This window comes from Aeromonas sp. 603757 (assembly GCF_049171255.1).
Lineage (GTDB): Bacteria > Pseudomonadota > Gammaproteobacteria > Enterobacterales > Aeromonadaceae > Aeromonas > Aeromonas veronii_A.
The window spans coordinates 1-57671 of sequence record NZ_JAAKOE010000018.1 but is presented as its reverse complement, the minus strand read 5'-3'; the positions used below and the strand labels follow the sequence as shown (position 1 = coordinate 57671).

Genomic DNA, 57671 nt, shown 5'->3' with positions numbered 1-57671 from the left:
CACTATCTATCCGGTAAACTGGCACAAAGGTAGTGGGAATTTCTGTATTTTTGGTTATTTGCAAAATTTCTCACAGTTTAAGCCGTGATCTGCACCTTGTTTTTAACATCTCGTTAGCACCTTTCCTCGCCTTCCCTTAGCCAAGCCATTACACTTCGCAACAACTCTGCACCAGCGGGTAACCAGGGTGGTTGCCTCTGCGTCGGTGGTTAATGTCGTCCGATAAGGAATATAAAAATGGCATTGAAAGACGCCCCTACCTCAGTTCTGCTCGAAAACGTTCTCAGTCTGATCCATCAGAAGTTGCCCAAAAACAGTGCCTCTCTGGTCGAGCGCTTCGTTGCCAAGTTCTACGGCAACATGGCGAGCTCCGACCTGCACGATCGCAATGACAGCGATCTCTATGGCGCGGCCCTGAGCCTGTGGAATGCCCTCAATCAGCGCAGCGGTACCGATCCCTACATCCGGGTCTACAATCCCGAACTGACCCGTCACGGCTGGCAATCGCCCCATACCATCGTCGAGGTGATCCTGCAGGACTCCCCCTTCCTGGTGGACTCCATCCGGATGGCGCTCAAGCGACTCAATATCACCGCCCACATGATGCTGCACCAACCGCTGCACCTCATTCGTGGAGCGGATGGCAAGATTGACGCCATTCTGGCGCTCGACAACACCGATGGGCAGACCTCGGTTGAAACGGCCTTCCTTATCGAGATCGATCACCTCACCAGCGAGGAGCAGATGGCCGCGCTGGCTGCCGAGCTCAACTCGGTGGCTGGTGAAGTGGCGCTGGCAGTGGGCGACTGGCAGCCCATGCTGGCCAAGCTCAATGAGATCATTGACGAACTGCCCAAGCGCAAGCACCCGGTCAGCAAGGAGGAGGTGGCCTCCTGCGTTGCCTTCCTCAAATGGGTGGCTGCCCACAACTTCACCCTGATGGGGTATCGCCGTTACGACGTCAAGGCAGTGGAGGGGGATCACGAGATCCTGCCGCAGGCGAGCTCCAGCCTTGGGCTGATGAAAAACTCCATCAAGGAGGTGGGTCAGCGCCTTGGCAATATGCCGGCCAGCGCCCGTCACGCCGCTCTGAGTTCTGACCTGCTGATCCTCACCAAATCCAACAGCAAGTCCCGGGTGCACCGTCCGGCTTATGTGGATTACATCGGCATCAAGCGCTTTGACGAGCATGGCAAGGTGATCGGGGAAGATCGCTTCATCGGCCTCTACGCCTCTTCCATCTACAACACCAGCGCGACCCAGATCCCGCTCATCAGCCATCGTCTCGAACGCATCATGGCCGCCTCCGGTCACGAGAAGGGCTCCCACGCCTACAAGGCGCTGCTGAACGTATTGGAAACCTATCCCCGCGATGAGTTGATCCAGGCTCGTGAAGAGGAGCTGCTGGCCACCGGTCTTGGGGTGCTGGAGATGCAGGAGCGGGACATGCTGCGACTGTTCGTGCGCCGCGATGTCTATGGTCGCTTCTTCTCCTGCATGGTCTATGTCACCAAGGAGCGCTACAACACGGCGCTGCGGATCAAGACCCAGCAAATTTTGCAGAAATATTTTGGCAGCAATGAAGAGGTGGAGTTCAACGTCTACTTCACCGAAGGCGTGCTGGCGCGGACCCACTACATAGTGCGGGTCAACAACAACAACGTGGATGTGGATGTGAACGAAGTACAGAACAACCTGATTGAAGCGGCCCGCAGCTGGGACGACAGACTCGACTCCGTGCTGCTTTCCCACTATGGCGAGGCTCGTGGCAACGAGCTGCGCCGCCGTTTCAGTACTGCATTCCCCCGCGCTTACAAGGAGGATGTGCTGCCTGGCTCTGCCGTGGCCGATATTATGGCGCTCGATAACCTGAGCGAAGCCGAGCCGCTGGGCATGCTGTTCTATCGCGCGCAGGAGGAGGAGAACGACCGTCGGGTACGGCTCAAGCTGTTCCATCGCACCGAGCCCATTCACCTCTCCGATGTGCTGCCGATGCTGGAGAACATGGGGCTGCGGGTGATCGGCGAGACCCCGTATCAGGTACGCACTCCGGCTGGCGATCTGTTCTGGATCCTCGACTTCTCCATGTTGCTGCACGGCGAGCAGCCCTTTGATCTGGCCCAGAGCCAGCAGCGCTTCCAGCAGGCGTTTGCCGCCATCTGGAACAAGCAGCTGGAAGATGACGGCTTCAACCGGCTGGTATTGGGGGCGGGACTTACCGGCCGTCAGGTGTCGGTGCTGCGCGCCTATGCCAAATACATGCGCCAGACCGGCGTCTCCTTCAGCCAGTCCTATATCGAAGAGACCCTGACCCGCTACCCGGATATTGCCCAACTGCTGTTTACCCTGTTCGAACAGCGCCTCGATCCTGCCGGCAAGCAAGATGCCAAGGTGCAGGCCAAGCTGCACGAGGAGCTTGCCGCCAAGCTGGATCAGGTGGCCAACCTGGATGACGATCGGATCATTCGTCGCTATGTGGAGATGATCGACGCTACCCTGCGCACCAACTACTACCAGTTGGACAAGGCGGGCAACATCAAGCCCTACATCTCCTTCAAGCTGGCGCCGTCCAGCATCACCGACATGCCGCTGCCGCTGCCCAAGTTCGAAATCTTTGTCTACTCACCGCGGGTGGAAGGGGTGCATCTGCGTTGGGGCAAGGTGGCCCGTGGTGGCTTGCGCTGGTCCGATCGAAAAGAGGACTTCCGCACCGAGGTATTGGGCTTGGTGAAAGCCCAGCAGGTCAAGAACACCGTCATTGTGCCAGTGGGGGCCAAGGGCGGTTTCTACTGCAAACAGATGCCGGTGGGGGCGCCCCGTGCCGTCATCCAGGAGGAGGGTAAGGCCTGTTATCGCCTGTTTATTCGTGGCCTGCTCGATGTGACCGACAACATCATCGGCGGCGAGGTGATCCCGCCCAAATCCGTGGTGCGTCACGATGAGGATGACTACTACCTGGTGGTCGCAGCCGACAAGGGCACAGCCACCTTCTCCGACATCGCCAACGAGATCAGCCTCGAATACGGTCACTGGCTCGGTGATGCATTCGCCTCCGGCGGCTCGGTCGGTTACGACCACAAGAAGATGGGCATCACCGCCCGCGGCGCCTGGGAGTCGGTCAAACGGCATTTTCGTGAAATTGGCGTCAACTGCCAGACCACCGACTTCACTTGCGTGGGGATTGGGGACATGGCCGGCGACGTGTTCGGCAACGGCATGCTGCTCTCCGAGCACACTCGGCTGGTGGGTGCGTTCAACCACATGCACATCTTCGTTGACCCTACTCCGGATGCGGCCAAGAGCTTTGTCGAGCGCCAGCGTCTGTTCGATTTGCCGGGTTCCAGCTGGGATGACTACAACCGCGAGCTGATATCACAAGGGGGCGGCATCTTCCTGCGCTCGGCCAAGTCCATCAAGTTGAGCCCCGAGATGCAGACCCTGCTTGGCACTGACAAGGCCAGCATGGCGCCGAACGAGCTGATCAAGGCGCTGCTTTGCCTCAATGTTGATCTGCTGTGGAACGGCGGCATCGGCACCTATGTGAAAAGCGCCCGTGAGAGCGATGGGGAAGTTGGGGATCGCAGCAACGACGCATTGCGAGTCAATGGTCGCGATCTGCGGGCCCGTATCGTGGGCGAGGGGGGCAACCTCGGCTTTACCCAGCTCGGTCGGGTGGAGTACGCCAGTCAGGGCGGTCGCATCAACACCGATTTTACCGACAACGTGGGCGGGGTGGATTGCTCTGATAACGAGGTGAACATCAAGATCCTGCTCAACCAATTGGTGGCGGCAGGGGATCTGACACTCAAGCAGCGCAACCAGATGCTTTATGAGATGACCGACGATGTGGCGCAGATCGTGATCACCAACGCCTATCGCCAGTCCCAGTCTATCTCGGTCACCAGCTTCCGCGGCTCTGAACAACTCAAAGAGCAGCAGCGCTTTATTCAGGGACTGGAGCGGGAAGGCAAGCTCGACCGTGCGTTGGAGTTCCTGCCATCCGATGAGGAGCTTTCCGAGCGGATGGCGGCAGGGCAGGGACTGACCCGCCCCGAACTGGCAGTGCTGGTGGCTTACGGCAAGATGGTGCTGAAAGAGCAGCTCAACTGCCCGGAAGTGACCGACGAGCCCTTCCTCGCTAACATGCTGGTCACCAGCTTCCCGGCCAAGGTGCAGCAGCAGTTTGGTGCACAGCTGGCCGATCACCCGCTACGCGGCGAGATCATCGCTACCCGGGTGGCCAACATGTTGGTCAATGACATGGGGCTCAACTTCGCCAGCCGGATGAAGGACGAGACCGGAGCCTCGGTGGCGGAAGTGGCCTGCTGCTTTGCCATGGCCCGCGAAGTGTTTGGCATGAACCAGCTGTGGCGCGATATCGAAGGGTGCGACAACCTGGTGGATGCCCAGACTCAGCTCGAGCTGATGTTCTACAGCCGCCGCATCGTGCGCCGTGCCACCCGCTGGTTCCTGCGCGCCCGCAATCGCAGCTGGAGCATCAGCGAGAACATCGCCTTCTTCCGTCCGGCGTTCGAGACCTTAGGGAAGCACCTTTACGAGGTGATGGATGAGAGCGAAGTGGCCGAGCATCGTCAGGCTGTTGCCAAGTGGATGGAGAAACAGGTGCCTGAAGCCATTGCCCGTCAGGTCGCCCATATGAGCAGCCTCTTCTCCAGTCTGGATCTGGCGCAGATTGCCGCCGAGCACAAGACCGATATCCTGCGTGCCGCCAATGTTTACTATCGCCTCGGTGCCAAACTGGATCTGCACTGGTTCCTCGACCAGATCAACCATCAGCCGGTCGGCAACCACTGGCAGGCGATGGCGCGAGCCTCCTTCCGCGAAGATCTGGACTGGCAGCAGCGCAGTCTCACTTCTGTGGTACTGGAAGGGTGCAAAGATCAGGGAGAATGCGCTACCATACTGGCCGACTGGATTTCGGAGCATGAGCAACTCTTGTCCCGTTGGACCCACATGTTGGCCGACTTCAAGACCACCAGTACCCACGAGTTCGCCAAGTTCTCGGTGGCCTTGCGAGAGTTGAACCTGCTCCAGTTGAATTGTCGGGCACTTTAATTGCCAGATTAAGGCATGACACCGACATTACACCCAAAGCCCCGGCCAGTTGCCGGGGCTTTCTTTAAGGAGCAAAGATGTTGTACCCCATCGCCAGGCATTTCCTGTTCAAACTCAATCCGGAACAGGCTCACGATCTCTCCATGAAATATTTGCCCCGCCTTCTCGGTACGCCACTCGATTGTTTCTTCCGCCAGAATTTGCCGAAACGCCCCGTCACTGTCATGGGGCTTTCTTTTGCCAATCCGGTGGGATTGGCGGCCGGTCTGGATAAAGATGGTGAGTGCATTGACGCGCTGGGCGCCATGGGATTTGGCTTTATCGAAGTCGGTACCGTCACCCCCAGACCCCAAAGCGGCAATGACAAGCCCCGCCTGTTCCGGGTTATTCCGGCAGAGGGGATCATCAACCGGATGGGATTCAACAACAAGGGGGTTGATCATCTGGTGGCCAAGGTAAAAGAGGCCAAATATCAGGGGGTCATCGGCATTAATATCGGCAAGAACAAAGATACTCCCATCGAACAGGGTAAGGATGATTACCTGATCTGCATGGACAAGGTTTATGATCATGCCGGTTATATTGCCGTCAATATCTCTTCCCCCAACACCCCGGGTTTGCGTTCACTGCAATATGGCGAGGCGCTGGATGAATTGCTGGCCGCCCTCAAGGTGCGTCAGCAAGAGCTGGCCGCTCAATATAAAAAGTATGTGCCGCTGGCGGTTAAAATTGCCCCGGATTTAAGCCTTGAAGAAATAGATCAGGTGGCCGCTTCGCTGGTACGAAATGGTATTGATGGGGTTATCGCCACCAATACCACTCTCGAGCGCGAGATGATTTATGACATGCCCCACGCCGGTGAAGCGGGTGGCCTGAGTGGTCGTCCGCTGCAGCACAAGAGTACCAAGGTGATCCGTCATCTGGCCAAGGCGCTCAATGGTGCTCTGCCAATTATCGGGGTGGGTGGTATTGATAGTGCCATGGCCGCCCGTGAAAAATTGGCCGCCGGTGCCAGTCTGGTACAAATTTATAGCGGCTTTATTTATAAAGGGCCGGGGCTGGTCAAAGAGATTGTGACCAATATTTAAGAAATAGATGGCGGAGCCCTTTATTTGACGTTGCTGATTTCCTGCATATGGAATAAAGTCAACTGGTAATTATCAAGTAAGGGCTCCAACATGTTTATCCAACCGACCGATAGCTGGCAATGGCACTACGATGCCCAGAGTGACCGTCTGATGTTGGACCTGTCTGATAAAATGTTATTTGCGACCGAGTATAAAGGGCGACAATTGGTGCCCAGCTCGTTTGCGACCCAGCCTTTTTGTGTCGATGATGCCGCCCTCTATTATCAGTTGATGGATAAAGCAGCCGAACTTGAGTGGAGTATTCCGCATCAGGTTCAGTTGGTGCTTAATGCCATCGCGGTCAGTCGTTTTTATAAACCCCTGATGCCGCAAAGCTGGTTTTTTAGTGAACAACATCCGCAAGTGAGCCCGCAAAACGGTGATCTGGTCCTGATGAATACACCCCATGGTAACGGCGAATTTATGGTCATTGAGGCAGGGGAGCAGGCCAGCGTCTGTTTGAACCTCACTGCCGATCTGGTATTGACCACCAGTAAAGCTTTGCCGCGTTTCGGGGTGATCAAGGTGATGAATAACCGGATGAAACCGCGTATTACCGTGACCGAGCAATATCGTCAGGTTAGTTGATATATTTTCATCAATCGTTTTATCTCTGTGATTACACCGCTGCCTGTTTTTACTGTTGTCACCTCAATCGTGCCTCGTTTCTGATACTTCATTGATCCGCGAACATCTTGCCCATTCTGATTGATCTTCATAGTTGTGATCCAGCCTCTCTTGAGGCTTGTTACATCCACTTGCACCACGCAGTATCTTGGTATTCCGTGCTGTAAGCATGGTGCCTCCCTCTAGTTTCGTTCTGCTTGCGTAGTGCCTTCACCTCGCTATCAACACATCACTCACTGCTGCGATTTTCTACATACGACATTTTATGCTTGAAACGAGAGCTATTCTCACTTACATTTTGTTATAACATAACAAAATGGAGTTGCTATGAAGCCTCATATTCATCCTGATTATCGTTTGGTGCTGTTCCATGACACGGCGGCAGATGCCTTTTTCCTGGTAGGTTCAACCATCAAGAGCGATCGCCGCTATACGTGGCAAGATGGGAAGGAGTATCCCTACGTATCGCTCGATGTTTCCAGCCAGTCGCACTCGTTCTATACCGGCAAGCAGAAGCAGGTATCGAGCGAGGGGAGTGTGGCCCGTTTCAACAAGCGCTTTGGCGCATTTTCAAGCAAGAAGGAGTCCTGAATGCAGGTCGTCTGTTCACTCAAATCCGCACGGGCGCGTCATCCCGATTGTCAGTTGGTGCGCCGTCGGGGCAAATTGTTCGTGATTTGCAAAAGCAATCCCCGTTTCAAGGCTCGTATGAAGTGATCCGCTAAATGATGTCTGGCCCCATGATCTCGCCATCGGGTAGTCATGGGGCCTTTTACCTTTTCGCCACCTATCAATCTGTTTCCATCCTGCTGTTTGCGCCGACTTTTGCATGCTCCAGCCCGCCTGATGAGGTATAATGCGGCACTATTTTTATGGGTTCCCCGTGAGCGTGATGAAAGAATTTTTTGCAACCTGCCCCAAGGGGCTGGAAAACCTGTTGGCCGACGAGCTGACCAATCTTGGCGCAGAGCAGGTCCGTGAGACCGTGGCTGGCGTCCATTTCAAAGGCGAACTGGCGATTGGCTACAAGGCCTGCCTGTGGAGCCGTTTTGCCTCCCGTATCGTGCTGGTGCTCTCCGAATTCCAGATGAACGACGATCTGGATCTCTATCTGGGCGCCCACACCATCCCCTGGGAAGAGCACTTCTCCGGTACCTCTACCATCGCGGTGGACTTTACCGGTACCAACCCTGCCATTCGCAATACCCAATATGGCGCGCTGAAAATCAAGGATGCCATCGTCGACCGCTTCACCAAGCGCGGTCACGTGCGTCCGGACGTGGACAAAAAGTCGCCGGATATTCGCATCATGGCGCACCTGGGCAAAGGCAAGGCCAATATCACGCTGGACTTGTCAGGCCCGGCGCTGCACCAGCGTTTCTATCGTCAGGGCACCGGTGAGGCGCCCCTCAAAGAGAACCTGGCCTGCGCCATGATTGCCCGTAGCGGCTGGGCCGGTGAGCCCATGATGGACCCGATGTGCGGTTCCGGTACCTTGCTGATTGAAGCGGCCTTTATCGCCGCCGACATGGCGCCGGCGCTGCGCCGCGAGCGCTTCGGTTTCGATCGCTGGCTGCAGCACGATAGTGAGCTGTGGCAGAGCCTGATGATGGAAGCGCAAGTGCGCGCCAAACGCGGTATGCAGCGTTGTGAAGTGAAGCTGTTTGGCTGTGATGCCGACCAGCGCGTGCTGCTCAAAGCTCGCGACAACGCCAAAGCGGCCGGTGTGGCCCACCTCATCACCTTCAAGCAGGCCGATGTCACCAAGCTGGAAAACCCACTGCCGATGCCGACTGTGGAAGGGGAGGCTCGCCAAGTCGGTATGCTGATCTCCAACCCGCCTTACGGCGAGCGTCTTGGCGAGTTCCCGGCGCTGCTGGAAGTGCATCAGGCCCTTGGCGATGCTCTGCGTCGCAGCTTCCAGGGTTGGAAAGTCTCCATTCTTTCCGCATCCCCCGAGCTGCTCAGCTGTCTGCGCCTGCGCGCCGACAAGCAATATCGCCTGTTCAACGGCGCCCTCGAGTGTCAGCTGCGTAACTACCAGATCGCACTGGACTCCGTGGCTTCCCAAAAAGAGGTGGCGCAGGACTTTGCCAACCGTCTGCGCAAGAATCTGAAAACCCTCGAGAAGTGGGCCAACAAAGAGGGCATCGATTGCTATCGCCTCTACGATGCCGACTTGCCGGAATACAACGCTGCCATCGACCGCTATCAGGACTATCTGGTGGTGCAGGAGTATGCCGCGCCCAAAGACATCCCCGCTCAGAAGACCCGTCAGCGTCTGCTCGACATGGTTCAGGCCGCCATCAAGGTGACCGGCATGGACGGCGAGAAGGTGATCCTGAAGGTGCGTGAGCGTCAGGAGGGCAAGCAGCAGTACCAGAAGCTATCCGAAGAGCAGCACCGGATGGAAGTGCAGGAGTACGGTGCCCGTCTGTGGGTCAACCTCTATGACTATCTGGATACCGGCCTGTTCCTTGACCATCGTCAGACTCGCCGCATGCTGGGTCAGATGGCCAAGGGAAAGCGCTTCCTGAACCTGTTTGCCTATACCGGCAGTGCCACCGTGCACGCAGGTCTTGGCGGTGCCAGCGAGACCACCACGGTGGACATGTCCCACACCTATCTGAACTGGGCGCAGGACAACATGCGTCTCAACTCGCTGGTGGGCCGTCAGCACAAGTTTGTCCAGGCAGATTGCCTGAAGTGGTTGTCTGAAGCCGATGAGCAGTACGACCTCATCTTCATCGATCCGCCCACCTTCTCCAACTCCAAGCGGATGGACGAGAGCTTCGACGTACAGCGCGATCACCTGTTGCTGATGCAGCACCTGAAGCGCCTGCTGGCGGCGGACGGCACTCTGGTCTTCTCCAACAACAAGCGTCACTTCAAGATGGATCTGGCCGGTCTCGAGGCCACTGGTCTCAAGGCCCAGAACATCACCCAGAAGACGCGACCTAAGGATTTCGAGCGCAACCAGCACATCCACAACTGCTGGATCATCACCCATGCACCGGAGCAAGGCGAGGCGTGATGCTGACCCTGTTTCATACCGACGGTTGCCACCTGTGCGAGCAGGCGTGGGTGCTGGTGGAGGAGGCAGGCCTTGCCGCTACCACCCGCCAGTGCGACATCATGGATGATGAGCAGTGGCTTGCCGCCTATCGGGTGCGCATTCCGGTGCTGCGTGACGAAGCAGGCCGCGAGCTCGGTTGGCCCTTCACACTGGTCGAGCTCAAAAGCTGGGCCGCCCGTCAGGGGTGAGAGTGATTTGACGATAAAACGGGGGCAGACCCAGTCTGCTGCCCGTTTTTTTCATATGAAATAAGGAACACACATGGCTCTTTTAACATTGCACGGCGCATGTCTGTCGTTCAGTGATTTCCCGCTGCTAGACAATGCCGAACTGACCATCGAGCGGGGCGAGCGCCTCTGTCTGGTTGGCCGCAACGGGGCGGGCAAGTCCACCCTGATGAAGGTCATTGCCAGTGAATTGCCGCTGGACGACGGCCGCCTGGTGCTGCAACAAGATTTGAAAGTAACCCGCCTTGAGCAGGATCCACCGGCCTCCAGCGAGCTGACGGTGTTTGACTATGCCGCCGAAGGACTGGCCGGGGTAGGGGAGCTGCTCAAGCAGTACCACCACATCTCCATGGAGCTGGCGAGCGATCCGTCAGACGCCAACATTCGCAAGATGAGCGAGTTGCAAGAGCAGCTCGACTATCAGAACGGCTGGCAGTTCGAGACCCGTATCAGTCAGGTGTTGACCCTGCTGGGGCTGGATCCTGACGTGACCCTCGATAGCCTCTCCGGTGGCTGGCTGCGCAAAGTGGCGCTGGCCCGTGCGCTGGCTTGCGATCCCGACTTGTTGCTGCTCGATGAGCCGACCAACCACCTGGATATCGAAGCCATCAACTGGCTGGAAGATTTCCTCAAGGATTTTCGCGGCGCCATCGTCTTTATCTCTCACGATCGGGAGTTCATCCACAAGCTGGCCACCCGGATCATCGATCTGGATCGCGGCGCCATCACCTCCTGGCCGGGCAACTACGACGAGTATCTGCAGGGGAAAGAGGAGTGGCTGAGGGTCGAAGAGCTGAAAAATGCCGAGTTCGACCGCAAACTGGCCCAGGAAGAGGTGTGGGTGCGTCAGGGTATCAAGGCTCGCCGTACCCGTAACGAAGGTCGGGTGCGCGCCCTTGAGGCGATGCGGATGGAGCGTTCCCAGCGCCGCGAGCTGCAGGGCAAGGCCAAGCTGCAACTGGACGAGGTCAATCGCTCCGGCAAGCTGGTGTTCGAGACCGAAGGGCTGGGGCTGGATTTTGGCGATCGCACCTTGTTCAAGGGGCTCGATCTGCAAGTGCTGCGTGGCGACAAGATTGCGCTGGTCGGCCCCAATGGCTGCGGCAAATCGACCCTGATCAAGCTGTTGCTGGGGCAGCTTGAGCCGACCCGTGGCACCGTCAAGGGGGGCACCAATCTGGAGGTGGCCTACTTCGATCAGTACCGCGAGCAGCTCGATCCCGAGCAGACCGTGGTGGACAACGTGGGGGAGGGTAAGCAGGAGGTGATGGTGCGTGGTCGCTCCCGTCATATCCTCGGTTACCTGCAGGACTTCCTGTTCGAGCCCAAGCGGGCCCGTACGCCGGTCAAGGCGCTCTCTGGTGGCGAGAAGAACCGGCTGCTGCTGGCCAAGCTGTTCCTCAAGCCGAGCAACCTGCTGATCCTCGATGAACCGACCAACGACCTCGACGTCGAGACTCTGGAGCTGCTGGAAGAGCTGCTTTCCGACTACCCCGGCACCCTGCTGCTGGTCAGTCACGATCGTCGCTTCATCGACAACACAGTGACCGGCTGCTGGCTGTTTGAAGGGGATGGCCGCATCAGCGATTACGTGGGCGGTTACGCCGACATGATGGCGACCCGCGAACAGCAGAATGCCCAGCAACAGGCCAGGAGTGCACCGGTCAAGGCGCCCGAGCCGGTCGTTGCCGCCGCGCCAGAAGCGCCGAAGAAAAGCAAGAAGCTCTCCTACAAGCTGCAGCTTGAACTGGAAGGGTTGCCTGCTCGTCTTGAGCACCTGGAAGCCGAGCTGGATGCGCTGCAAAGCGAGATCAACCAGCCAGGGTTCTTCTCGCTGCCGGCAGATAAAACCCAGCCGAAACTGGATGCGCTCAATGCCGCTGAAGCCGCGCTGGAGCAGGCATTTGCTCGCTGGGAAGAGCTGGAAGGACTCAAAAATCAGGAGTAAGTTCCCTGTAATTAAAACTTAATCCAGTTCAGTGCCTTGTGTCACATAGCCCGGTTAGGGTGGAAGTTTTTGTTTGACCGAGTGCGCTCGCAGGAGTAAAGATGAAAGCGACCGATGCAGAATTGGTCGCTTTTTTTGTTCCACGAAGAGGGTCGTAGATGATGAAGAGACAGAAGCGGGACCGTCTGGAAAGAGCTCGTGCTCGTGGTTATCAGGCTGGCGTGGTCGGCAAACAGAAAGAAGCGTGTCCGTATCAATGCCTGGATGCCCGAGGGCATTGGCTTGGTGGTTGGCGTGACGCCATGGAAGGGCGGGGCTCAGGCCTCTTCATGAAGTAGCAGCTACTTCATCACTCATTACAAAAGGAAAGGGGCCGTTGTGGCCCCTTTGCGTTAATGCTGTTTTACCACCAATCAGAGAGATCAGAATGCGGTGGTATCTTTGAACAGGCCCACTTTCAGGTCGGTGGCGCTGTAGATCGGACGACCGTCGACTTCGACCACACCATCAGCAATCCCCATCACCAGCTTGCGGTTGATGACGCGCTTGAATGTGATCTTGTAGGTCACTTTCTTGGCAGTCGGCAGGATCTGGCCGGTGAATTTCACTTCACCCACGCCCAGAGCACGACCCTTGCCGGGGCCACCTTTCCAGCCAAGGAAGAAGCCAACCAGCTGCCACATGGCGTCCAGACCGAGACAGCCAGGCATCACAGGATCACCCGGGAAGTGGCAATCGAAGAACCAGAGATCCGGAGTAATGTCGAGCTCAGCCAGGATCTCGCCCTTGCCGTGTTCGCCGCCGTTGTCATTGATCTTGACGATGCGGTCCATCATCAACATGTTGGGGGCAGGCAGCTGACTGTTACCCTCACCAAACAGTTCGCCACGGCTGCAAGCCAGCAGCTCTTCACGGGTAAAAGAGTTCTTGCCCTGTTCGCACAGGGAAAGGCGGGCTTCCATGGTGGTATTGTCTACGGTCACGCGGTATTTCCTTCAAATGGGTCAAATCCGGGCCAATTTAGCTTACAGTTGTTCGCTAAACAACTCCGATCACTTCATCAGCGGCCAAACAGGCGCCCCAGCAGGGATTGCAGCAGTCCGACTTTGGCAGTGGAGCCGTTCAACTCGTCCAACCGCTCCTGAATACGGCCAAACAGGGTATCGGGTATATCAGGCTCACCGGCGACACAGCCAGTCAGCAACTCGATGGCCTCTTCCACATGATCCACCGGGTGGATGTGGAACTGGCCCGCTTCAACCGCTGCAATCACCTCGTCAGAGAGGTTCAGCTGCTGGATGTTGGTGCCCGGCAAAATGATCCCTTGCTTGCCAGTGATGCCGTGGATTTTGCACACCCGGAAGAAGCCTTCAATCTTCTCGTTGACGCCACCAACGGCCTGCACATTGCCAAACTGATCGACCGCACCGGTCACGGCGAAGTGCTGATAGATAGGCTGGCGGGCGAGGGCAGAGAGTAGGGCACACAAGCCGGTCAGGGAGGCACTGTCGCCATCAATTTCGTGGTAAGACTGCTCGAACACCAGATTGGCCGACAGGGGGGAGGGGTTCTCTGCACCAAATTTGTTGGAGAGATAGCCGTGGATAATCATCATCGCCTTGGCGTGGATATGACCGGCCAGCTCCGCTTTGCGCTCGATATCCGCCACATCGCCATCACCAAGGTGTACGGTAGCAGTGAGGCGCACCGGTTCACCGAAGTCATAGGGGTGACCGGAGACCTGAATGACAGACAGGCCGTTGATCTGGCCAATCTCTTCGCCATCGGTTTGCAGCAGGATCTGGCCGTCGATAACCCCCTGATCGGACTGCTCAACCAGATAGTTGAGGCGGTAATCCTGCTCTTCCAGTGCGCCGCGAATATGCTCGTCGGTGACCACATCAGATTCCAGCTCCCGGGCCAGACTGTCAGCCATCCGCATGATGGCGGAGAGTTGCACTTCGGAGAGCGACAGCCACTCCTGATGGTCACAGAGGCGGCTGGCATGACGACAAATGGCGGCGAGGGCGGCTGGCGTGAAGTCCAGCAGGCTCCAGCGCTGGCGCAGCCAGGCCAGGTACTGCAGAAATTCCTGCAGATCCTCTTCAATATTCACCTCTGACACCAGATCCGCGCGCAGGAAGATGCGCTCGGACATATCCCGATCCAGCATCTGGAACTCGGCCACGTCGAGTCGGTCACCCACCAGGATCAGCTTGAGCTTGATGGGGGTCGCTTCAGGCGCGAAGAAGGGGGTCAGGGTTTTCCCTTCCTGATAGGCGTTCCAGTCCAGCTCGCCTTTTTGCATGGCATTTTTCAGTTTGAACCAGAGGTGCGGCTGATCCAGCAGCTCGTCCAGTTGCAAAATGAGGTAGCCGCCGTTGGCTTCGCGCAGCAAGCCAGGCTCCAGCAGGTGCTGGTTAGCATACACAGAGCCTTGCTCGGTCTGGTAGTTGATGGAGCCAAACAGGGTATCCCAGTTGAGATCACGGCCATAAATTACCGGCGCTTCCTGCGCTTCGTGGTGGATCAGCAAGTTGATCAGAATGGGGTGCTGGAATTCCAGACCCAATGCCACGTGAGCCGCCAGATCGGAGAGGAAATCATCGATTTTCGGATCATTGTTCTGCTTGCGCATGATGCGGGTCACGATGCGTTCGGCATCGAGATGGTGGCTCAACAGCTTGAGCAGCTCGCCAACCATTTCGCAAAACTCAACGCCGGTGCCTGGTTGCAGGCGCAGCCAGATAGGCTTGTAGGGGTTGTTCAGATTCTCGGTGTAGCAGAGATCAAACAGGTCACCATCCTTGCCATTGGAGTCGGCAATCAACGTTTGGCAAACGCCTTCGTAATCTGCGCCGGGGAACCCGTTGAGCAGCATGACCGGACAGTCACCATCAAAGCTGGCAAGACGTTTGATGCCGGAAATGGCTCTGGGTTGCAGCGCAGCAAAGGGGATAGGTTCAAGCTCGCTAAGCTTGGGGAACTGTTCAATCGCAAAAGCGGGTTTTAATTGTTCTGATGTTAATTCAGCCACTTAAGACATCCGGTCGAAGATAGGATCAATTGTTGCCATTATACACAGTTCAATAAGTGGTGACAGGAAACAAGATAATTGATTTAACATAATATGCATTATGCGCAATGACGGATGCAGGAGGACTGAATGAAGAGAACTGAGCAATGGAGCCGCTTTGATGTGGCTGACGGCTTGGCCACTGAGGCCGATATGGTTGCCTATCTGCAGGCAGCCCTTGAAGATGGTGATCCGGCGCTGCTGACTGCGGCGTTTGATGATGTGGAGCGTGCTCGTGCCAAACTGCGTGGCCAGCCGAGCTACACACTGAAAGAACTGTTGGCACACTGTGACCCCAATGCCGCGTCACCAGGTGAAATGGATTGGGGCCCAGATATGGGTTCAGAGAAATTGGAGTCGGATTAGTTGATAGCCGGTGAATTGAGTTTCTTCAGAAAGTCTTCAGAAACTTCACCCTGTTCGTTAGCGTTCTCGAAGACTTGGCTCATCACACTGAGGTCTTCAAGGAAGATTGGCGGCAAAGAACCCATCAATGCGTGCATGAACTGAGGATTATCAGCAAGCTCATCGGATATTGTGGCAATGAGACTTTGCTGGAATGACCTCAGGTTGTTCTCTGACCAGATGATATAAGAAGCAGCGGCGAGAGTTACGATCTCAATGAACTCAAAGGCCAACACATCATCTTCTTGGCCCTCAGCACAGAGCCCTGCGTACATTTCATCTATCAATGGTTTTACATAGGAAAATGAAGGGTCTGGTTGCGGCAATGACTGAAACACACGAATCTGGTCATCGTTTAATGTGTAATGAGTTGATTGTCGAGCTATGGACGCCTGCTTCGCTTTTCTAGCCTGCTTGGCTTTGAGTTTCGAGCGCTGAGCCCGTTTGTCCCTGCTTGCCATATAGTCCTTCATTAAGTAGAAAATGAGATTCGTATGATGCAACAAGCCAAGATAGCAGACAAGGTTAAGGCTAATGCCGATAACCCCATTTATCGGCATCATTGTGAGAGATAACAAGGCTTTATTCAGCCGGTTCTGCGGCACAATTCCTTCACCAATCCAGCACATGACGATGAACCGTCACGAATGCCGCTCTCGGCCAGCTTAAGAAGATCCTCACCCAAGTCAGCAAGACCTGCCATCCGGTTCCCCTGCTGTTTGGCAATGTAGAGGTCGGCCAACTTGGCCAACTGATCCGCCAAAGCCCCCTCGCCCACAACATCTACTCGCTCAACCAGGAAGTCGGGCGGTGCCTTTTCCTGGTTGAAGTAGTCATCCCAATGATCAGACATACCCCCTCCCCTTAGTCGATATTCTGAAACCACAAATGTCCCATTTTGAGACAAGAGTCCACTATTAGAGGCTGCCTTGACCTGGTTAAAGTAGTCGCCTTAATGGATGGACAGATCCCCTGCCCTTACTCAATATGCTAAAGATGCAAATTTCCCGTGTTGAATAGTTAACACTTACAAAAGTGCTGGATCACCAATGCCCTTGATGCAATAAGCGCTCCCTCCCCTCTTGGCTTTCGTGACTTTTATAATGGTGCATTTAACGTAACCATTTATATATTTTCGTTATGTTGTGTTTGGCTCCTGAGTGTTTTCGGTAGCCCACGATGATGACCATTCTTATAAGTCATCAAATCACCTTTTTAGACCTCGATGCACTCCACAGAGAGAATGAAAAAGACCCGCCTTTTGCGAGACGGGTCTTGTTCTTTCATTCCGGCTGATCAGGCTATTAGCCAATGTTTGCGTTTGGGTATGGGCGTTCGCGGATGGGATATGTGGACATTGCTGCACATATCCATGATTAACCTCTTCAGTTCATTCATATCGACAGAGTGAAGTGTTAACGACCAGAATGCTCTCGCCTGGCTGTAGTGCATGCCGTTGGTATAGAGCAGGGTGTCATTTTCAAAACGAAGTTGGCTACAGGGTGCCTCCATCTGCAATCCTGTTTCGGGAAACCAGATATTCAACGTGCCTGAGGGGATAAGGGTAAATTGCGCCATCAGATCGCCTTGTCCGACAATCTTGTAGGTCTTCTTGATGATGTCTATCGGCATAGGGGGTTGTCTCGATGTTTGAGCAAGCGATTTGGTTATTTTTCTCTCTGATACGGAATAAATATTGATCCCGCGGATGGCTACCTGCTCGTTCTTAACAGCCCTGCTGTTCCCTGAACCGGTTGCCATCCAGAGAAGTACAAAATAACGGCACCAGCTTGAATTAGACCTTAATGAATCACTTTTTTAGGTCACGATGCTCACCCGCCCTTTGAACGATTATCTCTCGTTTGTTGGCTCAATCTGTCTAGCGGTTTTTGTTGCGCGCTCTCATGTCGTTCGCTGTTGCTGGTGTGCAGGTATTTCGAAGTGGTGTCGATGCTGTCATGTCCTGCATCGGCTTGTACGTGGGAAAGCGGTCGACCATGCAGGTTGATGTCATGGGTGATCCCGGTGTGGCGGATCGCATGGGGAGAGAGTTGCCGCATCTCGGCCGCATCCTGGACAAATCCATCCTGCTCTGCCAATTCTGCGCCTTTACCGATGATCACCATGATCAAATCCCGTAGCTGGCGAATTCCAAGGTTGGCGTTGAGTTCCCCCTGATCGCGACCATGTGCTGCCGCTTTATGGCGAACGAACAGTGGTGTCTGTTCATCCGGTCTCGGCAAGGGAGAGAGACCGAGGAAACGGCGGTAGCGTTCGAGTGCCGCCAACAGCGCTTGGGATACCGCTACGGTACGCCGTTTGCCCCCCTTGCTTTGCGGAATAAAGTAGCCCCAGACGCCGGTTTTGCGATCCCGCCTGAACTGCCCCATCACAGGGGTAAAGCCCGGCCGGGCTGCAACCTCAGAGATCCGCAGATAGCAGGCGTACATCAGAATGGTGAGAAAACGGCTGCGCTCGTGTTGCTCCGGATGGTCGTTGGCAAGGGTATCGGCGGCCTGCATCACGTATGACCACTGCAATTCGCTGAAGGCCTGAACCTGATCATCGGCCTCCTGCTGTTGCGGCCGTTTGACCCGCAGCAGCAGAGCGGGATTCCTGTCCATGTACTCCTCCTGGATCAGGAACTGGAAGAAGGCCGACAGGATGGCGAGCTTGGTCTTCATCGCCTGCTCGCTAAGACGATAGGGCAAGGTGCGGCCCAGCTCCCGCTTGCCGAGAAACGGTCGCCATTGCGGATTGGGCAACCGCTCTCCCCACTCCTTGTCGAGGATGAACTGCGCTACGTTGCGATAGGCGATCAACTCGTCAGGGGGCGACTGACAGTAGTCGAGATAGCGGATCATGATGCGGCGAGTGAGATCTTTCGGGCTGATGGCCGCCTCGCGAAAGCACCAGTGTAAAAAAGTGGTCAGTTCGCTGCGATAGGTTTTGTAGTTGTTTTCGCTGTTGCGCTGCTCTAGCAGCCAATCGACCGCCAGTTCGTAAACCAGCCCGGCATCGGGCACATCATTGAGGCTGAGGTTGGCAAGGTACTGATTGACCTGCGGATTGCCAGCTTCCAGATAGATAAGGCTGTCAAACAGCGGCATGGCCGGCGGCAAGGATAATGGTTGTTGAGTCATGGTGATACTTATTGATGCTGAGATGAGTCGATATGAGCCTGTGAGCCGAGACGATAGAAAAGGGCTCGTGATAGATGAATGCGGCTTCTATTGGGATTGGTACTGCCTCTTGTTGTTGCTGATTAAAGTAACCGGGAGCGATCTGGATAACGTTCTCTCCACTGTTTGCTCATTATTTCCTCATAGATCTGGCTGATGTCGCTCAGTGGTGCACGCTATTCAGTTATGCATAGGATATGCAGCATGGTTAAAAAATTCTCGGGGTAAATAGCCGTAAAAATGGTTTTAAATGCAAATAAAGTGAATACTGCGAGCTGTTTATCCCGAGAAATAAGGTCTGTGCAATCAGGCCACCTGCTTTAGTGGCTTCTCCTTGCGCTTGGCTGCTGGGGCCTCTTCCTCTTTCGTGCCTGCCTGAACCTTGCCGCCGCGCAGCAGGGTTTGCAGCACATCACGCTGCTCTGCCAGGTAGAATGCCAGACTCTCTTGCTGCTCTGGGGCCAGCTCGATCGGGGCGCCAGCCAACAGGGTCATCAACTCATCGGCCGTATCCAGCAGCTTGTCATAGGCATCGGCCTCTTTTTTGCTGGCAAAGGTCATTTTTTCAACTCCCCCACGAACAACCACATATTTGATCTCGACAGCCATGATGGCCTCCTCTTGGTGATGATGGATAGAGTATATGTATGGATATACAGTATTGCAAATAACCTCACCGGAAAAGAGTTCGCCGGGGGTTAGCGACAAAAGCCGCGCTGGATCAAGCTGTCTCAAAGTGCCATTTGACTTCCACGCCTGACTGGTCGGATCATGGCCTTATGACGATCGTACGACACCTGTTTATCCTGCTGATGGTAGAGGTGCTGCTCCTCGGGAGTATCGCCCACTTGGTCGTGGGACTCCCCTGGTTGCTGACCCTGCTGTTTGTAGTGTTTGCCCTGCTTGGGTTGCGCTGTCTGGTGGTGCTCGGCAGCTGGCTGTTTACCCGCTTCTACCCCTCCCCGGCTATCGGCCCCTGGCGCAGGGTGAAGATGATGACGCAGGAGATGCTGGCCTACCTCTACACCTTCACCTTGTTGCTACCGTTCGAGCCTTTGCTGATGGCACCCGATCGGCTGCGTCCGTGCCAGCGTCCCGTATTGTTGGTACATGGTTACGGTTGTAGTCGCGGGATCTGGCGCACCCAGCGCGCCCGACTGGAGGCCGCAGGCCATGTGGTTGCCACCATTACCCTGATGCCTCCATTTGGTCATATCGATGAGATGGTGCCGCTGTTGGCCACCCGGATTGACGATGTGCTGGCGCAGACCCGGGCTGACAAGCTGGTGCTGGTCGGTCACAGCATGGGGGGGCTGGTCTGCCGCGACTATCTGGCTATCCATGGTGGTGACAAGGTCGTGCGCCTGATCACTCTGGCTACGCCTCATCAGGGGAGTCAGCTTGCCGCCCTAGGGCTTGGGGCCAATGCCCGCGAGATGGAGCCCGGTTCCGGCTGGTTGCAGCGTTTTGCCTCTGTGCCGCTTTGCGTGCCCGGCATCTCGGTGCGCACCAGTCACGACAATGTGGTGATGCCGCAGGAGCGGCAACGATTGGCGGGAATGGAAGATATCGAGTTGCCTGCCATTGGCCATCTCTCTCTGCTCTACTCCCGTCGCACGACTGATCTGCTGCTTGATCTGCTGTCCCGAGTCTGACCCGCCTTATTCGTTCTTCAACTGTTATTCCAAATAAAACAGGGGCCTGATTGCTCAGGCCCCTGTTGATCTCTTTATCCCATCACCCGGTTAGAAGTGTATCCCCTTGATCAGGGTCGAGACGGCAACCTGATCGGCTGTGGCCTTGGACTTGTCGCCATCCTTGGGATCGGCAAAGGTGCGGAAGCTGGTGTTCATGATGACCTGGGCGACGCGCGGAGCCAGAGCGTGAACCACCTGGCCAAATACCCCGAGGCGAGTGGCCAGACGAACGTGCTTGTTGATGATGGTATCGCATACCAGATCGGCCGCTTCTTCCGGCGTCATCATCGGTACCTGCTCATAGACCTTGGTCGGTGCGACCATCGGCGTTTTCACCAGCGGCATATTGATGATGGAGAAGCTCACCCCTTTGTCGGCAAACTCGGAGGCGGCGGTACGCACCCAGGCATCGAGGGCAGATTTGGAGGCAACATAGGCGGAGAAGCGCGGTGCATTGGTCAACACCCCGATGGAGGAGATGTTGATGATGTGGCCTTTCTTCTTCTCGATCATGGTGGGCAGCACCCCCATGATCACCTTGAGCGCGCCGAAGTAGTTGAGCTGCATGGTACGTTCAAGATCGTGGAAGCGATCGAAGGAGTCCTCAATGGAGCGGCGGATGGAGCGGCCGGCATTGTTGACCAGAATATCGACGCCGCCGTGATCGGCCACGATGCGAGCGGTGATCTCCTCGGCCTGCGCCAGATTGGAGAGATCCCCCTGATAGATCTCGATGGTCAGCCCCAGCTCGGCAAACTCGGCTTTAGTCTCGGCAATCTTCTGCTCGTCGCGGGCGATGGTAACGACATTGGCCCCCGCCCCCGCCAGCTTGCGTGCGGTTGCACGGCCAATGCCGGAGGTGGCCCCGGTCACCAGCACCACCTTGCCCTCTACCCGACCACGCAGAGAGCGATCGATGAAGAGCTCCGGGTCAAGGTGGCGCTCCCAGTAATCCCACAGCCGCCAGGCGTAGCTGTGCAGCGGCGGCACTTCGATACCGGTCCCTTTCAGTACCCGTTGGGTTTCGCGACTGTCGAAACGGGTGGGATAGCTGATAAGACGGAACACATCCTTGGGCAGACCCAGATCGGCGATGGCGGCATCGCGAATGCGGCGCACCGGCGCCATGGTCATCAGCATGGCGGTCAGGTGGCGGGGAATGAAGTTAAAGAGAGAGGCGTTGATGCGGATCGCGGGCTCCGGCGCATGGGCGGCTCGGGAGAAGGTGCTCAGCATATCGCCAACCCGCATCGGGTTGGGGTCGGTCAGATGGAAGGTTTTGTTCTCCTCTCCCTCCTGATGGGCGATATGCACCATGGCATCGACCACAAAGTTGACCGGCACTATGTTGATGCGCCCGCCCTCAACCCCGATGGCCGGCATCCAGGGCGGCAGCAGACGGCGCAGCTTCTGGATGGTCTTGAAGAAGTAGTAAGGGCCGTCGATCTTGTCCATCTCGCCGGTATTGGAGTCACCGACAACGATGCCCGGGCGGTAGACCCGCCACGCAATGGTGCACTCGTTGCGCACAATCCCTTCCGCTTCGTGCTTGGTCTGGAAATAAGGCATGTCGAGGTGTTCGGCTTCATCGAACATATCCTCGCGAAACAGACCATCAAAGAGACCGGCAGCAGCAATAGAGCTGCAGTGGTGGAACTGGCGGGCCGCGAGCCGTTCGGCCAGCTGCACGGACTGGCGGGTTCCTTCGGTGTTGACCTGTTGCTGGATCCCCGCCTTGGCGTTGAGATCATAGATGGCAGCCAGATGGAAGAAGTGGTCGATCTTGCCGATCAACTGCTCCTGTATCTCGACCGATACCCCCAGCAGCGGTTGCGTCATGTCGCCAAAAACCGGGACCGCGCGCGATTCATCCACATTCCAGAATGAGAACAGCTCTGGCAATTTTTCCTGATGAGAAGAGCGCATCAGAAAATAGACGGTACAGTCGGGATGTTGTTGGAATAGCTTTTTGATCAATCGACGCCCGATAAAACCACTACCGCCGGTAATGAAATAGTTCATAAAGATAATCCTGCTACTGATTAGGGTGTTACTAGGTTGTTAGATATATCACGATTCATATGGAAATCCGCAATTTGATTGTCGGTTCGTGAGCAAACCCTAATTTCGGTGGTGTGCCTGTTCCGTTATTAGGTAGAACCCTCTATTTTTTGTCCCTAGACTGAAGTTGAAAAATCAGTAATGCCACAACCCGATTGCAGTTTCGTTGTCGCCATTACATTTATCTGTCGTTATTCAAGGAGAAGATCATGGCTAAAAAACTTAAAGCGCTGGCAGGTTCAGTGACCGACAACCAACTCACCTCCACCATCAAAGAGTCCACCCAGCAGATCTGGTTGGCCGGCTTGGGCGCCTATGCCAAGGCGCAGGAAGAGGGCGGCAAGATTTTTGAAGCGCTGGTGCAGGAAGGTGAAGCGCTGCAAGCCAAAACCCGTCAAAGCGCTGACGAGAAGATTGCTGCGGTAGCTGACAAGACTGCCGGTACCTGGGGCCGTCTGGAGCAGGTGTTCGAGGATCGCGTTGCCCGCGCTGTAGCCAGTCTCGGTATCCCGACTCGCAAGGACATCGACAAGCTCTCCAAGCGTATGGCCGAGCTGACCGAAGTGGTGCAGCAGTTGCTGGATGCCCAGGACGAAGAGGCTCCGGCCGCTGAAGCCAAACCGGCAGCCCCGAAGAAAGCGCCGGTCAAGAAAGCTCCGGTAAAGAAGGCGCCGGTCGCTAAGGCTAAAGAGGCTGTGGTTGAGCAGGCTGCTGACCTCCTCTCCGCTGCAGAAGATGCAGTCAAAGAGGTGAAGGCCAAGGCCGAGAGCGTTCTGCCGTAATCCGTCTCGATGGCAAAGAGTGAGCATCACCGGCCCATGCCCAGCGCTGGGCCGGTTTTCTATGGATAGGGAGGAGGCTCTATGAGTACGGTAGCAATCGCCCTTGCCGGTGGCGGGCCGCTCGGTGGCATCTACGAGATCGGTGCCTGCGCCGCCCTCTCCGACAGCATCAGCGGCCTGCGCCTTGAACATGCCGATATTTATGTCGGCGTCAGCTCGGGTGCCGTGGTGGCATCGGCGCTGGCCAACGGCATCTCGGCAGAAAAGCTGGTGCGCATACTGCTCAGCGACGACTCCGGCGAGATGTTTGATCCCGCCACATTGCTGCGTCCCGCCTTTCGTGAATACGCTTTGCGACTCGGCTCCATCCCGCCTCTGGCGCTGGAGTGCCTGATGCGCTATCTGGCTGCCCCCTGGAAACGCAGCCTGTTTGAATCGCTGCAAGGTCTCTCCAGGGCGATCCCGACCGGGCTGTTCGACAATCGCGGGGTGGATCGCATCTTGACCCAGTTCTTCTCCCGTCCCGGTCGCAGCAACGATTTTCGCCAGCTAAACCGCCGTCTGTTCGTGGTGGCGACCGAGCTGGATACCGGCCATCCGGTCGCCTTTGGCGGGCCGGGGCTCGACGATGTGCCCATTTCGGCGGCCGTGCAGGCCTCTGCGGCCCTGCCCGGCCTCTTTCCTCCCTCCTTGATCAATGGCCGTTACTATGTCGATGGCGCCCTGATCAAGACCCTGCACGCCTCGGTGGCGCTGCAGGAGGGGGCAGATCTGGTCTTCTGCATCAATCCGCTGGTGCCCTTCGATGCAGGTATGGCGCCCGGAGAGCCCACCAATCTGGTGGATAGCGGTTTGCCTGTGGTGCTGGCCCAGACCTTCCGCGCCATCATCCACTCGCGGATGCATGTGGGGATGGATCGCTATCGCCATCAATACCCCAATGCCGATGCACTGCTGTTTGAACCATCCCCCGCCGATGGCGAGATGTTTTTTACCAATGTGTTCAGCTATCGGGATCGTCGTCGCCTGTGCGAACACGCCTTCCAGCACACCCGTCGCGATCTCTGGCAGCGTCGCCACGAGCTTGCCCCCATCCTGGCCAAGCATGGCTTCGAGCTCAATCTGAAGGCGCTCGCCGACCCCGACCGCACCCTGCTGGCCCCCAGTAGCGGCTCGGTCGCGGCCCTCGACAAGTCGCTGGAACAGCTGCAACACTGGCTCGCCAGGCGTTATTGCCGTGGCGTACGTCGTCCACACGTGAAGGAGTAGCATGGATCGCAAGCCCAAACGCCGTACCCGGGAACGGATCCTGACCACTGCCCTCGCCCGCTTCAATCTGCTGGGCGAACCCAGCGTTACCACCTCGGCCATTGCGGCCGAGATGGAGATAAGCCAGGGAAATCTCTACTACCACTTCCACAACAAGGAGGAGATCGTCAATGCCCTGTTCGACGAGTTCGAGCAGGAGATGGAGCGCTTGCTGGATGCAGTCAGCGCCCCATCCGATGAGCCCGAGGATATCTGGCTCTTCCTCCACCTGATGTTTGAAGCCATCTGGAAATACCGTTTCTTCTACTACGATATCTCCACCCTGATGAATGGCTACCATCGGGTCGAGCAGCGCTTCTCCGCCCTGCTGCGCCGCAAGGAGCAGACAGCCATCACCATCTGCACTCACCTGCAGACGGTCGGCCTGATGGAGGGAAGCCCCCAACAGCTGCGTTCACTGGCTGCCAACGTGGCGCTGGTGGGCACATTCTGGATCTCGTACCAGCGGGCACTGCACCCCCGGAGCGACGCCGATATTGCACTGGGCGTCTTTCAGGTGATGCAGCTGGTCGCCCCCTATCTGCGGGACGATGCCCGTGTTCATCTGGGCGCTCTCGCCCACCACTACACCGAAAAGGTTTGACTCAAATGCTACAGGGAGAACAAGCATGACCACCTCACAACTCGAATTTGTCCCCTTCCCCTACGCGGATGCGGCCTATGACTATGCTGGCCAGAAGCTGGCCGATAACTGGGAACGTCTCCATCAGGGGGATGCCGAGCCATGGCCGGAAGATGAGCAGGTACAGGATGCCTGGCGGGCCTATCACGCCGGGGAGTTTGCCCAGGCCGTCGCCCTTGGCGAAGCGGCCGGTGAGGCGGGTCTCAATGTGGCGAACAAGGCGCTGGTGATTCACGCCAGCTACCTGCTGGAGGACAAGTATGCCAAGCGTGCCGCCTTCGAGCGGGCGGCCAGCCATGCCGAGAAGCTGCAAAAACGCCAGCCTGACAATGCCAACGCCTGGTACTTCCATGCTCTGGCCCTTGGCCGTTACAGCCAGGTGATCTCCATCTCCAAAGCCCTCTCTCAGGGCATTGGCGACAAGATCAAGGCAAGCCTGGAAAAGGCGCTGGAGATCGAACCCGACCACGCCGAAGCCCATATCGCCTTTGGCGCATGGCACGCCGAGATCGTCGACAAGTTGGGGGCCATGATCGGCGGCCTCACCTATGGCGCCAAGAAGGAGGAGTCCGAGCGTCACTTCAAGGAGGCGCTGGCGCTGATCCCCGACTCGGCTATCGCCCGCATGGAGTACGCCAACGCTCAGGTGATGCTGCACGGCAAGAGCCGCCTGAAAGCCGCCGAAGCCCTCTATGCCGAAGCGGCCGAGTGCGAACCCATGGATGCCATGGAGCGCCTCGATGTGGAGGCGGCGCGCGAAGAGCTGGAGGATTAACCGTCACTCCTGCCACTAAGAGGTAGCAAAACAAGAGGCCAACCCACGGGTTGGCCTCTTTTATGATGGGAGCTGACCGGTTGGCTACGCCGCCACCGGTCTATCAAATGCACGATCAACCGAGCAGCGCATCCAGTCCGTTGGGGTCAAACAACAGCTCCGGCTCCATCAGCACCAGCAACAGCAGTTGCTCGAACTCCACGGCGAAGCGGTCGACAACCTGATCAGGGTCCGGCACCAGCTTCTTGTCTGTGATAAGGCCCAGTTGCACCTTGTGATCGTAAGAGAGGATGGAGACGCCGACGCCGATATCCCCCGATTGCGGCACCCAGAACAGCGGCTGACGCAGTCTTGCGCCGGCCAGATAGAGGGTCTGCTGCGGGCCGGGCACGTTGGTGATCACCGCGCTGGCCTTGGCCGTGAGCAGCTCGACGGCCTGCTGCTGCACCGCATTGGGGGCCATGCCAAGGGCATGTAACAGGTTGAGCACCACCACGGGTTGTAGAGATGTGCGCAGCGCCTGCATCCGGTCACGTACGGTATAGAGCCGCTGCAACGGGTGTTCAACATCCAGTGGCAAGTCCAGGGCCACCAGCCCGAAGCGGTTGCCAAGTGCCCCCTCATCGTCCGGTGCACGCATATTGACTGGCACCAGGGCGCGGATCTTGACCTTGTTGGCATCATCCCCCTTCTCCTGCAGGTAGTGGCGAAACGCCCCTGCGGTGGCGGCGATCAGCAGATCGTTGACCGAGCAGCCCAGTACCTTGCCCACCGCCTTGATATCCGGCAGATCAATTTGCTCCGACCAGGCCACCCGCTTGGTGCTGGTAGTCTTGCCACGCAGGCGGCAGGGTGAATCATCACCGAGGGTGGCGATATTGCACAGCTCGCTCGCCACATCCCGCCCGGTCTTGAGGTAATCCACCGCCTTGGTGGGATGGGTGACCACTTCGACATATTTGGACCAGAGGCTACCGGTCAGCTTGAGGCCGGCCCGCACCAGACGGCTGCCCTGGTGGCAATCCTCATCATCCTCGTCATCGCTGTCATCCAGTGGCTCCGATGACGGTGGTCGCGGCGCCCCTTCCGGTGTGTTATCCATCATGGTCAGCATGGCCCGCACCAGCGAGAAACCATCGCCCATGGCGTGGTGAATGCGCACCACCAGCGCTTGCCCACCCAGCGACGTGTCGGTCAGGTGCATATCCCACAGGGGGCGCTGGTGGTTGAGCGGCGTCGAGGCGAGATCGGCCACCAGCTTCTCCAGCTCCAGCTTGCCCGCTTCACCCGGCAGGATCACTCGCTTGAGGTGCTGATCGAGATCGAAATCGGGATCATGACGCCAGTAGTAGGAGCCCCCCTCCAGCACGGCCCGCTGGTGGAAGCGGGGTTGCACCGAAATGGTATGGCGCAATCCGGCCCGCAGACGCGCTTCATCAAGCTCCCCTTCAAACATCAGGACACCGATGATCTGCATCAGGTTGTTGGGTCTGTCCATGCGTAACCAGGCGGTATCGACGCAGGAGATAAATTCACTCAGTGGCATGGTTGTTTCCCTACAAAATGAATTTACCGAGGCGGCAAATTGCTCCTGTCTTCATATCCGGATGAAGACTTGATGCAATCAGAATGACATTAATGAGTGCCGACTCGAAATATGAAATAAAGATGAAAGATTACTTGCAAAATAGAATCGAGACCTCGCTGGAGAATAAATCTGACAAACCATATGGCTTACCAACTTATTTCAAACAGCCATCGTTTACAGCTGATTTATTTAAAACCAGTGCAACGAAGAGTTTCAAACACGTTTGGGGCAAGGTAAGCGATTGTCGACATAATCGAGGATCTCTTGCTCCAGTACACTGCGTACTGGCAACAGCATCAAACCAAGATGCACTTCCAGTTCCAAGGTATCTTCGTCCAGGGTGAGAGTGCCATGTACCCCTGAGCCGCGAAAACGAAGCTCGGTCTCCTCTTCATCCGCCCATTCGCAATCGAGTTGATAGCTCTCGCTCATGTCCGCAGCGATGGCTTCGGCCGCGATCCGAGCGGCGGCCAATCCCAGCGGATGCTGACGGCTGATCTGGATGGTAGAGAGTGCGCTGCTGCCAGCGAGCGAGTTGAAGAACATGGTCGTTACTCTGGGTCATAAGTTAGTTATTGATATTAAACACATGTTCACAACAAATGAAAGGATGGTTCACATAAATGGGACTCACTTAACAGAGTCGAGAGGGATGCAGGCCATCAGCGGGGCATGGCATTTATTCCCTCCCCCGTGCGCGCTACACTTGTCACGGAACGGTCAGCAAAAGCTGCTTATTTTTCATTCATTTGTATCTTCGTATCACCGAATCCCCATCAATGGGCCCAAGGCCAGAGAGCTGTAGATGACGCATCAAGAACATGCCCACGACGACGATAGCACCCTGGGTCGGCTCTACCGCCAGCTCAAGCGGGTTGCAGCCTTGCGCGAGCAGATGCGTGCCCACCCGGAAGATCAGCAGGATCGGGATCGGCTACGCCAGTGGCAGGCCGACCGGTTGGGGCGAACCCATCGTGATCTGCTGGAGAGTGACCGCTACGGCCCCGCCGCCGAGTTTTTCCTGACCGACCTCTATGGCCCGGGGGATTGCGCCCGCCGCGATGCGGACGTGATGCGGGTGATGCCGACCGCCGAACGGCTGTTGCCGGAGTCCGGCCTCAAGGTGCTGGCGCAGGCGATCGAGCTCGACGCTCTCTCCGAAGAGCTGGATTACCTGATGGTGGTGGCGCTGCGGCGCATTGATGGCATAGCTCCCATCACGCCGGACCACTACACCATCGCCTATCGTGCCGTAGGCGAGCAGGCGCGCCGGGAGCATCAGATTGCGTTGGTGAGCGAGCTTGGCATGACGCTGGACAGACTGGCGAGAAAGCCGCTGCTGGGGGCGACCCTCAAGCTGGTGTCAGGGCCCGCCCATCTGGCGGGGCTTGGCGAGCTCTTCTCTTTTGTCGAGCGTGGTTATCAGGTGTGTCATCAGATGGGACGTGCCAACGAATTTCTCGAGACCATCGCCAGTCGCGAGACGGCCATCATGACGGCGCTCTTTAACGGCGACAGCAGTGCGCTGGGGTAAGGCTTATCTAGGGATCAGCCGCCGGAATAACAAAGCGGGCCGATGGGCCCGCTTTTCGTTTATCGCTGTTTGCCTGTAGATATCGGTCAGATCACCAACAGATCCATAAAGGCATGTACCGGGGTGGCGGCAAGGCGCGGCCCATCCTGACAGAGGGCCAGAATGTCGTTGACCCGTTTGGCCGGGAAGCGTGTGGCCAGATTGTGCTGGAATTTCTCCACCAGCAGCGGGATCCCCTCCTCCCGACGGCGACGATGGCCGACCGGGTACTCCACCTCCACCTTGGCGGTGTGAGTGCCGTCCTTGAAGAAGATCTGGATGGCGTTGGCAATGGAGCGCTTGTCCGCCTCCAAATATTCGCGGCTGTAGCGTTTGTCCTCCTGCACCACCATCTTGCTACGCAGCGCGTCGATGCGGGGATCGGCGGCAACATCGTCCTCGTAATCCTCGGCGATCAGGCGACCGAAGATGAGTGGCACCGCCACCATGTACTGCAGGCAGTGATCCCGATCGGCCGGGTTGTTGAGGGCACCCACCTTGCTGATGATACGAATGGCCGACTCATGGGTGGTGAGCTCGATACGGTCGATCTCCTCCAGCCGTCCCTTCACCTGCCCATGCAGCTTCATGGCGCACTCCACTGCAGTCTGGGCATGGAACTCGGCGGGATAGGAGATCTTGAACAGCACGTTCTCCATCACATAGCTGCCGTACCCCTGATGCAGGGCGAACTGGTTGCCCTTGAACAGCACGTCGTAGAAACCCCACTTGGGGGCGCTCAGCACGCCGGGATAGCCCATCTCGCCGCTCATGGTGATAAGGGCGAGGCGCACTGCGCGAGAGGTGGCATCCCCCGCTGCCCAGCTCTTGCGCGACCCCGCATTGGGGGCATGGCGGTAGGTACGCAGGCTCTGGCCATCGACCCAGGCCTGGGAGACCGCATCGATCACTTGATCGCGGGTGCCCCCCAGCATATGAGTCACCACGGCGGTACTGGCGACCTTGACCAGCACCACGTGATCGAGACCGACCCGATTGAAGGAGTTCTCCAGCGCCAGCACCCCCTGAATTTCGTGGGCTTTGACCATGGCCACCAGCACATCAGCCATGGTGAGCGGTGCCTTGCCCTCTGCCACGCGAGTACGGGAGAGCCAATCGGCAGTGGCGAGAATGCCGCCCAGATTATCGGAGGGGTGACCCCACTCGGCGGCCAGCCAGGTGTCGTTGTAATCGAGCCAGCGGATGATGGCACCGATGTCCCAAGCTGCCTTGACCGGATCGAGGCAGAGCTGGGTACCGGGCACCCGGGCACCATGGGGGACTAGGGTGCCGGCTACGATGGGGCCAAGGTGTTTGGTGCACTCGGGGAAGCGCAGGGCCAGCAAGCCACAGCCAAGGGTGTCCATCAGGCAGTAGCGGGCGGTGTCGAGAGCCGCCTCGCAGGTTACGGGGTGGTTGCAGACATAATCGGCAATATCGACCAGCACCTGATCAGGGTCTGGTCTGTGGTTGACGTCGACGTTGGCGGACATCGTGACTTCCTTATCGTTGTTGTAGAGAGACAAAGTGACGGGGGGCCGGGCCGACATAATCGGCGCTCGGGCGGATGATCCGGTTGTGCTCGCGCTGCTCCATCACGTGGGCGCACCAGCCGCTGACCCGCGAGCAGACGAAGATGGGGGTGAACAGCTTGGTCGGGATCCCCATGTAGTGATAGGCGCTGGCATGGAAGAAGTCGGCGTTGGGAAAGAGCTCTTTCTCCTCCCACATTACCTTCTCCGCCTCGCAGGAAACGCGATAGAGGCGATCATCCCCCACTGCTTCGGCCAGCTTGGCCGACCACTCCTTGATGATGACGTTGCGCGGATCCGAGGTGCGGTAGATGGCGTGGCCAAAGCCCATGATCTTCTCCTTGGCCGCCAGCTTGGCCAGCAGTTCGCGCCTTGCCTGCGTCTCGTCTTGCCAATGTTCGATCATCGCCATGGCCGCCTCGTTGGCACCGCCGTGGAGCGGGCCGCGCAAGGTGCCGATGGCGGCGGTGATGCAGGAGAACATGTCAGAGAGCGTAGAGGCGCAAACCCGCGCCGCAAAGGTGGATGCGTTGAACTCATGCTCGGCGTAGAGGATAAGGGAGACATGCATCACCCGCCGCTCCAGCTCGCTCGGCGCCTTCTGGTGCAGCAGCGCGAGGAAATGGCCACCGATACACTCCTCGTCGGTATCGAGGGCGATGCGAATACCTTCATGGCTGAACTTATACCAGTAGATCAGAATGCCCGGAAAGGCGGCCAGCAGCCGATCCGCCACTTCATGCTCATGCTCGAAACCATCTTCCGGCTCCAGATCGCCGAGCATGGAGCAGCCAGTGCGCAGCACATCCATGGGATGGGCATCGGCGGGAATGCGCTCCAGTACCTCCAACAGCGGCTGGGGCAAGGTGCGCAGGCGACGCAGCTCGCGCTTGTAGGCGTCAAGCTGCTGCTCACCGGGCAACTCCCCCTTGAGCAGCAGATAGGCGACCTCCTCGAACTGGGCGCTGTCGGCCAGCTCCTTGATGTCGTAACCGCGATAGGTAAGACCGGTGCCGCTCTTGCCCACGGTGCAGATGCTGGTCTCCCCTGCGCTTTGGCCGCGCAGACCGGCCCCGCCCAACGGTTTTTGCTGTCCCATAAGCTGCCTCCTATTCCTTGGCTGAAAACAGACGATCCAGTGTCTGCTCGTAGTGGTGATATCCGAGGAAGTCGTAGAGCGACTCCCGGGTCTGCATGGTCTCCACGACAGCTCGTTGATGGCCATCCTGGCGAATATGGTGATAGACGTTGAGGGCGGCCTGATTGGCGGCCCGGTTGGCACTCAAGGGGTAGAGCACCATGTCGACCCCGTGGGCGGCGAGCTGCTCCTTGTCAAACAATTCGGTTTTGCCGAACTCGGTCATGTTGGCAAGGATCGGCACGTTGGCCACCTGCTTGAACTGGTCGTACTGGGCCAGCTCGGTCACCGCCTCGGCGAAGATCATGTCGGCCCCAGCGGCCACATAGGCGGCAGTGCGTTCAAGAGCCGACTCCATCCCCTCCACCGCCAACGCATCGGTGCGGGCCATGATGACGAACTCGCTATTCTCGCGAGCATCTACTGCCGCCTTGATGCGATCGCACATCTCCTCCAGCGACACCACCGCCTTGTTTGGGCGATGACCACAACGCTTCTGAGCCACCTGATCTTCCATATGGACGGCGGCAACCCCGGCCCACTCGAACGCGCGAATGGTGCGGGCGATATTGAATGCCCCGCCCCAGCCGGTGTCGATATCAACCAGAAGCGGCACACGGGTCGCCGCTGTGATCCGCTCGGCATCGATCAGCACATCGTTGAGGGAGGTCATACCGAGATCCGGCAGGCCGTAGGAGGCGTTGGCGACACCGGCCCCCGAGAGGTAGATCGCCTGAAAGCCGCTGCGCTCGGCCATCAGCGCCATATAGGCGTTGATGGTGCCGACGATCTGTAGTGGCTTTTCGTTGGCAAGAGCGGTGCGAAAACGCAGCCCTGCCGAGGGGGGCAAACTGGACATCATGACTCCTTTCATCTGTCTGGTTTGACCATCTAATATCACGTTTACGTTAACGTCAATTATACTTTCGTAACATTCTGGCTGCAGGCAAGACAGGAAACCGGTTTTAGGGTAAATTTCACCAATTCCTTCAACAGGTTGAATTGTATGATGGAGCCCGGTTCCGTAATTGTCTGTCCGGCGTGCGACTTGCTGATCCAGCGCAAAGCACTGCCGCTGCGTCGTCATGCCCACTGCCCGCGTTGTCATCAGCATCTCTATGGCCGTTATGCCTTTCGTCCCTCCCAGTTGATGGCCCTGACCATCACCGGTTTTTTGTTGCTGCCCTCCGCATTTTTTGAGCCGCTGATTTATCTGCGGCTGGCGGGGGTCAACACTGATGCCGACCTCCTGCGCGGGATCCTGGTGCTGTTTGGCGAAGGTGAATGGTGGGTAGCCAGCCTGGTGCTCTGGTGCGCTGTGTTGGCGCCGGTGGGATTATTGGCGGGGATCTTTGTGCTGGCTTCGGGTCTGGCCAAACGTTGGCACATTCTTCCCGTCACTTTGAAGCTGGTCGAGGTGTTTCGCCACTGGGCCATGCTGGAGGTCTATATCGTCAGCCTGCTGGTTGCCCTGTTCAAACTGATCGACATCGCCGATGTGCGCCTCGGTGGCGGCTTGCTCAGCCTCGGTATTTTGATGCTGCTCAACATGACCCTGCTGATCCTGTTTGACCCCGCCCCCTACTGGGCGCGGATCCCGTTAAAGGAGCCGGAACATGACCAGCGCCCGTGAGATGGGGCTCTGCCGCTGCCATACCTGCGGTCTGCTGGTGCGTTATCAAGCCGGGGCAGTCTGCCCCCGTTGCAGCAGCAAATTACAGGTGCGCATTCCCCGCTCTCTCGCCTGGTCGTGGGGCTTGCTGGCGCTCGCCACCTTCATGTTGTTGCCTGCCAATCTGTTGCCCATAACCCATTTCTACAACAAGGGGTTACTGCAGTCAGATACCATCTTCAGCGGTATCATGATGCTCTATCGCAGCAAAATGAGCGGGATTGCCACCATAGTCCTCACCGCCAGCATACTGGTGCCAGTGGGCAAAATATTGGGGCTGGGCTGGATCTGCTGGCAGTTGCAGCGGGCCAAGCCGGTGCGGCGCAAGCGCCAGCTGGTGATGTACCGGGTGATCGATTTTATCGGTCGCTGGTCAATGCTGGACTTGTTCGTGATTTCGCTGATGGTGGCACTGGTCGATCGGGGTGTGCTGCTGAGTGTCCGCGCAGGCCCGGGGGCCACCGCCTTTGCCGGTGTGGTGGTGCTGACCATGATGTCGGCCCGCATGCTCGATACCCGTTTACTGTGGGACAAGGCGGCCCGTTGATGATTTCTCTGTTTTTGTCTGATGTGCTGTTTAATCCAGCCAATAAGGAGTCACTATGATCGGGGCTGAACCCGTCATCGAAAAGCGTCGCTGGTTATCACCGGTCTGGCTGTTACCCCTGATAGCCCTGCTGCTGGCGGGTGGCTTTCTCTATCAGCAGGTATTGAGCCGTGGCCAGCTTATCCAGATCAACTTCGCCCAGGGCAACGGCATCTTGCCGGGTAAAACCCAGGTGCGTTATCAGGGGGTGGCTATCGGCGTGGTGCAAGAGCTGGAGCTGGCTGAAGATGGCCGCAAGATTGCGGTGATGGCCAAGATTGACAGCCGTGCCAGACCGCTGATCCGCAAGGGATCCGACTTCTGGCTGGTGAGCCCCAAGGCGTCGCTGACCGAGATCTCCGGTCTCGATACCCTGGTCTCCGGTAACTACATCAACCTGCAACCGGGGCGTGAAAGCAATCCGCTGGAGGAGACCTTCGATGCACTGGAGGGCCCTCCTCCCGGCTATCAGGCTCAGGGTCGCATGCTGCACCTGACCGCCGATTCGCTGGGTTCGGTTGGGATTGGCGCCAAGCTCTATTTCCGCGGTATCGAGGTGGGCAGCGTCATCAATACCCGCCTGGGTCAGGACAACCAGAACGTCATTCTGGATCTGGTGATCGAGCCGCGTTTCGAACATCTGGTCAAAGCCGATACCCGCTTCTGGAATATCAGCGGTATCAAGGGCTCCTTCAGTCTGGCTGGCGTCAACGTGGAGGCCGGCAGCCTCACCTCCATTCTGAGCGGCGGCATTGCCTTTGACTCGCCCAAAGATTCACCGGAGCCTGAGAAGGGACAGACCTTCGTCCTCTATAAAGGGCTGGCGGAAGCGGCGCGCGGTGCGCGTATCGACATTGCGGCTGGCGATCTTCCGGTCAAGGAGGGGATGCCCATCCTCTATGAGGGGATCGAGATTGGTCGTGTCGACCCCATTCGCCTCACCGACAAAGGCCGGGTGGTAACGGCGCTGATCAACCCGGAGCAGGCCTATCGCATTACCGACAAGAGCCAACTGGTGTGGGAGAGCGTCTCCCTCTCCGCGACCGGCGTGCAGCATGCAGATCGCCTGCTCTCCGGCCCGGCCATTCGCCTCGACTATGTAGCTGGCAAACCGGTACAGAAGATGACCCTGACCGATCGCGCGCCCCAGAGCGGCACCAAGGTGACGCTGCAGGCTGACGATCTGGCGGGGCTCAATCAGGATGCACCTGTCTGGTACAAGGGATTGCAGGTGGGCCGTATCAGCCAGCTCACCCTGGATGCGCGCGGCAATGCCAGCGTCGAGCTGGTGATGGCGCCGAACTATGGTCACCTGCTCAACCGTGCCCGCTTCTATCGCGCCGCCCCGCTGCAGATCGATGCCGATCTGAGCGGTATCAAGGTAGAAACCAGTCCGGCCAGTGCCTGGTTGGGAGGCGGGATCAAGCTGGTACAAGCCAGCAGTGGCGAGCGGATTAACCGTCTCTACCCCAGTCAGGAGCTGGCACTGCTCGGTACCCGTGATGCCAAGCCCCAGCGCTGGTTGCTCAAGGCAGATCAGGCCGATGGCATTGGCATTGGCTCGCCTGTGCTTTATCTGGGGCTGGAAGCGGGCATGGTCAAACAGCTGCGCGCCGCCAAAGAGGGGGTCGAGATCGAACTCGAGATTGATGGAGTCTATGCTCCCCTCCTCGCCCAACAACCCCAATTCTGGAAAAAACCGGCCATCGACACCAAGGTGCGGGTCGATGGGGTGCAAGTCAAGGTGGGTAACCTCGGTACCCTGCTGCGCGGTGCCATCGAGTTCGATCGGTTGGCCAATGGCCGCAGTAGCCATCAACTGTTCGATTCCAGGGAGCAAGCCAAGGCCAAGGTGCGCCAGCTGTCACTGGTGGCAGAGAGCAATCCGGGGCTCGGGATTGGCAGCCCGATCCGCTATCGCGGGGTCGATATCGGCAAAATTGAAGAGATCGAGCTGGAGCCGTCTCTGGGTCAGGTGATCTTCAAGGCCGAACTCGATGGCCACTACGCCGAGCGTTTCCTGCAGTCCGGTGCCCGCTTTACTCTGGTGCAGGCCAAGCTGGGATTAAGCGGGGTTGCGCACCTCGATACCCTGATCAAGGGGGCGTTTGTAGAGGCGCTCCCTGGCAAAGGCGCTGGCAAAGATCGCTTCCCCTTGAGTCAAGTCGGCCCGGTGGGTCTGGCCCTGACCCTCAAGAGCCCCTCCGTCAATGGCCTGAGCGTCGGCAGCCCGCTACTGTTTCGCAAGATGGTGGTGGGCAGTGTCACCAAGGTGGCGCTGGCTCGGGATGGCAGCGAGGTGGTGATCGACGTTAACGTGGATCAGGAGTATGCCCATCTGGTGCGGGCCAACTCCCGTTTCTGGAATGTCTCCGGGGTCAAGGCGGATATCGGGCTGACCGGCGGCACTATCGAAGTGGAGACGGTGCAGAGCCTGCTGGCCGGCGGCATCACCTTCAATACGCCGGAGAAAGAGATGGGTCCAACCGTCAAAGCGGGCCATAGCTATGCGCTCTACGGCAAGGCCGAGAAAGAGTGGCTGGAGTGGAGCCCTCGTATCCAGCCCTGATCCCAACCCTTTTCGTATCTCATCCAAGCCCGACACAGTGCCGGGCTTTTTTATATTCCGGTGCCTGTTGATAGGGTTCAGATTCAGAATATTCTTAGCCTTGTGGTAGGATATCGCCCCTCTTTTTCGGTCAACGAGACGGCACAGTGCACGACAACACCTTCCTTCCCGATTACTTTTTACGCCACATTGCGGCCATCATGCCGGCCCATCTCTCGATGGATGAGTTTGTGGCCAGTTGTCGACGTCCGCTGCGCCGCAGCATTCGGGTCAACACCTTGAAGATCGCCGTCTCGGATTTCGTCGCCCTGATGGAGCCACTGGGTTGGCAGCTCGACCCTGTGCCCTGGTGTGATACCGGCTTCTGGCTGACCCGCAGCGATGAAACTGTCCCACTTGGCAACACCGCCGAGCACTTGAGCGGGCTCTTCTACATTCAGGAAGCGAGCTCCATGCTGCCGGTGACGGCACTCTTTGCCAGCGACAAGATCAAAGCGGATGGCATGTTGCTGGATGCGGCGGCGGCCCCCGGCTCCAAGACCACCCAGATCGCGGCCCTGATGAACAATCAGGGGATGCTGGTTGCCAACGAGTTTTCCAGCAGCCGGTTGAAAGTGCTTAGCGCCAATATCCAGCGCTGCGGCGTGACCAATGTGGGCATGACCCATTTTGATGCCAAGGTATTTGGCCAGTGGTTGCCTGAGACCTTCGATGCCATCCTGCTCGACGCCCCCTGCTCCGGTGAAGGGACGGTGCGCAAGGATGAAGATGCGCTGCGCAACTGGAGTATCGAGAGCATCGACGAGATTGCGGCGGTGCAACAAGGGTTGCTTGAGAGCGCCTTCCATGCCTTGAAACCGGGTGGCGTACTGGTCTACTCCACCTGCACCTTGAGTGAGCAGGAGAACCAGGCGGTTTGCCAATCCTTGCTGGACAAGTTTGGCGATGCCTTGAGTTTTGATTCGTTGGCAGACCTGTTCCCTCATGCAGAGCAGGCCTGCACATCCGAGGGATACCTGCACGTTTGGCCCCAGATCTTCGACAGTGAAGGCTTTTTCGTCGCCAGATTGCGCAAGCATCACTCGGTGCCCAACACCATGTTCAAGCCGGGCAAGCTGGGTAAATTCCCTTTTGCGCCGCTTCCTGCCAAAGAGGCGGAACCCATGTTGTGCGAGATTGAAGCCAACTTTGGGGTGGCACCGCAGGGTCAGCTGTTTGGCCGCAATGACGAGATCTGGCTCTTCCCCCAGCGGTTTGATCAGGTGCAGGGCAAGTTGCGTTTCGATCGCATCGGCATCAAGTTGGCCGAAACCTTCAAGAAAGGTTATCGCCTCACTCATGAGTGGGCACTGGCCTATGGCGATAAAGCGAGCAAGGGCGTGGTCGAGCTTGATAGCGCCAATGCGCGGGAATTCATGATGGGGCGGGATGTCTGGCCAGAACAGGATGCTGGCACTGGCGAGGTTATCGTCCGCTATCAGGGGCATACCCTGGGCATGGGGAAATGGGTGGGTAGTCGGGTCAAGAATGCCCTCCCCCGCGAGCTGGTACGTGACAACAATCTGTTCAATGCGTAGTGGGCCTTTCGGTGCATCAGCACTTGAACGAGTCTGAAATACCCACACTCTGGTTGAACTTTTCTTCGGATCTTGAAAAGCCTTGAGCCTTGTCTAAGCTTAAGGCAATCCGAACACCAGTTAGCGCACGGCTCTGCAAGGAGCCAATTCCCCTATGCCAGGTACAAGGAATTCGTACCTGGCTTTTTTTTTCTCTTCACGTATCGCTGTTACTTCACTCTTGTGTCTATTCAACGGTCTCTTCGACCTGTGTGGTGACTCTGTTTTCAAACGGAGGTTCTCTACCCAGCTCATGTTGGTAGAGCAGATCGATCGCCTGCTCGATGAGTGATGCCTGACTGTCTTCGAGATGAAGACCCAGTGCGGCCAATCGTTCGGCGTGGCGATTGCTGATCCAGCATTGCAGCCGGGTATGGGTCTCCTGCTTGCGTTTTACATGTTGGCGCTGCCGCTCGGCATTGTTTTGGGGCACCGCCTCTTGCTCTTCACGCACTGTCATTTCTTGGCTCATATGTCCTTGCGATGTTCCATTTCCGGATTTGTTATCTCTCATCACATGCCATTATCCATAGGAAGATGGCCCTTCCCCTTTGGGCTGCACGGCAAATATATCATCAGATCAACAAGATATCATTTAACATAAAAAATGAAGTGACGCAGTTGTGTCAAAGCAAGCCATCAAGGGCATGATCGGAGAATTTGTGGGCGTCATCGAAGTACTCCTGCAGGGTTCGCATATCCTTGTGGCGAGTGACTTCAATGATCTTGTTCATCGGCTTTCCGGCAGTCACCGCCGAGGTGATGAACCCGCGACGCAGGCTGTGGCCACTGACGTAGAGATCGTCAATGGTTTGGCCGGTTCGGCGCTTGATCATCAGATTGATGCCCTGAGGGCCGAGCGGTTCGGCCATCAGTTGACCCCAACGATTCATGCGCCGAAATAGTGGCCCCTCGCTGATCCCGCTTTTGTGTAGCCACTTTTGTAGTGCCGAGACGGGACAGTAATGCTTGCCCGGGATCAGGGCGATCTCGGTTTCATGCAGCTGATGTTTGCTCGGTTTGAGGCGAAGGCGGATCCCCTGCCCCACAAAATCGAGGTCGCTCACCTCAATTCGGGCCGCTTCCGAGCGGCGCAAGGCGCCACTGAACATCAAGAGCAGCAGGGTGTAATCACGCAAGCCCGCCATATCATGGGTGTCGATGCCATCCAGCACCTGGGTCAATGGCTGCAACGTCAGGGCGCCGGTTTTGCGTTTGCGATTATCCCCCAACCTGACAATGCCGCGCATCATCTCCTTGATTTCGGGATGTTCGGTGGGCATGGGGTGAATCCCTTTCTGCTTGAAAGCATAGCGGATCCCCGCCAGACGTCTCACCAGGGTTGCCGGTTTACGAGGTTCACCGTTACGCAGCTCCCCTTTTCCCTCCTCTTTATCCAGCCATACCCAGTCGGCCAATACGCCATCGGCCTGATCAGCGAGAAAGTTCATGATGTCATGATGGGTGGTTTGCAGCGGATCAAGCCCGTGCAATTGGCACCAGAAGACAAAAATACGGGTATCCGCCTGATAGGCATTGAGGGTGGAATCCGCTTTTGCACTGCGCAAAAAGCGGCGTGCCCGACTATTAAGCTGTGCATCGAAAACAGTCTGTAGTGACTGATGAGCTGGATTGGACAAGGATGGATATGCCACGGAACTCTATGATTCATATGAAGTTTGAGAGGATCTTACAGGATCCTTCCCACACATCAAGTATCGATAATGAATATTATCGATACTAAGAACATCCTGTTTTTATACCCTTTGACCGTGCTGAATAAAAGAAACATCGGAATATCATTCAACCCGGTTTAGCAAAAACGAAAGAGTAAAATCAGCAGGAAAAGTGAGAGATAACACTGTGTGCAGTTGATATTTAGGCGGGTTATCAGCTTGGCATTTGAAATATAAAAAGCCCCGAGCAACGGGGCTTCTGTGTTATTTTTTCGCCAGTTTGAATAGTTCAAAGAAATTCCGGCTGGTGGCTTCTGCCAATTCATCAAGCGGAATATGACGCAGATCGGCAATAAACTGGGCAACGTCTCGCACAAAGGCGGGTTCGTTCTCCCTCCCCCGATGTGGCACGGGTGCAAGATAGGGCGAGTCGGTCTCGACCAACAATCTGTCGAGGGGCAGAGCCTTGACCACCTCTTGCAGGGCAGACGCATTTTTGAAGGTGGCGATCCCGGAGATGGATATATAGAACCCCATCGCCATCGCAGCTTGCGCCATTTCGAGGGATTCGGTGAAGCAGTGCAGCACACCGCCAACCTGATCAGCGCCCTCTTCACGCATGATCTGCAAGGTATCTTGCTGGGCATCGCGAGTGTGGATGATCAGCGGCTTGTTCAGCGCGCGAGCAACCCGGATATGTTCGCGGAAAGAGGCTTGCTGAACTTCCTTGTTCTCGGGCGAGTAAAAGTAATCGAGACCGGTCTCACCGATGGCCACCACACGTGGATCGGCAGCTTGCTTGAGCAGCAACTCGGCATCCACCCCGGGTTCCTGATTGAGCGGGTGTACCCCGCAAGAGGCAAACACCTGGGGATAGGGGGCGATCGCCTCGAGCATGGTCGGGAACTGTGCCTGAGTCACACTGACACAGAGAAAATATCCCACGTCCAGTTGCGCGGCCTTGGCCAGCACATCGGCCATGCTGGTCTGCTTGCTACCATAGCTGAGGCGATCGAGATGACAGTGGGAATCAACGAGTAACATATAAAACCTTTCTACTTGTCGGTACTTATAACCAGCGACTGAGCCAGTTCATCAGATGGATGGTGGGATTGGAGAGCTGACCCGGCTGGCATGCCGCTTTCAGGGCAACCAGATCTTGTTCTGCCTCCAGCAGTTTTTCGCTGGAGTGCTGCTCCGCCAACCGTTGACTCAAGATGGCCAGATCAGGCATTGCCAGCTGATGGTGACCGCATCCTGCCTGGGTTTTCAGGGCATCGCACAAGAAGAGCTGCAACCAGTGCAACCTGACCTGCGTCTCCTGACCAAGCTGGCTGCACAGTGCCGTCGCCTTGACCGGACTTTGACTCAGGGCGACAAACTGCTCCAGCAATTCGCGGCGAGTACCGTCCTGTTGCTGCTCGATATAGTCGAGTACCCGCAGCGGGGCCCCCTGACAGATCCGCACCTGAGCCAGAGTAGCCTGATGACCCTGCTCGGCCAACCAGCGTACTGTTTCCCCTTCCGCTGGCAACTGGCAGACATGTTTGTGACAGCGACTGAGAATGGTGGGAAGCAACCGGGAAACCTGGGAGGCAATCAGCAACAGCAAGCTGTCGCCGGCCGGCTCTTCCAGGGTTTTCAGCAGGGCATTTGCCGCCGATTCGGTCATCCGCTCCGCATCTGGAATGATCACCACCTTGCCACGGCCGAGCTGGGCAGAGCCCTGCAGCCGGGTGCAGATCTCGCGAATGGCCTCTACCCCGATGGTCTTGCTGTCGCGAGTTATGGTGCCGAGATCCGGGTGGTTGCCCTTGTCAAACAGCTGGCAAGAGTGGCAGTGGCCGCACGGCTCTCCGCGATCCGGTTGCTGGCAAAGGTGCAAACGTGCCAGCCGCTCGGCCAGTTGCTCCTTGCCAAGACCGGGATCGCCCAGCAACAACCAGGCGTGACCGAGACGTCCGGACTGAGCCGTCTGGCTCAGGGCATGCCAGTCGGGGATCAGCCAGGGATACATAGCGGCTCGTTCGACAGATAGTGATCCAATGCACGCTCGATGGCAGCTTTGACCTGTTCCGGCGTTTGCGCCGCATCGATCACCACAATGGAATCATCCTTGGCGGCCAGTTCGAGATAACGAGTTCGGGTACGCTCGAAGAAGCTCAGTTGCTCCAGTTCGATGCGATCCAGCTCGCCACGATGGCGCGCGCGCTGCAAGCCAAGGGCAGGATCGATATCGAGATAGAGGGTGAGATCCGGCTTGAAGTTGCCGAGCACCGCCTGTTTGATGGCTCCGATAAGCTGGGCATCGATACCACGGCCACCACCCTGATAGGCCTGGGAGGAGAGATCGTGGCGATCCCCCACCACCCAGACACCGTCGGCCAGTGCGGGTTTGATGCGGGTCTCCACCAGTTGTACCCGGGAGGCATACATTAGCAGCAGTTCCGCCTCGATGGTGAGGCGTTCGTCGTGCACCTCTTTGACGATGGCCCGCATCCGCTCGGCCAGCGGCGTACCACCCGGCTCGCGGGTGCACTCGATCCGGTTGATGCCGTGGCGCTGCAGATAGTCGGTCACATAACGCACGGCCGAGCTCTTCCCTGCCCCTTCCAATCCTTCGATCACAATAAATTTAGACATTAAGGTTTCTTCAATATGTATTCGCGAACCGCCCGATTGTGTTCATCGAGGGTCTTGGAGAAATAGTGGGCACCGCCCCCCTTGGCGACAAAGTAGAGATAATCGGTCGACTTGGGGTTAAGCGCAGCTTCGATGGAGGCCTTGCCCGGCATAGCGATAGGCGTGGGCGGCAAACCGTCAATCACATAGGTGTTGTAGGGGTTCTTGTCGGTCAGATCGCTACGGCGAATATTGCCATCGTAGCGATCCTTCACCCCGTAAATGACAGTGGGATCGGTTTGCAACTTCATGCCCAGACGCAGACGATTGACAAACACCGAGGCGATCTGTGCCCGCTCGTCCGGCTGACCGGTCTCCTTCTCGATGATGGAGGCCATGATCAACGCCTCGTAGGGGGTCTTGTAAGGCAGGTTGGCCTGACGTTTCTCCCAGCTCTGCTGCAGGAAAGTCTCCATATCCTGATGGGCACGACGCAAGATCGAGAGATCGCTGGCATGGGTGGTATAGGCGTAGGTTTCTGGCAGGAACCACCCCTCCAGCTTGCCATTCTCGATGCCGAGCTCCTGCGCCAGGTCGGCTTCTGATTGCTCGACGGTCAATCGCTCAAGGTATGGCGCGCTGGAGAGCTGCTTCTGCCAATCCTCGAAACGGGAACCTTCGACGAAGGTGAGGCTGAAGTGAAACTCCTTGCCCGATGCGAACAGAGAAAGGGTCTCCTTGAGAGGGGCCCCTTCCTTGATTTCGTAGGTGCCCGATTTGATGGCCACCAGTTCGGGGTGGCTACGCAGCCAGAGCCGTACCGCCCAGGGGCTGGTTTCCCCCTCCCCCAGTTCGGCGATGAGGCGCGCCGCATGGGCGCCCTTCTCCACCGTAAAGAGCCGGGTCGGCCCCTTGTTGGTGAGCGTTTCTACCTGTTGCCATTTGTAATGTACATAGCCCCCGGCAGCGGCTACCGTCAGTGCCGCCCCCGCGAGCAGGGTGTAAAGCCGATTAAACTTCAATGACCAAACGCTCCTGTAAACGGCGACTCAATACCGCTGGGGGATAGTGAATATCCTCGATGCCATTGACCGGCACGATCCCCATCAGGGTATTGGTGAGCCACACCTCTTCCGCCTGCCATAGTGACTCCAGCGGAGCCTCTACCACACGCAACTCAATACTCATCTGTTTCAACATCGCCATCACCTGGCGGCGCATGATGCCATCGACACCACCGCGGGCGAGATCGGGCGTAAACACCGTCTTGCCCCGACGCCAAAACAGATTGGCACTGACCCCTTCAATGAGAAAACCGCGACTGTTAAGCACTATCCCTTCGACTGCATTTCGGCTGACAAGTTCGCTTTTCAGCAATACCTGCTCCAGACGATTCAAGGTTTTAAGCCCGGCCAGCATGGGGGCATCGCCGATCCGCTGGCGGCACACCACCATCTCGATCCCCTCCTGTTGCCACTGGCCATAGTGAGTGGGAAATGGCGCCAGAGTGACCATCCGGGTTGTGTGCTGACATCCGCTGCCATCATAGCCCCGTCCCCCTTCGCCGCGGGTCAGGATCACCTTGGCCACGCATTGTGGCTGGTCGGCCACCATCTCTTCAACCTCCCGGGTCAAGAGATCCCAGTCCGGTTCAACCAAGCCCAACCGGTTGTTCGCCTGCTGCAACCGTGCCAGATGGGCAGGCCACTGCAACACGCGACCCTCCCTGACCGCCATGGTGGTGAAATGACCGTCACCATAAGCCAGCCCCCGATCATGGGCCGAGATGGTATCAAGCTTCATGCCATTGATAAGCAAAGGGATCCCTCCGATAAAAAAGGCCCGATACCGGCAGTATCGGGCCTGTGTCTTTGCCCTGCGGCAAATTATACGCGTTTGAAGATCAGTGAGCCATTGGTGCCGCCAAAACCAAACGAGTTGGAAAGGGCGTACTCGAAGCTACCTGGCTTGGCCACATGGGGCACCAGATCCAAGTCGCACTCTTCATCCGGGTTGTCCAGGTTGATGGTGGGCGGAGCCACCTGATCACGCAGGGCCAACACTGTGATGATCGCCTCGATGGCACCGGCGGCGCCCAACAGGTGACCGGTCATGGACTTGGTAGAGCTCACCATCAGGGATTTGGCGTGCTCACCAAACACCGACTTCATGCCACGCAGCTCGGCCACATCACCCAGCGGGGTGGAGGTACCGTGCGCGTTGATGTAACCAATCTGCTCGGGAGCAATGCCGGCATCCTTGATAGCATTTTTCATGGCGCGAGCACCACCGTTGCCATCTGCAGGAGGCGCAGTCATGTGGTACGCGTCACCGCTCATGCCAAAACCGACCAGCTCGGCGTATATCTTGGCGCCACGGGCCTTGGCGTGTTCGTACTCTTCCAGTACCAGCACACCGGCACCGTCACCCAGCACGAAACCATCGCGATCTTTATCCCACGGACGGCTCGCTTTTTGCGGCTCATCGTTGCGGTTGGAGAGTGCCTTGGCGGCAGCAAAACCACCCATCCCCATCGCGGTGGAGGCTTTCTCGGCACCGCCAGCGACCATCACGTCTGCATCACCGTAAGCGATCATCCGGCCAGCCATACCGATGGCATGGGTACCAGTGGTACAGGCGGTAGTCACGGCGATGTTCGGCCCTTGCAGACCTTTCATGATGGAAAGATGACCGGACACCATATTGATGATGGTGGACGGAACGAAGAAGGGACTGATCTTGCGCGGGCCGCCGTTGACCAAGCTTTCGTGGTTCTGTTCAATCAGACCCAGACCGCCGATACCGGAGCCAATCGCCACGCCGACACGTTCGGCATTCTCTTCATTGATGGTCAGGTCGGAATCATCCAGCGCCTGCATACCGGCCGCGATGCCGTATTGAATGAAGAGATCCATCTTGCGAGCGTCTTTACGGTTGATACCGTACTGCTCGGGATCGAAATCCTTGACCAGACCTGCGAAGCGGGTTGCAAACTCGCTGGCATCAAAATGTTCGATAAGGGAAATGCCGCTCTGCCCGTTGAGCAGTGCTTGCCAGCTGGATTCGGCAGTGTTACCCACCGGGGAAAGCATCCCCAAGCCGGTCACCACGACTCTGCGTTTTGACACTGAGGTAGTCTCCGAGAGGTGTTTTGAAAGGGAACAAATACAAAAGAAGCGGCCCTTGGGCCGCTTCTCTTAGAACAGGAACTTATTCCTGATTAGCGGTGATGTAGTCGATAGCCGCTTGAACAGTGGTAATCTTCTCGGCTTCTTCATCAGGAATTTCGGTATCGAATTCTTCTTCCAGCGCCATTACCAGTTCAACGGTATCCAAAGAGTCAGCGCCCAGGTCGTCGACGAAGGAGGCAGCGTTCTTAACGTCTTCCTCTTTAACACCCAGTTGTTCGATGATGATTTTCTTTACGCGTTCTTCGATGTTGCTCATGACCTGAATTTTCCTTTAAAAATACGCTATTTGCGTCTGGTTGGGGTAGTTTATTCAATTGACGTGAGTTTGCAAGTAGCTTGCCGCTGGTCAAACCACGAAATGTGCCAAACCTCGGCGTACTATCGCAAATTTGAACAGATCTCACGACAAATTGATTACACCATGTACATCCCGCCATTAACATGCAGGGTTTCGCCAGTGATATAGGCTGCTTCATCAGAAGCCAAGAATACCACAGCTGCGGCAATTTCTTTTGGATCACCCAAACGGGCGGCAGGCACCTGACTCATGATGCCGGCACGTTGATCGTCATTCAGGGCACGGGTCATGTCGGTTTCGATGAAACCGGGAGCAACCGCGTTCACTGTGATACCACGGGATGCCACTTCCCGCGCCAACGATTTGGTAAAACCAACCAGACCGGCCTTGGCGGCAGCATAGTTGACCTGACCGGCATTGCCCATGGTTCCCACCACGGAGCCAATGCTGATGATGCGACCGTGACGTTTCTTCATCATGGCACGCAACACCGGTTTGCTCAGACGGTAAAGCGAGGTCAGATTGGTATCGATGATCTCGTTCCACTCGTCATCTTTCATCCGCATCAACAGGTTGTCACGGGTGATCCCTGCGTTGTTGATCAGGATGTCGATGTCGCCAAAGCGCGCCTTGATGGCGGCGAAGACGGCTTCGATGGATTCTTGGCTGGTCACGTTGAGTGCCATGCCACAACCATTGTCGCCCAGATAGGCGCTGATCGCCTCGGCACCGCTCTCGCTGGTCGCCGTACCGACCACTTTCGCACCACGGGCCACGAATGTTTCGGCAATCGCACGGCCGATACCACGACTGGCACCGGTCACCAACACAACCTTATCGGTAAAGCTCATCACTTGCTCCTGTTTACTTGATCTGGGCCAGCGCCTGCTCGAAAGAGGCGGCATCGTTGGCGTGAACACCTTCCACCCGCTTGTCGATGCGCTTGGCGAGCCCGGTCAACACTTTGCCCGGTCCCATCTCGATCTCGAGGGTAACGCCCTCATTGGCCATCCGCTCGACAGTCTCGGTCCAACGAACCGGGCTGAACAGCTGACGTACCAGCGCTTGCTTGATGGCGGCCGGATCCTGCTCACAGGATACGTCGACATTATTGATGACCGCGATGGTTGGAACCTTGATCTCGATCCCGTCCAGCGCAGCTGCCAGTTTTTCTGCGGCAGGTTTCATCAGCGCGCAGTGAGACGGCACGGAGACCGGCAGCGGCAGCGCACGCTTGGCGCCCGACTCTTTCATCAGCACGTTGGCGCGCTCAACGGCCTCTTTGTGACCGGCGATAACCACCTGGCCCGGGGAGTTGAAGTTGACCGGAGAGACCACCTGCCCTTGTGCCGCTTTTTCGCAGTTGGCGGCGATGGATTCGTTATCAAGGCCGATGATGGCCGCCATGGCGCCGGTGCCTTCCGGTACCGCTTCCTGCATGGCCAGACCACGCAACTCGACCAGTTTGACCGCATCGGCAAAATCGAGTGCGCCGCTGCAAACCAGCGCGGAGTACTCACCCAGGCTGTGACCCGCCATCATGGCAGGAGTTGCCCCACCCTGCTGTTGCCATAGGCGCCACAGAGCGACAGAGGCTGTCAGCAGCGCAGGCTGGGTGCGCCAGGTTTTGTTCAGATCTTCAACCGGACCATCCATCACCAGGGCAAACAGGTCATAACCCAGCACCTGGCTCGCCTCGGCGAAGGTCTCCTTGATCACGGCATGTTGTTCGGCCAGCTCGGCCAGCATGCCTACGGACTGGGAACCTTGTCCCGGGAAGGCAATGGCAAATTGGGTCATCATTGATTCCTTTTAGATAAGACAAAAATGAAATCGATGACGGGATGATGGGCGCACCATCCCGCCGAAGATCAGAGGCGAACCAGCGCCGAGCCCCAGGCAAAACCGCCGCCAAAGGCTTCCAGCAGTACCAGCTGACCCGGTTTGATCCGGCCATCCCGCACCCCTTCATCGAAAGCGACCGGAACGGAAGCGGCAGAGGTATTGCCGTGCTTGTCGAGGGTCAGCACCACTTTATCGAGGCTCATACCCAGCTTCTTGGCGGTGGCACTGATGATGCGGAAGTTGGCTTGATGCGGCACCAGCCAGTCCAGCTCGCTCGGCTCGATGCCAGCAGCGGCCAAGGTTTCGGTTACGATCTCGCTCAAACGGGTGACCGCGACCTTGAAGACATCGTTGCCCTTCATATACATGTAGGCTTCGAGCTCGGCACCCGGCATGCCGCGGCGAGGGTGCGGCAGCTTGAGCAGCTCGCCATAACGGCCATCGGCATGGAGATGGGTAGAGAGGATGCCCGGCGTCTCGCTGGCACCGACAATCACAGCCCCAGCCCCGTCACCAAACAGGATGATGGTACCGCGATCTTGCGGATCGCACATGCGGGAGAGTACATCGGCCCCGACGACCAGCACATGGCGGGCGGCACCGGATTTGACGAACTGATCGGCAATAGAGAGTGCGTAGGTGAAACCGGCACAGGCAGCAGCCACGTCAAAGGCAGGAATGCCCGGTACGCCGAGCAGCCCCTGCAGCTCGCAGGCAGCAGCCGGGAAGGCATTTTCAGCACTGGTGGTGGCCAGCACTATCATATCGAGATCGGCAGCGGTCAGACCGGCTGCTTCCAGGGCCCGCAGGGCGGCCTGGCAAGAGAGGGTGGCAACGGTTTCGTCAGCCCCGGCAATACGGCGCTCACGGATACCGGTGCGTTCTACGATCCACTCATCACTGGTCTCAACCATCTGCTCGAGATCGGCGTTGGTACGCACTGAACTCGGCAGGTAGCTGCCAGTACCCAGAATTTTGCTATGCATAGAGTTCTTATAGATCCCTGTCAGAGAAGACAGCTTCAAGGCGATCTGCTATTTGCAGTGGAAGTTGATGTTTGGCCTCTTGTGCGGCCAGCAGGATCGCATTACACAGGGCGCGCCGTTCGGCCCGCCCATGACTTTTTACCACAATGCCGCGCAATCCTAACAGACTTGCCCCGTTATACTGGTCGGGGTTCAGGTAAGAAAAACGCCGTTTGAACATAAATCCGGCGATCCGACCAAGAAAAGTGCGTTTCTTGCGGGGATATCCGGCCAAGTGGGCCATCATCCGCACCACCCCTTCTGCCGTCTTGAGGGCGACATTACCGACAAAACCGTCGCAGACGATCACGTCGCTGTCGCCGCTGAAGATGCGATCCCCTTCGACGAACCCGACATAATTGAGCGCGTGGCACTGACGCAACAATTCGGCGCTGTGGCGCACCAGATCGTTGCCCTTGATCTCCTCCTCGCCGATGTTGAGCAAGGCAACACGAGGTAATGCTATGCCTTCTACCTTTTCAGCCACGACGGAGCCCATCACCGCAAACTGCAGCAAGGTATCCGCATCGCAACTGACGTTGGCGCCAAGATCCAGCATCACGGTGCGTTTCCCGCTCAATGTCGGCAACGCCTTGATAAGGGCGGGTCTGTCTACCCCGGGTAGGGATTTGAGCACGCACTTGGCCATCGCCATCAACGCACCGGTATTGCCGGCACTGACGCAGGCATCGGCCTCACCGGCTTTCACCAGATTGAGTACCACCCGCATGGAGGAGTCTTTCAGAGTACGCAGCGCCACGATCGGTTTATCGCCCATGCCAACCACTTGGGATGCATGTACGAAACGAACGCGGGGATGATTCAGCAAGCCATGTTGCTGCAGCAGAGAGAAGGTCTGGTGCTGGTCGCCGACCAGGATCAGTTTTAGCTGGGGTAAAAGAGACAGTGCCTGCACGGCGGCAGGCACTGTTTCCGAGGGGCCAATATCTCCCCCCATGATGTCTAGCGCGACAGTTTGCGTAGACAAAGGCAATCCTTAAGCGATTACCTTTTTACCGCGGTAGAAACCATCGGCAGTCACGTGGTGACGACGATGAATTTCGCCACTGGTCTGATCAACAGTCAGGGCAGCGGTGGTCAGCGCATCGTGGGAACGACGCATGCCACGCTTGGCACGGGTTTTACGGTTCTGTTGTACGGCCATTGTAGGCTAACTCCTAAATTCACTTACGTTTAAGCTCTTCAAGAACTGCAAAGGGATTCGGCCGCTCATCAGCAGGTTCGATTTCACCCCAGGTCATCTCCATGTTTCCTCTCGGGCATGCATCCAGAGAATGCATTGCGACTTGAGGCAACGAGAGGATGAGTTCATCCTCCAGGATTTGATGAAGATCTATCTCGCCGTTTTCGTCCAACTCAATGGGCTCATAAGCTTCCGGCAGTTCTTCCTCGTTTGTTCTTTCGAACAGCGGAGTGTAGATAAATTCAGCTTCACAGAGGTGTTCGAATGTCTCTCCACAACGTTGGCAAACCAAGTCAACCTTGGCATGGGCAGTGCCTTTCATAACGGTCAACTTCTGGACATCTTTGCCAAAGTGCAGTGATACATCGATATCACTCTGCAAGCCAGCGGTTGATTCCTCCAGCCTGGGCATCTGCGACTTTTCCACTATCCCGATGTAATCGAGCAGCTTCAAGGCACTACGGACTGGATCAACCTTAACGGGCAACTTCACCTTTTGCATAGGGCGCGAATAATATAGGTCCAACAACTGATAGTCAAAGGAAAAAGTCCTTACCGCCGATGATTTTAACGTCACAAGTCCCTAGAATGCCGGTACTCGCTTTCATCGGTAACTCGATTATGCCACAGAATCTGATCCTCGCCTCAACTTCTCGCTATCGCAAAGCCCTGCTGGAGAAGCTCGGTCTCCCCTTTGAATGTGCCGCCCCCGATGTGGATGAGCGACCACTAGCTGGCGAATCCGCCGAGGCGCTGGTGACCAGGCTGGCCCATGCCAAGGCAGATGCTGTCGCCCAACATCGTGATCACGGCTTGATCATCGGATCTGATCAGGTGTGTGTCTGCGATGGTCACATCCTCGGCAAACCAGGCACCATCGACAATGCCATCGCCCAGCTGATGGCGGCTCAAGGTCGCAGTGTCACCTTCTACACCGGCCTGTGCGTAGTGAATGCCGCAACCGGTGAGGCTCATCAACTGGTGGAACCTTTCACCGTCTATTTTCGCAACCTCGATGAAGCCGCCATTCGCCGCTATGTAGAGGCAGAATTGCCCCTAGATTGTGCGGGCAGCTTCAAATGTGAAGGAATGGGGATCGTGCTGTTCAAGGGGCTGGAGGGGCGCGATCCTAACGCCTTGATCGGTCTGCCACTGATCGGCCTGATCGAACTGCTGGAGCGCCACGGTATTGCCCTGCCCTGATTGCGGACGAATAGATAAGCTAGATCGAGGATATAAAAAGCCCGGTCAATACACCGGGCTTCTGTTATCAATCAGATTGATGTCTGTTAAAAAGAGGCGTCTACAACAGCGCGCGAAGAGCCGTCATGGAGTCCACCACCGCTACAGGTCCGTGACGGCTGAGGGCATCCCGACTATCTACACCCCAGGTAACGCCGATGCGCGGCATGGCGATTGCCTCGGCCATCGCCATATCGTGAACAGAGTCGCCGATCATTACCGCCTGCCGGGGTGACAGCCCCAGCTCGTCCAGGATCTGCTCAAGCATCAGCGGATCAGGCTTGGAGCGAGCCTCATCGGCCCCGCGACTGGTTACAAACAACGGGCGCAGTCCGGTCTCATCCAATACCCGATCCAGCCCACGGCGTGATTTGCCGGTCGCGACGGCCAGTTGCAGCCCTCGTGACCGCCAATCATGCAGCAACTCCCCTGCCCCGGAAAACAACGGGCTGGGGGTGGCCTCGTGCAGATAGTGATGACGATAGCGATCGATGAGTGCGGCAATCTGGCGCTCATCAAAGGCACTGCCACTGCCACTACTTAAAGGGAACAGACGGGACATGGCGACATCAAGGCTCAATCCGATGATCTGCCGAATCTGGGCTGGTGCAGGTACCGCCAGCTCACAATCTCTGGCGGCCCCTTGCACACAGGCAACAATCCGGCCTACCGAATCCATCAGGGTACCGTCCCAATCGAAAATGGCGAGCCGGATATCCTGCATCAGCGTGGCAAGCCGTTGAGGAAGTTGTCGAGCTCAGGTGCCAGCGGCGCTTCGACCTGCATCTCGCGACCATCGGCCGGATGGGTGAAGCTGAGCTTCCAGGCATGCAAAAAGAGCCGTTTCAGCCCTTGGCTGCGCATTTTCTCGTCAAACGCCGCTTCACCGTACTTATCGTCACAGGCGATCGGATGACCGGCATGCAGGGTATGCACGCGGATCTGGTGGGTACGACCAGTAATGGGGCTGCACTCGACCAGGGTCGCTTCGGCAAATTGACGCACGATGCGAAAGCGGGTTTCGGAGGGCTTACCATCGGCACTGACCCGTACTACCCGTTCACCGGATTGCAGATCGTTTTTGCGCAGCGGCGCATTAACCACCTTGACGTGAGCCTGCCACTTGCCACGCACCAGCGCCAGATACTGTTTGCGCATGGTCTTGACGCGCAACTGCTCATGCAAGCTGCGCAGGGCGCTGCGCTTCTTGGCAACCAGCAATACCCCAGAGGTGTCGCGATCCAGTCGATGAACCAATTCGAGGAAACGGGCTTCCGGCCGCAGGGCGCGCAGCCCTTCAATCACGCCAAAGCTCAGGCCGCTGCCACCGTGTACGGCCATGCCGGAGGGCTTGTTCAGCACGATCATGGCATCGTCTTCGAACAGGATCTGACTCTCCAGACGCTGGATAACCCCGAGGTTGGCTGAAGGCAGCTCATTCTTCTCGGCAACGCGCACGGGGGGCACCCGCACCTCGTCACCTGCGCAGAGTTTGTACTCCGGTTTGATGCGCTTTTTGTTTACTCGCACTTCGCCTTTACGAAGGATGCGATAGATCAGGCTCTTGGGGACGCCCTTTAGCTGAGTCTTGAGAAAATTGTCGATGCGCTGCCCGTCATGCTCAGCTTCGATGGTGAGCAGCTGCACTTGTTGTTGTATCTGTGTCATGGCGCGGATTTTAACACTGCCAGCGCCCCTTGGCTGCATCGTTTGTTGAAAAATGGCGCCTTGCTATAAAAGAGGTTTAAATGGGATAATAAACAAGGTTTTGTCATTGTGTTCAAGCCTTGTACTAAGTGGCCAAAAAGTATGCCACCCAATCCCGAAACACCGTGTATACAAGAACATGACGGTTCCCGGGTGCGAGGTACAACGCATGGAGAACACAAACATCACCGTTTATTTGTCTCCATTTCGGCATCCTTATTCATTCCTTCTCGAGAAGTGATGACCAGAACGCCCTTAGTTTGCGCCTCATGCATACCCCAACCGGGAGGTTGCCCCAGTATGCTGAAGACCCGAGGCCGGCGCTGGCAGGACCCAGATGGAGGAAATCAAAATGACACAATAATGAGAACTCAATGAAAAGAATGCTTATCAACGCAACTCAAGAAGAGGAGTTGCGCGTAGCGCTGGTTGACGGACAACAGCTCTACGATTTGGATATTGAAAGTCCGGGACACGAGCAGAAGAAAGCGAACATTTACAAGGGTAAGATCACCCGCGTAGAACCCAGCCTTGAAGCTGCTTTTGTTGATTACGGCGCCGAGCGCCACGGTTTCCTGCCGTTGAAGGAGATCGCCCGCAATTACTTCCCCTCCGGTTACTCCTATCAGGGTCGTCCCAACATCAAAGAAGTGGTCCGCGAAGGTCAGGAAGTTATCGTCCAGATCGACAAGGAAGAGCGAGGCACCAAGGGTGCAGCCCTCACCACCTTTATCAGCCTGGCAGGTAGCTACCTGGTACTGATGCCCAACAACCCCCGTGCCGGTGGTATCTCCCGCCGCATCGAGGGTGATGAGCGGACTGAACTGAAAGAAGCCCTGAGTGGATTGACCGTGCCGGAAGGCATGGGGCTAATCGTGCGTACCGCTGGTGTGGGCAAGTCTCCGGAAGAGTTGGAATGGGATTTGAACGTTCTGCTCAACCACTGGGACTCCATCCACAAGGCCTCTCAGGAGCGCGCTGCGCCGGTGCTGATCCACCAGGAAAGCAACGTCATCGTGCGTGCCATCCGTGACTACCTGCGTCGCGATGTGGGCGAGATCCTGATCGATAATCCGGTGATTTTCGAACGCGCAAAGGCCCATATCGAGCTGGTGCGTCCCGATTTCCTCAACCGTGTGAAGCTGTACAAGGGTGAAGTTGCCCTGTTCAACCACTTCCAGATTGAGAGCCAGATCGAATCTGCCTTCCAGCGTGAAGTGCGCCTCCCCTCCGGCGGCAGCATCGTTATCGATCCGACCGAAGCCCTGACCTCCATCGATATCAACTCCTCCCGCGCCACCAAGGGCGGCGATATCGAAGAGACTGCGCTGCAAACCAACCTGGAAGCGGCCGACGAAATTGCCCGTCAATTGCGTCTGCGCGACTTAGGGGGACTGATCGTAATCGACTTCATCGACATGACCCCTGTTCGCCATCAGCGCGAAGTGGAAAACCGTCTGCGTGAAGCGGTTCATCAGGATCGTGCACGCATCCAGCTGGGCCGGATCTCCCGTTTCGGTCTGCTGGAGATGTCTCGCCAGCGTCTGCGCCCCTCCCTCAACGAGTCCAGCAGCCATATCTGCCCCCGTTGCCAGGGTCAAGGCGTGATCCGTGACAACGAATCTCTCGCCCTGTCCATCCTGCGCCTCATCGAAGAAGAGGCGATGAAGGACAACACCGAGCAGGTTCACGGCCAGGTGCCGGTTGATGTGGCCGCCTATCTGCTTAACGAAAAGCGTGCCGCCATCGCCAGTCTGGAACAGCGCAATGATGTGCGTGTTTACATCATTCCGAACCAGCATCTGGAAACCCCGCACTACGAAGTGACTCGTATTCGTCAGAACGAGATCCCGGAAGCGGCCAGCTACGAGCTGAAAACCGAGATTGCCAAGCCGGTCTACCAACCGAAGCAAGCTCAGGTGATCGAGCGTGAGCAACCGCTGCTGCAAGGCTTTGCCCAACCGGCACAACCTGCCCCTGTTGCACCGCAACAGCCGGCGGCTCCCGTTGCTGCGGCCACTGCCGAAGTCGGCTTCTTCAGCAAGCTGCTCAAAGGCATTACCGGCCTGTTCAGCAGCGATGCAGCCCCTGCCGACGTGAAAGCGCCCGCCGAGAAACCTGCAGCTCGTGAAGCACGCAAGGATGAAGGTCAACGTCACCAGCGCGAAGAAGGTCGTGGCCGTGGGCAGCGTCCTCGTCGAGACGACAATCGTGGCAACCGCAACAATGCGGAAGCTGGCGAGAAGCGTGAAGGTGGCAACCGCGAAGCCGGTGAAAACCGCAATCGCCGTCCCCGCAAAGAACGCGAGCCTCGTCAGGAGCGTGAAGCCCGTGGTGAGGTGCGTAGCGAACAGCGCATGGAACGTGAACCCCGTCAGGAGCGCGAACCTCGCGAGCCGCGCCAGGAACGTGCGCCACGTCCAGCCCGTGAACCTCGTGCTCCCCGTGAGCCGCGTGCCGAAGTCGTTGTTGAAGCGGTAGACGGCGTTGATGCAGCTGCCGTCCAGCCACGTCAGGAGAAAGAGCAGAAAGTGGCCGAGCGCCGCGAACGTCGTCAACTGCGCAAGCAGATCCGTGTCGATGTCGCCGCTGCTGACACCCCTGCCCTGCCGGTCGACGAAGTACCAGCGCAAACTGAAGTGATCGATGCCACCGTGGGTAACGAGCAGGAAGAGCAGAGTGAAGGCCAGCGCCGCTCACGCCGCACTCCGCGCAGCCAGCGTATCGAAGGTCAGCGCCGCAAGCGCATCAACGAAGATGCCCGCAGCCAACGTGATGAAGAACAGCAAGAGACCACCACTCTGACCACCGCAGCCCAGGCAGATATTGCCAAAGCGCAGGTTGAAGAGCCGGTAGTGCCTGTTGTTACCATCCCGAGCGCTGAAGCTGTCGCTGCTGCCCTGCAAGCCTCTGCTGCACTGACCGAGCATGTGGTTGTCGAAGCCATTGCTGAAGAAGCTGCCGAGCAGGCTGCTGTTCAGGTTGAAGCAACTCAAGCCGATGTGGCTGCAAGCCCGGTTGTTGCAGCTGTCGAAGAGGTCGTGGTTGCAGCAGAGCAGGAAGTTACCGTTGTCGCCGCTCCGGCTGTCGACGTGGCTGCTGCTACCATGGTTGAAACCGCTCCGGTTGTTGAAGTAACACCTGCCGTAACAGCCCCTGTTGTGGAAGCCGCACCTGTCGCAGCTGTTGTTGAACCACAAACTCCTGCTGCTGTCATCGAAACCCCGGCTACCGTGGCTGCGGTTGTAGTGGAAGAGACTCCGGCCGTCACCAAACAGGTAGCTCACGGAGCTGGCCTGCTGGCTCGTGCCCGCAAAGCATCCGCGCCGATGGCAACCCCCGCCGAAGCCCCTGCCCTGCCTGCTCGTGAGCCGGTTAACTACCCGCCGCTGGTACGCAACGAAGTGAGCACATCAGGTCGTCACGGTGGCAGCACTGCCGCCGTCAACGTGGCCACCTGCCCGGCCGGCCGCCCCTGATATCCACCGGTAACGACTAAATCGAGAGCCACACCATTGTGTGGCTCTTTTTTTATCTTCATGACATAGATTGCTCGAGCTTCATCGATAAGGAGTTTGGATGAGGAACCTAATGCAAATATCCTCTTGAACACCCGACTCCAGTCAGTAATACCTCGGATATGGACAAACAAATCCGCTACCGACACGCCGCATGGCATTGACCAAGCCACAGACTCTCTCCTCTGTTTGAACCGGGAGCTTGGCGACAGCAAACTGTGTTTGTGTCGTAAAGGTTTGCTAAACCGGCTCAAGATTTTCATTCTATCTTCCGACTCGTTAAAAATGATATTCTACTTCTAGTTTGTTGGCATATAACAGCAAAGCATCGCTCAGTACATACAAAATACAAACAGGGATTAATCGGCATTACTGCGCGACGAGGAAGCCCTAGACTAGGCTGCGAGTACCGAAGGTTATACAACCGTGACAAGGTGCAAGATATCATGCAGAGGTCTGTCGAGCGTTGCTTCGGAAATTCGTCGCCAGCATCACCGGCGAAATGGCTGACAGATAATGGTTTGGCGTATCTAGCCCATGAGGCTCGCACATTTGTACGAGAAATTGGTTGGAGCCCAGAATGGGTCGGTGAGACGCGGCAAAGCGAAGCACTTCGGGTAGGCAGTTTGGCCATCGAGTTGGAGCATTATAACGAGCACCAAGACCGTTCACCCCGGAAGGTTCTGTGAAGTCGGGTATCACAATCCCAAGTGGAAAACGAGTCTGCAACAATGGGGAAAATCCACTTTGAACATTCTGAAAGGAACTTGCTGCTGGCCGAGAACCGTCAGCGGGAGCTGATAGATGCATCCATCTTCATGAATACTCAGCTCGGCATCTACCTGCCAATGACTCGCTTGCGATACGGATTTTGCCAGTAACCGGCATGTAATGACTGATACAACCCCGAGCAATACTGTACGCCTCGGTCCGAGTGATGGATAAGCTCCCCGCCACCACCCCGCTACTTCAGAGCTTTTTTAAAGGCTATGTCCCAATTACGTGTTGCATGGGGCGCCCCAGGGCCTCATACAAACACACTTTGATATTTACGCCTTT

Annotated in this window: 52 protein-coding genes and 1 pseudogene; 23 read left to right on the top strand and 30 right to left on the bottom strand. The window is 57.2% G+C overall.

All coding sequences use genetic code 11. The features are described 5' to 3' along the window. Positions 1–237: 237 nt before the first annotated feature. The 9 genes from G5332_RS16255 to rmf all read left to right on the top strand — a co-directional run bounded on the left by G5332_RS16255 (position 238) and on the right by rmf (position 12419). The gene (locus G5332_RS16255) at positions 238–5076 is read left to right on the top strand and encodes an NAD-glutamate dehydrogenase (RefSeq protein ID WP_421172910.1); all 4839 of its coding nucleotides are present in this window, start codon (positions 238–240) and stop codon (positions 5074–5076) included. Between the two features lie 77 nt (positions 5077–5153). Continuing rightward, on the top strand, positions 5154–6164 hold the full coding sequence (pyrD, locus tag G5332_RS16250) for a quinone-dependent dihydroorotate dehydrogenase (protein WP_421172909.1): 1011 nt from the start codon (positions 5154–5156) through the stop codon (positions 6162–6164). Between the two features lie 90 nt (positions 6165–6254). Beyond that, positions 6255–6791, top strand: coding sequence for a cell division protein ZapC (locus G5332_RS16245; protein ID WP_421172908.1), 537 nt, complete (start codon positions 6255–6257; stop codon positions 6789–6791). Positions 6792–7157: 366 nt separating this feature from the next. Next, positions 7158–7421, top strand: a complete 264-nt coding sequence (locus tag G5332_RS16240) for a type B 50S ribosomal protein L31 (RefSeq protein WP_005336598.1) — start codon at positions 7158–7160, stop codon at positions 7419–7421. After that, the gene (ykgO, locus tag G5332_RS16235) at positions 7422–7547 is read left to right on the top strand and encodes a type B 50S ribosomal protein L36 (RefSeq protein ID WP_005336596.1); all 126 of its coding nucleotides are present in this window, start codon (positions 7422–7424) and stop codon (positions 7545–7547) included. 139 nt (positions 7548–7686) lie between these two features. Beyond that, a complete protein-coding gene (gene rlmKL, locus G5332_RS16230; protein ID WP_219263899.1) occupies positions 7687–9864 on the top strand; it encodes a bifunctional 23S rRNA (guanine(2069)-N(7))-methyltransferase RlmK/23S rRNA (guanine(2445)-N(2))-methyltransferase RlmL in 2178 nt (725 codons plus the stop codon). Continuing rightward, the gene (locus G5332_RS16225) at positions 9864–10094 is read left to right on the top strand and encodes a glutaredoxin family protein (protein WP_111901095.1); all 231 of its coding nucleotides are present in this window, start codon (positions 9864–9866) and stop codon (positions 10092–10094) included. The genes rlmKL and G5332_RS16225 overlap by 1 nt, the downstream gene beginning before the upstream one ends. A gap of 73 nt (positions 10095–10167) precedes the next feature. Further along, positions 10168–12081, top strand: a complete 1914-nt coding sequence (locus G5332_RS16220) for an ABC transporter ATP-binding protein (protein WP_421311373.1) — start codon at positions 10168–10170, stop codon at positions 12079–12081. Between the two features lie 158 nt (positions 12082–12239). Continuing rightward, a complete protein-coding gene (rmf, locus tag G5332_RS16215; RefSeq protein WP_005315693.1) occupies positions 12240–12419 on the top strand; it encodes a ribosome modulation factor in 180 nt (59 codons plus the stop codon). A gap of 84 nt (positions 12420–12503) precedes the next feature. On the opposite strand, the gene fabA is transcribed toward rmf, so the two are convergent. Continuing rightward, positions 12504–13043 (bottom strand): 3-hydroxyacyl-[acyl-carrier-protein] dehydratase FabA, encoded by a 540-nt coding sequence (fabA, locus tag G5332_RS16210; RefSeq protein WP_196783564.1) that lies wholly within the window; start codon positions 13041–13043, stop codon positions 12504–12506. Positions 13044–13141: 98 nt separating this feature from the next. Continuing rightward, entirely contained in the window at positions 13142–15118 is a 1977-nt protein-coding gene (locus tag G5332_RS16205; RefSeq protein WP_421172904.1) for a Lon protease family protein, read from the bottom strand. Positions 15119–15247: 129 nt separating this feature from the next. Between G5332_RS16205 and G5332_RS16200 the strand changes: the two genes are divergently transcribed. Continuing rightward, positions 15248–15523: a hypothetical protein gene (locus G5332_RS16200; protein WP_421172903.1), complete on the top strand. Its 276-nt coding sequence runs from the start codon at positions 15248–15250 to the stop codon at positions 15521–15523. Here G5332_RS16200 and G5332_RS16195 read toward each other — a convergent pair. The 5 genes from G5332_RS16195 to G5332_RS16175 form a co-directional block, all read right to left on the bottom strand. Continuing rightward, positions 15520–16191: a hypothetical protein gene (locus tag G5332_RS16195; protein WP_421172902.1), complete on the bottom strand. Its 672-nt coding sequence runs from the start codon at positions 16189–16191 to the stop codon at positions 15520–15522. The genes G5332_RS16200 and G5332_RS16195 overlap by 4 nt on opposite strands. Further along, positions 16149–16415 (bottom strand): hypothetical protein, encoded by a 267-nt coding sequence (locus G5332_RS16190; protein ID WP_421172901.1) that lies wholly within the window; start codon positions 16413–16415, stop codon positions 16149–16151. The genes G5332_RS16195 and G5332_RS16190 overlap by 43 nt, the downstream gene beginning before the upstream one ends. A 443-nt stretch (positions 16416–16858) precedes the next feature. Beyond that, positions 16859–17323 carry a hypothetical protein gene (locus tag G5332_RS16185; protein WP_421172900.1) on the bottom strand — a complete coding sequence of 155 codons (465 nt, stop codon included), beginning with the start codon at positions 17321–17323 and terminating at the stop codon, positions 16859–16861. A 71-nt stretch (positions 17324–17394) separates the two neighbouring features. Then, positions 17395–18672 (bottom strand): tyrosine-type recombinase/integrase, encoded by a 1278-nt coding sequence (locus G5332_RS16180; protein WP_421311381.1) that lies wholly within the window; start codon positions 18670–18672, stop codon positions 17395–17397. 378 nt (positions 18673–19050) lie between these two features. Further along, entirely contained in the window at positions 19051–19353 is a 303-nt protein-coding gene (locus tag G5332_RS16175) for a YebG family protein (protein ID WP_005333111.1), read from the bottom strand. 170 nt (positions 19354–19523) lie between these two features. On the opposite strand from G5332_RS16175, the gene G5332_RS16170 reads away from it, so the two are divergent. Beyond that, the gene (locus tag G5332_RS16170; protein WP_374807458.1) at positions 19524–20399 is read left to right on the top strand and encodes an esterase/lipase family protein; all 876 of its coding nucleotides are present in this window, start codon (positions 19524–19526) and stop codon (positions 20397–20399) included. 90 nt (positions 20400–20489) lie between these two features. Here the strand turns inward: G5332_RS16170 and G5332_RS16165 are convergent, their stop codons facing one another. Next, positions 20490–22463: an SDR family oxidoreductase gene (locus G5332_RS16165; RefSeq protein ID WP_421172899.1), complete on the bottom strand. Its 1974-nt coding sequence runs from the start codon at positions 22461–22463 to the stop codon at positions 20490–20492. Between the two features lie 248 nt (positions 22464–22711). Here G5332_RS16165 and G5332_RS16160 point away from each other — a divergent pair, with 248 nt between their 5' ends. The 4 genes from G5332_RS16160 (at position 22712) to G5332_RS16145 (ending at position 26010) form a co-directional block, all read left to right on the top strand. Further along, positions 22712–23284, top strand: coding sequence for a phasin family protein (locus tag G5332_RS16160; RefSeq protein ID WP_042030972.1), 573 nt, complete (start codon positions 22712–22714; stop codon positions 23282–23284). An 81-nt stretch (positions 23285–23365) separates the two neighbouring features. Further along, a complete protein-coding gene (locus G5332_RS16155; RefSeq protein ID WP_421249816.1) occupies positions 23366–24553 on the top strand; it encodes a patatin-like phospholipase family protein in 1188 nt (395 codons plus the stop codon). 1 nt (position 24554) lies between these two features. Beyond that, a complete protein-coding gene (locus tag G5332_RS16150; RefSeq protein ID WP_421172897.1) occupies positions 24555–25196 on the top strand; it encodes a TetR/AcrR family transcriptional regulator in 642 nt (213 codons plus the stop codon). 25 nt (positions 25197–25221) lie between these two features. After that, positions 25222–26010: a hypothetical protein gene (locus G5332_RS16145; protein ID WP_421172896.1), complete on the top strand. Its 789-nt coding sequence runs from the start codon at positions 25222–25224 to the stop codon at positions 26008–26010. Between the two features lie 115 nt (positions 26011–26125). On the opposite strand, the gene G5332_RS16140 is transcribed toward G5332_RS16145, so the two are convergent. Next, positions 26126–27556, bottom strand: coding sequence for a wax ester/triacylglycerol synthase family O-acyltransferase (locus G5332_RS16140; protein ID WP_421172895.1), 1431 nt, complete (start codon positions 27554–27556; stop codon positions 26126–26128). Positions 27557–27811: 255 nt separating this feature from the next. Next, on the bottom strand, positions 27812–28144 hold the full coding sequence (locus G5332_RS16135; RefSeq protein WP_100645872.1) for a polyhydroxyalkanoic acid system family protein: 333 nt from the start codon (positions 28142–28144) through the stop codon (positions 27812–27814). A 259-nt stretch (positions 28145–28403) separates the two neighbouring features. On the opposite strand from G5332_RS16135, the gene G5332_RS16130 reads away from it, so the two are divergent. Continuing rightward, entirely contained in the window at positions 28404–29132 is a 729-nt protein-coding gene (locus G5332_RS16130; RefSeq protein ID WP_005333125.1) for an FFLEELY motif protein, read from the top strand. An 86-nt stretch (positions 29133–29218) separates the two neighbouring features. Here G5332_RS16130 and G5332_RS16125 read toward each other — a convergent pair whose 3' ends face one another. From G5332_RS16125 to prpB, 3 genes are read right to left on the bottom strand one after another with little or no spacing between them, the layout of a single operon-like run. Continuing rightward, complete coding sequence (locus G5332_RS16125; RefSeq protein ID WP_421172893.1) at positions 29219–30664, bottom strand: bifunctional 2-methylcitrate dehydratase/aconitate hydratase; 1446 nt, start codon at positions 30662–30664, stop codon at positions 29219–29221. A 10-nt stretch (positions 30665–30674) separates the two neighbouring features. Then, positions 30675–31802: a bifunctional 2-methylcitrate synthase/citrate synthase gene (gene prpC, locus G5332_RS16120; RefSeq protein WP_213387216.1), complete on the bottom strand. Its 1128-nt coding sequence runs from the start codon at positions 31800–31802 to the stop codon at positions 30675–30677. A gap of 10 nt (positions 31803–31812) precedes the next feature. After that, entirely contained in the window at positions 31813–32700 is an 888-nt protein-coding gene (gene prpB / locus G5332_RS16115; RefSeq protein ID WP_227273671.1) for a methylisocitrate lyase, read from the bottom strand. 147 nt (positions 32701–32847) lie between these two features. Here prpB and G5332_RS16110 point away from each other — a divergent pair, with 147 nt between their 5' ends. From G5332_RS16110 to rsmF, 4 genes are all read left to right on the top strand, one after another. After that, entirely contained in the window at positions 32848–33474 is a 627-nt protein-coding gene (locus G5332_RS16110; protein ID WP_005345516.1) for a paraquat-inducible protein A, read from the top strand. Continuing rightward, positions 33458–34060 carry a paraquat-inducible protein A gene (locus G5332_RS16105; RefSeq protein ID WP_005333132.1) on the top strand — a complete coding sequence of 201 codons (603 nt, stop codon included), beginning with the start codon at positions 33458–33460 and terminating at the stop codon, positions 34058–34060. The genes G5332_RS16110 and G5332_RS16105 overlap by 17 nt, the downstream gene beginning before the upstream one ends. A 55-nt stretch (positions 34061–34115) precedes the next feature. Beyond that, positions 34116–36668 (top strand): MlaD family protein, encoded by a 2553-nt coding sequence (locus tag G5332_RS16100; RefSeq protein ID WP_421311372.1) that lies wholly within the window; start codon positions 34116–34118, stop codon positions 36666–36668. 146 nt (positions 36669–36814) lie between these two features. Beyond that, positions 36815–38245, top strand: a complete 1431-nt coding sequence (gene rsmF, locus G5332_RS16095; protein ID WP_219263911.1) for a 16S rRNA (cytosine(1407)-C(5))-methyltransferase RsmF — start codon at positions 36815–36817, stop codon at positions 38243–38245. Between the two features lie 226 nt (positions 38246–38471). Here the strand turns inward: rsmF and G5332_RS16090 are convergent, their stop codons facing one another. The 15 genes from G5332_RS16090 to yceD form a co-directional block, all read right to left on the bottom strand. Further along, positions 38472–38756 carry a RepB family protein gene (locus G5332_RS16090; RefSeq protein ID WP_159163586.1) on the bottom strand — a complete coding sequence of 95 codons (285 nt, stop codon included), beginning with the start codon at positions 38754–38756 and terminating at the stop codon, positions 38472–38474. A gap of 154 nt (positions 38757–38910) precedes the next feature. Beyond that, positions 38911–39852: a tyrosine-type recombinase/integrase gene (locus tag G5332_RS16085; protein ID WP_421311371.1), complete on the bottom strand. Its 942-nt coding sequence runs from the start codon at positions 39850–39852 to the stop codon at positions 38911–38913. Positions 39853–40224: 372 nt separating this feature from the next. Further along, complete coding sequence (locus G5332_RS16080) at positions 40225–41004, bottom strand: TatD family hydrolase (RefSeq protein WP_157160787.1); 780 nt, start codon at positions 41002–41004, stop codon at positions 40225–40227. A gap of 25 nt (positions 41005–41029) precedes the next feature. Then, positions 41030–41977 (bottom strand): DNA polymerase III subunit delta', encoded by a 948-nt coding sequence (gene holB, locus G5332_RS16075; protein WP_042011462.1) that lies wholly within the window; start codon positions 41975–41977, stop codon positions 41030–41032. Continuing rightward, entirely contained in the window at positions 41962–42603 is a 642-nt protein-coding gene (gene tmk / locus G5332_RS16070) for a dTMP kinase (protein WP_005345536.1), read from the bottom strand. The genes holB and tmk overlap by 16 nt, the downstream gene beginning before the upstream one ends. Next, positions 42603–43604 carry an endolytic transglycosylase MltG gene (mltG, locus tag G5332_RS16065; protein ID WP_005333156.1) on the bottom strand — a complete coding sequence of 334 codons (1002 nt, stop codon included), beginning with the start codon at positions 43602–43604 and terminating at the stop codon, positions 42603–42605. The genes tmk and mltG overlap by 1 nt, the downstream gene beginning before the upstream one ends. Beyond that, entirely contained in the window at positions 43594–44400 is an 807-nt protein-coding gene (gene pabC, locus G5332_RS16060; protein ID WP_421172891.1) for an aminodeoxychorismate lyase, read from the bottom strand. Before pabC ends, mltG begins: the two co-directional genes overlap by 11 nt. 68 nt (positions 44401–44468) lie before the next feature. After that, positions 44469–45710 (bottom strand): beta-ketoacyl-ACP synthase II, encoded by a 1242-nt coding sequence (gene fabF, locus G5332_RS16055; protein ID WP_421311369.1) that lies wholly within the window; start codon positions 45708–45710, stop codon positions 44469–44471. 82 nt (positions 45711–45792) lie between these two features. After that, positions 45793–46029 carry an acyl carrier protein gene (gene acpP, locus G5332_RS16050; protein WP_005300909.1) on the bottom strand — a complete coding sequence of 79 codons (237 nt, stop codon included), beginning with the start codon at positions 46027–46029 and terminating at the stop codon, positions 45793–45795. 158 nt (positions 46030–46187) lie between these two features. After that, entirely contained in the window at positions 46188–46922 is a 735-nt protein-coding gene (gene fabG / locus G5332_RS16045) for a 3-oxoacyl-ACP reductase FabG (protein ID WP_005351850.1), read from the bottom strand. 13 nt (positions 46923–46935) lie between these two features. Continuing rightward, the gene (gene fabD / locus G5332_RS16040; protein ID WP_279497782.1) at positions 46936–47871 is read right to left on the bottom strand and encodes an ACP S-malonyltransferase; all 936 of its coding nucleotides are present in this window, start codon (positions 47869–47871) and stop codon (positions 46936–46938) included. Between the two features lie 71 nt (positions 47872–47942). Continuing rightward, positions 47943–48902, bottom strand: a complete 960-nt coding sequence (locus tag G5332_RS16035) for a beta-ketoacyl-ACP synthase III (RefSeq protein ID WP_064336099.1) — start codon at positions 48900–48902, stop codon at positions 47943–47945. A gap of 7 nt (positions 48903–48909) precedes the next feature. Beyond that, positions 48910–49929 (bottom strand): phosphate acyltransferase PlsX, encoded by a 1020-nt coding sequence (plsX, locus tag G5332_RS16030; protein WP_421311368.1) that lies wholly within the window; start codon positions 49927–49929, stop codon positions 48910–48912. Between the two features lie 9 nt (positions 49930–49938). Next, entirely contained in the window at positions 49939–50106 is a 168-nt protein-coding gene (gene rpmF, locus G5332_RS16025) for a 50S ribosomal protein L32 (protein WP_005300935.1), read from the bottom strand. Positions 50107–50125: 19 nt separating this feature from the next. Next, on the bottom strand, positions 50126–50647 hold the full coding sequence (gene yceD, locus G5332_RS16020) for a 23S rRNA accumulation protein YceD (protein WP_013723766.1): 522 nt from the start codon (positions 50645–50647) through the stop codon (positions 50126–50128). A 119-nt stretch (positions 50648–50766) separates the two neighbouring features. Here yceD and G5332_RS16015 point away from each other — a divergent pair, with 119 nt between their 5' ends. Continuing rightward, positions 50767–51348, top strand: coding sequence for a Maf family protein (locus tag G5332_RS16015; RefSeq protein WP_421249819.1), 582 nt, complete (start codon positions 50767–50769; stop codon positions 51346–51348). 100 nt (positions 51349–51448) lie between these two features. On the opposite strand, the gene G5332_RS16010 is transcribed toward G5332_RS16015, so the two are convergent. Both G5332_RS16010 and rluC read right to left on the bottom strand, forming a co-directional pair. Further along, complete coding sequence (locus G5332_RS16010) at positions 51449–52111, bottom strand: HAD-IA family hydrolase (RefSeq protein ID WP_421249820.1); 663 nt, start codon at positions 52109–52111, stop codon at positions 51449–51451. Then, the gene (gene rluC / locus G5332_RS16005; protein WP_005351815.1) at positions 52111–53055 is read right to left on the bottom strand and encodes a 23S rRNA pseudouridine(955/2504/2580) synthase RluC; all 945 of its coding nucleotides are present in this window, start codon (positions 53053–53055) and stop codon (positions 52111–52113) included. The genes G5332_RS16010 and rluC overlap by 1 nt, the downstream gene beginning before the upstream one ends. Positions 53056–53468: 413 nt before the next feature. Here rluC and rne point away from each other — a divergent pair, with 413 nt between their 5' ends. Together rne and G5332_RS15995 are read left to right on the top strand one after the other, a co-directional pair. Then, entirely contained in the window at positions 53469–56573 is a 3105-nt protein-coding gene (rne, locus tag G5332_RS16000; protein WP_421311367.1) for a ribonuclease E, read from the top strand. A 458-nt stretch (positions 56574–57031) separates the two neighbouring features. Beyond that, a pseudogene (locus G5332_RS15995) lies at positions 57032–57190 on the top strand (IS3 family transposase); the annotation flags it as partial. Between the last annotated feature and the right edge of the window lie 481 nt (positions 57191–57671).

Coding starts and splice junctions, on each gene's coding strand:
- G5332_RS16110 (WP_005345516.1), top strand. CDS start 32,848: ATGATGGAGCCCGGTTCCGTAATTGTCTGTCCGGCGTGCGACTTGCTG.
- acpP (WP_005300909.1), bottom strand. CDS start 46,029: ATGAGCAACATCGAAGAACGCGTAAAGAAAATCATCATCGAACAACTG.
- G5332_RS16135 (WP_100645872.1), bottom strand. CDS start 28,144: ATGTTCTTCAACTCGCTCGCTGGCAGCAGCGCACTCTCTACCATCCAG.
- G5332_RS16255 (WP_421172910.1), top strand. CDS start 238: ATGGCATTGAAAGACGCCCCTACCTCAGTTCTGCTCGAAAACGTTCTC.
- G5332_RS16090 (WP_159163586.1), bottom strand. CDS start 38,756: ATGAGCCAAGAAATGACAGTGCGTGAAGAGCAAGAGGCGGTGCCCCAA.
- G5332_RS16010 (WP_421249820.1), bottom strand. CDS start 52,111: ATGCAGGATATCCGGCTCGCCATTTTCGATTGGGACGGTACCCTGATG.
- fabD (WP_279497782.1), bottom strand. CDS start 47,871: ATGACCCAATTTGCCATTGCCTTCCCGGGACAAGGTTCCCAGTCCGTA.
- fabA (WP_196783564.1), bottom strand. CDS start 13,043: ATGGAAGCCCGCCTTTCCCTGTGCGAACAGGGCAAGAACTCTTTTACC.
- rlmKL (WP_219263899.1), top strand. CDS start 7,687: ATGCGGCACTATTTTTATGGGTTCCCCGTGAGCGTGATGAAAGAATTT.
- G5332_RS16125 (WP_421172893.1), bottom strand. CDS start 30,664: ATGTCCGCCAACGTCGACGTCAACCACAGACCAGACCCTGATCAGGTG.
- G5332_RS16190 (WP_421172901.1), bottom strand. CDS start 16,415: ATGTCTGATCATTGGGATGACTACTTCAACCAGGAAAAGGCACCGCCC.
- G5332_RS16220 (WP_421311373.1), top strand. CDS start 10,168: ATGGCTCTTTTAACATTGCACGGCGCATGTCTGTCGTTCAGTGATTTC.
- fabG (WP_005351850.1), bottom strand. CDS start 46,922: ATGAGCTTTACCGATAAGGTTGTGTTGGTGACCGGTGCCAGTCGTGGT.
- ykgO (WP_005336596.1), top strand. CDS start 7,422: ATGCAGGTCGTCTGTTCACTCAAATCCGCACGGGCGCGTCATCCCGAT.
- G5332_RS16185 (WP_421172900.1), bottom strand. CDS start 17,323: ATGGCAACCGGTTCAGGGAACAGCAGGGCTGTTAAGAACGAGCAGGTA.
- G5332_RS16150 (WP_421172897.1), top strand. CDS start 24,555: ATGGATCGCAAGCCCAAACGCCGTACCCGGGAACGGATCCTGACCACT.
- G5332_RS16180 (WP_421311381.1), bottom strand. CDS start 18,672: ATGCCGCTGTTTGACAGCCTTATCTATCTGGAAGCTGGCAATCCGCAG.
- G5332_RS16100 (WP_421311372.1), top strand. CDS start 34,116: ATGATCGGGGCTGAACCCGTCATCGAAAAGCGTCGCTGGTTATCACCG.
- G5332_RS16245 (WP_421172908.1), top strand. CDS start 6,255: ATGTTTATCCAACCGACCGATAGCTGGCAATGGCACTACGATGCCCAG.
- G5332_RS16015 (WP_421249819.1), top strand. CDS start 50,767: ATGCCACAGAATCTGATCCTCGCCTCAACTTCTCGCTATCGCAAAGCC.
- rluC (WP_005351815.1), bottom strand. CDS start 53,055: ATGACACAGATACAACAACAAGTGCAGCTGCTCACCATCGAAGCTGAG.
- G5332_RS16225 (WP_111901095.1), top strand. CDS start 9,864: ATGCTGACCCTGTTTCATACCGACGGTTGCCACCTGTGCGAGCAGGCG.
- yceD (WP_013723766.1), bottom strand. CDS start 50,647: ATGCAAAAGGTGAAGTTGCCCGTTAAGGTTGATCCAGTCCGTAGTGCC.
- G5332_RS16175 (WP_005333111.1), bottom strand. CDS start 19,353: ATGGCTGTCGAGATCAAATATGTGGTTGTTCGTGGGGGAGTTGAAAAA.
- G5332_RS16155 (WP_421249816.1), top strand. CDS start 23,366: ATGAGTACGGTAGCAATCGCCCTTGCCGGTGGCGGGCCGCTCGGTGGC.
- prpC (WP_213387216.1), bottom strand. CDS start 31,802: ATGGGACAGCAAAAACCGTTGGGCGGGGCCGGTCTGCGCGGCCAAAGC.
- rmf (WP_005315693.1), top strand. CDS start 12,240: ATGATGAAGAGACAGAAGCGGGACCGTCTGGAAAGAGCTCGTGCTCGT.
- G5332_RS16170 (WP_374807458.1), top strand. CDS start 19,524: ATGACGATCGTACGACACCTGTTTATCCTGCTGATGGTAGAGGTGCTG.
- tmk (WP_005345536.1), bottom strand. CDS start 42,603: ATGTCTAAATTTATTGTGATCGAAGGATTGGAAGGGGCAGGGAAGAGC.
- G5332_RS16035 (WP_064336099.1), bottom strand. CDS start 48,902: ATGCATAGCAAAATTCTGGGTACTGGCAGCTACCTGCCGAGTTCAGTG.
- G5332_RS16080 (WP_157160787.1), bottom strand. CDS start 41,004: ATGTTACTCGTTGATTCCCACTGTCATCTCGATCGCCTCAGCTATGGT.
- G5332_RS16195 (WP_421172902.1), bottom strand. CDS start 16,191: ATGTGCTGGATTGGTGAAGGAATTGTGCCGCAGAACCGGCTGAATAAA.
- G5332_RS16240 (WP_005336598.1), top strand. CDS start 7,158: ATGAAGCCTCATATTCATCCTGATTATCGTTTGGTGCTGTTCCATGAC.
- G5332_RS16140 (WP_421172895.1), bottom strand. CDS start 27,556: ATGCCACTGAGTGAATTTATCTCCTGCGTCGATACCGCCTGGTTACGC.
- G5332_RS16130 (WP_005333125.1), top strand. CDS start 28,404: ATGACGCATCAAGAACATGCCCACGACGACGATAGCACCCTGGGTCGG.
- G5332_RS16105 (WP_005333132.1), top strand. CDS start 33,458: ATGACCAGCGCCCGTGAGATGGGGCTCTGCCGCTGCCATACCTGCGGT.
- G5332_RS16145 (WP_421172896.1), top strand. CDS start 25,222: ATGACCACCTCACAACTCGAATTTGTCCCCTTCCCCTACGCGGATGCG.
- G5332_RS16165 (WP_421172899.1), bottom strand. CDS start 22,463: ATGAACTATTTCATTACCGGCGGTAGTGGTTTTATCGGGCGTCGATTG.
- G5332_RS16200 (WP_421172903.1), top strand. CDS start 15,248: ATGAAGAGAACTGAGCAATGGAGCCGCTTTGATGTGGCTGACGGCTTG.
- pyrD (WP_421172909.1), top strand. CDS start 5,154: ATGTTGTACCCCATCGCCAGGCATTTCCTGTTCAAACTCAATCCGGAA.
- rne (WP_421311367.1), top strand. CDS start 53,469: ATGAAAAGAATGCTTATCAACGCAACTCAAGAAGAGGAGTTGCGCGTA.
- rpmF (WP_005300935.1), bottom strand. CDS start 50,106: ATGGCCGTACAACAGAACCGTAAAACCCGTGCCAAGCGTGGCATGCGT.
- prpB (WP_227273671.1), bottom strand. CDS start 32,700: ATGTCCAGTTTGCCCCCCTCGGCAGGGCTGCGTTTTCGCACCGCTCTT.
- G5332_RS16160 (WP_042030972.1), top strand. CDS start 22,712: ATGGCTAAAAAACTTAAAGCGCTGGCAGGTTCAGTGACCGACAACCAA.
- holB (WP_042011462.1), bottom strand. CDS start 41,977: ATGTATCCCTGGCTGATCCCCGACTGGCATGCCCTGAGCCAGACGGCT.